Annotated in this window: 33 protein-coding genes and 1 CRISPR repeat array; of the genes, 14 read left to right on the top strand and 19 right to left on the bottom strand. The window is 48.1% G+C overall.

What is annotated here, in order from left to right; translation table 11 throughout:
- Window positions 1–95 precede the first annotated feature (95 nt).
- Window positions 96–1,037: a CRISPR direct-repeat array (repeat unit 32 nt; unit sequence GTTTCAATCCACGCGCCCGCGCGGGGCGCGAC).
- Window positions 1,038–1,214: 177 nt separating this feature from the next.
- The 7 genes from cas2 to cas3 all read right to left on the bottom strand — a co-directional run bounded on the left by cas2 (window position 1,215) and on the right by cas3 (window position 9,762).
- Window positions 1,215–1,505, bottom strand: coding sequence for a CRISPR-associated endonuclease Cas2 (gene cas2, locus HUX64_RS09075; protein WP_174625915.1), 291 nt, complete (start codon window positions 1,503–1,505; stop codon window positions 1,215–1,217).
- 15 nt (window positions 1,506–1,520) lie between these two features.
- Window positions 1,521–2,555 carry a type I-C CRISPR-associated endonuclease Cas1c gene (gene cas1c / locus HUX64_RS09080; protein ID WP_174625916.1) on the bottom strand — a complete coding sequence of 345 codons (1,035 nt, stop codon included), beginning with the start codon at window positions 2,553–2,555 and terminating at the stop codon, window positions 1,521–1,523.
- A 2-nt stretch (window positions 2,556–2,557) separates the two neighbouring features.
- A complete protein-coding gene (cas4, locus tag HUX64_RS09085) occupies window positions 2,558–3,313 on the bottom strand; it encodes a CRISPR-associated protein Cas4 (protein WP_246246972.1) in 756 nt (251 codons plus the stop codon).
- A 169-nt stretch (window positions 3,314–3,482) separates the two neighbouring features.
- Window positions 3,483–4,433, bottom strand: a complete 951-nt coding sequence (cas7c, locus tag HUX64_RS09090) for a type I-C CRISPR-associated protein Cas7/Csd2 (protein ID WP_174625917.1) — start codon at window positions 4,431–4,433, stop codon at window positions 3,483–3,485.
- The gene (cas8c, locus tag HUX64_RS09095; protein ID WP_174625918.1) at window positions 4,408–6,504 is read right to left on the bottom strand and encodes a type I-C CRISPR-associated protein Cas8c/Csd1; all 2,097 of its coding nucleotides are present in this window, start codon (window positions 6,502–6,504) and stop codon (window positions 4,408–4,410) included. The genes cas7c and cas8c overlap by 26 nt, the downstream gene beginning before the upstream one ends.
- Complete coding sequence (cas5c, locus tag HUX64_RS09100; protein WP_174625919.1) at window positions 6,501–7,205, bottom strand: type I-C CRISPR-associated protein Cas5c; 705 nt, start codon at window positions 7,203–7,205, stop codon at window positions 6,501–6,503. Before cas5c ends, cas8c begins: the two co-directional genes overlap by 4 nt.
- Before the next feature lie 106 nt (window positions 7,206–7,311).
- Window positions 7,312–9,762 (bottom strand): CRISPR-associated helicase Cas3', encoded by a 2,451-nt coding sequence (cas3, locus tag HUX64_RS09105; protein WP_217426483.1) that lies wholly within the window; start codon window positions 9,760–9,762, stop codon window positions 7,312–7,314.
- 409 nt (window positions 9,763–10,171) lie between these two features.
- Between cas3 and HUX64_RS09110 the strand changes: the two genes are divergently transcribed.
- Both HUX64_RS09110 and rimI read left to right on the top strand, forming a co-directional pair.
- Window positions 10,172–10,906, top strand: a complete 735-nt coding sequence (locus tag HUX64_RS09110) for a uracil-DNA glycosylase (protein ID WP_174625921.1) — start codon at window positions 10,172–10,174, stop codon at window positions 10,904–10,906.
- A complete protein-coding gene (rimI, locus tag HUX64_RS09115; protein ID WP_174625922.1) occupies window positions 10,887–11,429 on the top strand; it encodes a ribosomal protein S18-alanine N-acetyltransferase in 543 nt (180 codons plus the stop codon). Before HUX64_RS09110 ends, rimI begins: the two co-directional genes overlap by 20 nt.
- A gap of 312 nt (window positions 11,430–11,741) precedes the next feature.
- On the opposite strand, the gene HUX64_RS09120 is transcribed toward rimI, so the two are convergent.
- A complete protein-coding gene (locus HUX64_RS09120; RefSeq protein WP_174625923.1) occupies window positions 11,742–13,052 on the bottom strand; it encodes a TRZ/ATZ family hydrolase in 1,311 nt (436 codons plus the stop codon).
- A gap of 59 nt (window positions 13,053–13,111) precedes the next feature.
- On the opposite strand from HUX64_RS09120, the gene mtnA reads away from it, so the two are divergent.
- Window positions 13,112–14,152, top strand: a complete 1,041-nt coding sequence (mtnA, locus tag HUX64_RS09125) for an S-methyl-5-thioribose-1-phosphate isomerase (protein WP_174625924.1) — start codon at window positions 13,112–13,114, stop codon at window positions 14,150–14,152.
- Window positions 14,139–14,858: a sulfate transporter CysZ gene (cysZ, locus tag HUX64_RS09130; RefSeq protein WP_174625925.1), complete on the top strand. Its 720-nt coding sequence runs from the start codon at window positions 14,139–14,141 to the stop codon at window positions 14,856–14,858. The genes mtnA and cysZ overlap by 14 nt, the downstream gene beginning before the upstream one ends.
- Window positions 14,859–14,866: 8 nt before the next feature.
- Here the strand turns inward: cysZ and HUX64_RS09135 are convergent, their stop codons facing one another.
- A complete protein-coding gene (locus HUX64_RS09135; protein ID WP_174625926.1) occupies window positions 14,867–16,540 on the bottom strand; it encodes a glutamine--tRNA ligase/YqeY domain fusion protein in 1,674 nt (557 codons plus the stop codon).
- A gap of 243 nt (window positions 16,541–16,783) precedes the next feature.
- Between HUX64_RS09135 and HUX64_RS09140 the strand changes: the two genes are divergently transcribed.
- From HUX64_RS09140 to HUX64_RS09150, 3 genes are read left to right on the top strand one after another with little or no spacing between them, the layout of a single operon-like run.
- Entirely contained in the window at window positions 16,784–17,548 is a 765-nt protein-coding gene (locus HUX64_RS09140) for a glycerophosphodiester phosphodiesterase (RefSeq protein WP_174625927.1), read from the top strand.
- Window positions 17,548–19,128, top strand: coding sequence for a glycerol-3-phosphate dehydrogenase/oxidase (locus tag HUX64_RS09145; protein ID WP_174625928.1), 1,581 nt, complete (start codon window positions 17,548–17,550; stop codon window positions 19,126–19,128). Before HUX64_RS09140 ends, HUX64_RS09145 begins: the two co-directional genes overlap by 1 nt.
- Window positions 19,113–20,519, top strand: a complete 1,407-nt coding sequence (locus tag HUX64_RS09150) for an FGGY family carbohydrate kinase (protein ID WP_174625929.1) — start codon at window positions 19,113–19,115, stop codon at window positions 20,517–20,519. The genes HUX64_RS09145 and HUX64_RS09150 overlap by 16 nt, the downstream gene beginning before the upstream one ends.
- A 230-nt stretch (window positions 20,520–20,749) precedes the next feature.
- Here HUX64_RS09150 and HUX64_RS09155 read toward each other — a convergent pair whose 3' ends face one another.
- The 5 genes from HUX64_RS09155 to HUX64_RS09175 form a co-directional block, all read right to left on the bottom strand.
- Window positions 20,750–22,297 (bottom strand): cation:proton antiporter family protein, encoded by a 1,548-nt coding sequence (locus HUX64_RS09155; RefSeq protein WP_174625930.1) that lies wholly within the window; start codon window positions 22,295–22,297, stop codon window positions 20,750–20,752.
- A 106-nt stretch (window positions 22,298–22,403) separates the two neighbouring features.
- Entirely contained in the window at window positions 22,404–22,682 is a 279-nt protein-coding gene (locus HUX64_RS09160) for a type II toxin-antitoxin system HicA family toxin (protein WP_174625931.1), read from the bottom strand.
- 156 nt (window positions 22,683–22,838) lie between these two features.
- On the bottom strand, window positions 22,839–23,369 hold the full coding sequence (locus HUX64_RS09165) for a hypothetical protein (protein WP_174625932.1): 531 nt from the start codon (window positions 23,367–23,369) through the stop codon (window positions 22,839–22,841).
- A 520-nt stretch (window positions 23,370–23,889) separates the two neighbouring features.
- Complete coding sequence (locus tag HUX64_RS09170) at window positions 23,890–24,405, bottom strand: aspartate carbamoyltransferase (protein ID WP_174625933.1); 516 nt, start codon at window positions 24,403–24,405, stop codon at window positions 23,890–23,892.
- Between the two features lie 387 nt (window positions 24,406–24,792).
- A complete protein-coding gene (locus tag HUX64_RS09175; RefSeq protein ID WP_217426484.1) occupies window positions 24,793–26,466 on the bottom strand; it encodes a c-type cytochrome in 1,674 nt (557 codons plus the stop codon).
- Window positions 26,467–26,769: 303 nt separating this feature from the next.
- On the opposite strand from HUX64_RS09175, the gene HUX64_RS09180 reads away from it, so the two are divergent.
- The gene (locus HUX64_RS09180) at window positions 26,770–27,801 is read left to right on the top strand and encodes an SGNH/GDSL hydrolase family protein (protein ID WP_174625934.1); all 1,032 of its coding nucleotides are present in this window, start codon (window positions 26,770–26,772) and stop codon (window positions 27,799–27,801) included.
- Window positions 27,802–27,962: 161 nt separating this feature from the next.
- Window positions 27,963–30,779, top strand: a complete 2,817-nt coding sequence (gene uvrA / locus HUX64_RS09185) for an excinuclease ABC subunit UvrA (protein ID WP_174625935.1) — start codon at window positions 27,963–27,965, stop codon at window positions 30,777–30,779.
- 259 nt (window positions 30,780–31,038) lie between these two features.
- Here the strand turns inward: uvrA and HUX64_RS20600 are convergent, their stop codons facing one another.
- Window positions 31,039–31,422: a four-helix bundle copper-binding protein gene (locus tag HUX64_RS20600; protein ID WP_484482070.1), complete on the bottom strand. Its 384-nt coding sequence runs from the start codon at window positions 31,420–31,422 to the stop codon at window positions 31,039–31,041.
- Window positions 31,423–31,728: 306 nt separating this feature from the next.
- Here HUX64_RS20600 and HUX64_RS09190 point away from each other — a divergent pair, with 306 nt between their 5' ends.
- From HUX64_RS09190 to smbP, 3 genes are all read left to right on the top strand, one after another.
- Complete coding sequence (locus HUX64_RS09190) at window positions 31,729–31,917, top strand: CsbD family protein (protein ID WP_174625789.1); 189 nt, start codon at window positions 31,729–31,731, stop codon at window positions 31,915–31,917.
- 71 nt (window positions 31,918–31,988) lie between these two features.
- Complete coding sequence (locus HUX64_RS09195; protein ID WP_174625788.1) at window positions 31,989–32,426, top strand: PRC-barrel domain-containing protein; 438 nt, start codon at window positions 31,989–31,991, stop codon at window positions 32,424–32,426.
- 37 nt (window positions 32,427–32,463) lie between these two features.
- On the top strand, window positions 32,464–32,772 hold the full coding sequence (smbP, locus tag HUX64_RS09200) for a small metal-binding protein SmbP (RefSeq protein ID WP_246246973.1): 309 nt from the start codon (window positions 32,464–32,466) through the stop codon (window positions 32,770–32,772).
- Window positions 32,773–33,202: 430 nt separating this feature from the next.
- Here the strand turns inward: smbP and HUX64_RS09205 are convergent, their stop codons facing one another.
- From HUX64_RS09205 to hrpA, 3 genes are all read right to left on the bottom strand, one after another.
- A complete protein-coding gene (locus HUX64_RS09205; protein ID WP_174625937.1) occupies window positions 33,203–33,745 on the bottom strand; it encodes a ferritin-like domain-containing protein in 543 nt (180 codons plus the stop codon).
- Window positions 33,746–33,877: 132 nt separating this feature from the next.
- Complete coding sequence (locus HUX64_RS09210) at window positions 33,878–34,192, bottom strand: BON domain-containing protein (protein WP_174625938.1); 315 nt, start codon at window positions 34,190–34,192, stop codon at window positions 33,878–33,880.
- Between the two features lie 206 nt (window positions 34,193–34,398).
- Window positions 34,399–38,340, bottom strand: a complete 3,942-nt coding sequence (gene hrpA / locus HUX64_RS09215) for an ATP-dependent RNA helicase HrpA (RefSeq protein WP_174625939.1) — start codon at window positions 38,338–38,340, stop codon at window positions 34,399–34,401.
- A gap of 208 nt (window positions 38,341–38,548) precedes the next feature.
- Here hrpA and HUX64_RS09220 point away from each other — a divergent pair, with 208 nt between their 5' ends.
- Window positions 38,549–40,165 carry a protein adenylyltransferase SelO gene (locus tag HUX64_RS09220; protein WP_174625940.1) on the top strand — a complete coding sequence of 539 codons (1,617 nt, stop codon included), beginning with the start codon at window positions 38,549–38,551 and terminating at the stop codon, window positions 40,163–40,165.
- Between the two features lie 28 nt (window positions 40,166–40,193).
- Here the strand turns inward: HUX64_RS09220 and ylqF are convergent, their stop codons facing one another.
- Entirely contained in the window at window positions 40,194–41,120 is a 927-nt protein-coding gene (ylqF, locus tag HUX64_RS09225) for a ribosome biogenesis GTPase YlqF (protein WP_174625941.1), read from the bottom strand.
- Window positions 41,121–41,309: 189 nt separating this feature from the next.
- Between ylqF and yfbR the strand changes: the two genes are divergently transcribed.
- The gene (yfbR, locus tag HUX64_RS09230) at window positions 41,310–41,915 is read left to right on the top strand and encodes a 5'-deoxynucleotidase (protein ID WP_174625942.1); all 606 of its coding nucleotides are present in this window, start codon (window positions 41,310–41,312) and stop codon (window positions 41,913–41,915) included.
- Window positions 41,916–42,125: the final 210 nt, after the last annotated feature.

The raw sequence follows: 42,125 nt of genomic DNA on the forward strand, positions 1-42,125 counted from the left end.
ATCCAACACCCTTATTCTCTCATGAAGAATAAGGGTGTTGCTTCCTGATTTCATTTATTTAACTCTTGCCCATTTCATACATAAATGGCATCTGTGTTTCAATCCACGCGCCCGCGCGGGGCGCGACTCGCGTCCTTGATCGGATCGGGCACGTCTTCAGCAGTTTCAATCCACGCGCCCGCGCGGGGCGCGACGGGGGAGGAACTGAAAGAAGACAATCATAATTGTTTCAATCCACGCGCCCGCGCGGGGCGCGACTATTACGCGGAGCAAAGCCGGCTCGCTTCAAAGTTTCAATCCACGCGCCCGCGCGGGGCGCGACCGACGGACGCTTTAGCGCCGGCCATGCGCCCTGGTTTCAATCCACGCGCCCGCGCGGGGCGCGACGATGTCTTTCCTTTTTATAACGCGGCGTAATCTGTTTCAATCCACGCGCCCGCGCGGGGCGCGACGCTTTGGCGGTGTTGTATTCAAGCAGGTAGATCATGTTTCAATCCACGCGCCCGCGCGGGGCGCGACAGCAAAACTACATGCGAAGATTGCCGATACCAGTTTCAATCCACGCGCCCGCGCGGGGCGCGACCGCCGATGGTCTATATGGCCACCCAGCCGAACCTCGTTTCAATCCACGCGCCCGCGCGGGGCGCGACTTTGACCCGGCCGGCAAGACCGAGACCGATAGCGTTTCAATCCACGCGCCCGCGCGGGGCGCGACCCCCCGGTGGACATTTTCCCAAGCCCGGGAGTGGTTTCAATCCACGCGCCCGCGCGGGGCGCGACATCAGGTCGTGGCCGAGCGCCGAATTCGGCAGGTTTCAATCCACGCGCCCGCGCGGGGCGCGACTTTGCAGGATGCTCAAACTGATAGATGACAAAGTTTCAATCCACGCGCCCGCGCGGGGCGCGACCAGCTGATCTGGCGGCAGAGCCAGGGCTATCTGTTTCAATCCACGCGCCCGCGCGGGGCGCGACTGAGCAGGCCGGCGCTGGCCAGCGCCTGCGCCTGTTTCAATCCACGCGCCCGCGCGGGGCGCGACTGCCTTTGCCTAACTGATTGAATTTAAAAGCCAAATACTCCTTTAGCTGCGAATCAATTAAAGCAAGTGCGATAAACATTATAATTCAATCAAGACTAACTATAAAAAGACATACTAATCAGTATGTTATGATGGTTGCGAAAGCTATGCGTTTTTTATGTCAGCTTGGTGTTCGCATCACACCAGTAACAGTCCATTTAAATCCAATACTTTTTTTGCGCCTATATGCTCAACCCGGCGTTTCCAGTTATTGCCCAGGTAATAAAATCGTAAACTGTCCTCCTCTTCATCCATTGCTTTGATTAAATCATTTTTTAATAAGGTCCACTGCGCCCTATCAACCTCCACTTCAAAAACCGAATACTGTACGCGCTGCCCAAAGACCTGGCATAGCTTCGCTATTCTCCGCAGGCGTTTTGGTCCGGTTTGGTTTTTAAAGCTGACATCATAGGTTACCAGAATCAACATGTTGACTTCTCCTGATTATTTCCACAAAAACGGCACATAACTATCACAGTCATCGCGCAAGTAGCGCGCTAATATTTGGGCTTGCAGCCAAGGCAACAGACCTATCGGTACGGTTTCTTCAAACCAGGGGTGCATTAAGGTATCCTGTTTACGATCTTGCCATGCGGCCAATAAGGTTTTGCGGGGTTCTTCTTTTAACGTTACTGAACCATTAGGCCAATATTCAAAATCCTTGACGGCCAGTTGACGTTTGTTAATTAATGACAATACTAACCGATCGATCATGGGCCTGAATTCTTCAGCCAAATCTAAGGCTAGTGACGGCCTGCCGCTGCGTAATTGATGTAAAAAACCACTGGACGGGTCTAATCCTGTGGTTTCCAGAGCTGAGCGGCAATCATGGATTAGCAAGGTATAGCAAAACGACAGCAAGGCATTAACAGGATCGGTCGGCGGTCTTCGCCTGCGAATGTCAAATTCAAAACCAACTTGCCGGATCAGATGTTGAAACACCCCAAAGTACACTTGGGCAGCTTCGCCTTCTCGTCCCATCAGGGTATCGATGGTTTTGCATTCGGGGAGTTGCGCTAAACAGCGGGTCAAACGTTTTTCGGCAGCTGCAAGTTTTATAAGCGCCTCTTGCTCACTGGCTTGATCGCCATAATCACGCACATAACGTCTCAGCACATAACGCTGGTTATAAAGTTTACCCGACAGCATGATCCTTGCTATGACAACGCTTTTTTCGGTATCGTGGCCGGTTAAATGTTGGGTGCGCCGAAGTAGCACGTTACCGCTAACAGGCCCTTCGACTCGCGCCAGATATTTTCCAAATAGATTCAAGTAAGTAATGATAATGCCGTTTTCCGCACAATGCGCCATGAGATAAGGCGAAACGGTCACCTGTCCAAAGCACACCAGACCTTGTAATTTGTGGATAGGTATGCGTGCCTTGATTTCGTTGTCTACTTTTAACACCAGGTTCTCGTTATCCTTATGAACCCAGGAATTTTGAGTTTGGATGTAAATGACGTTACGTAAGGGACGCATGATTAATCCTGTGCCAGTTGTTGCGTCAGCCAGGCTGACGCTGATTTAGCAAATTTTTTGGGATGGCACTGATCAATCAGCGAACAGCCTCTGCATTTTTTTGCTTGATAAAGGGCTTTGGGTGTTGCTTTAGTCTGCACAATGGCACGACAGGCCAAAATGGTTTGCGCCGTTAAATCACGTAATTCAGCATCAAAAACCACGGGATGCCGACGGCGAACTTCGCCATAAAATAATGCGCCTTCCGGCACAGGCACGCCATCCATTTCCTCCAGACAGAGCGCCTGAGCGCATAGCTGCACTTCATCGGCGCGGTGCGCTTTGGGCTTGCCGCGTTTGTACTCAATGGGAAAGGGAATTTCCGCACCATCCGCTTGCTTGTGATATTCCACCACATCGGCGACGCCCTCGATGCCCAGCTCTGCATTTGCCAACCGTAACGCCCGCACGGTACGCACCGTACCGCGTTTTTGCTGCTCGGCCTGATTTACCCGCTGGTGCAATACCTGCCCCTCCGCCGTAAACTGGTTTTCTATCCAGATATCTTCCAGTTCGATTAGGCCGAATTGCCGAGGGCAATATAGGTAGTGTTGCAGGCGGGACAGGTAGATGGGTTCCAGGGTTTGCATTATTGTCATCAATCTAGCAATAACCACGTCGTTCCGGCATGGATTGCCGGAACCCAGAAACCAAGGACGGTAAACAGGTCCACATCCCTGTGAACTGGATTGCTCACCGCCTCCTTGCGGTTCGGGCATCGCCCCGTGCTGCGCACGTCCAAATTCGCTCCCAGCGAATTAGTCCGGCACAAATCTGTCCAGAACAGATTTGCATTAACCCGAAGGGCTTCGGGCAAGGAAGCCTGGAGTGAATCCATGCCGGTATGACGACTTAATTTAATAGCAGTCATGGCTTGCACGGTAAGCTTTAAAATCCGTCAATGATTTCAGGCTTCAAATTGCCAACTTCTAATTTTTTAGCGTTTTCAGAATCTGGTTTCAAATTATCTATTTGATTTAATAAGCTTTTACCCTCTTTGATATTTTCTTTCCAAGCATCTATCAATTCCGATAGTAAAATATGTACATTAGCTGACGAATATTGCCCTGCTTTTGAGTTGTGCTGCCACCAGATAACTTTTTTAACGGCCATTGAACCTGCGGGCCTCGCTGAAGATTCATCACCTTCAAAGAGTCTGGGTAATACGGCTTTAATCAGTTCTGCATCGTTATCACTAAATCCAGTTCTTTCAGCTAATTGAGGTGTCATTGCCCCGTAGGTTACATAAATAGCAGTGTCTTCTACTCGGTGCTTCATGCCCATCGTATCAGAACCTTTTTTTGTTCCATCGCTTTCGCCACTGACACTTTTAGTGATTTGGGTACTGGTAATATTTATCCGCTCAATGCTAAAAGCAGATTGAATGGTGACTGGGCCTCGAATTGCGATAGAAACGCCTTCGGCATTCCCTTTTTTTGCTTTCCCAATGGAAGCTTCTTCGTCTTCATCTTTTTTATATTTATAGGCAAAGAGTTGCCCAAAGCTGCGTACATCCAGCCACTTTTCACAGGCGAGCTTGGCAAGTTTCTCTTTGTCTTTAAACACATCCTTACCTAAGCCAATCGGTGGGTTGGCTTCGGCTCTATCCCTCAAACTATTCATACCATCAATTTTTTTCTCATCAGATTGAACAAAGATTGCTTGTTCATCAGCCTGTAAACGATCACGAATTTTACGTTTTAAACAAACATCGGTAATTTCTCCTTTGCCGGAATAATCGGTACGCGGACGGTTATCATTTAATGGATCGCCATTGGGGTTTGCTTTTCGAACACTGATGATAAGGGCAAAATCAATTTTGTGGCTTAAGCTGCTCATGGTTTTTTCCTGAATTGGTTTGAGTGTTGGTTGTTTCGGATTCGTTTTTAGAAAAATGACGTTGGCAGTGATAGCCTAACAAAAATTCACAAGATAAAGCTCCAGGTCGAGTGAAATCATCATTTACAAATAATGCAAAAATCTCATCGAGTTCACTCAAACGATTAGTTAAAAAACCTGGTCGCCATTCTGAACCTGTTTTTAAGCGTTGAAGATAAGGCTGCAGTTCTTTAAAAATAATTTGCCAAGTTTCACAAGGACGCTCTGAAAAACGCGGCATATAAAGCATGGCCTTAGTGATTCGGTTTTTATCTTCATCGCGTAACACTGCTTCTTCAATACGTTCTGCTATCGCTAAAAGTCTGCCAAACAAATAATCGCGAGTGTTTCTGTTTTTTTCTAGTGCCATAGCGTATCTCTGGTAGTTAATCTCTGGGTGACGTTGGCAATAACCTCGATACAGCGCACAGGCAATACCAAGACTTTTGTACCAAGCAATTTGTTTTTGTTTTGATTCGGAATTCTGGGATAAAGGATTGTTGTTGAAACTGCGCTTAATTACGTTACGAAAGCAAGCCTGAACCAAATTGATTGAAATTTGTTGGTCTTCAAAAATACAGGGAATCAAGCTTTCGACTACTTTTTTCTTTATGTTAAGTTTTTTCTTTTTATCACCAAATGTTAAATTACCGTTGTCATCTAACCGACCATAAGCAATCAATGCAATGTCTTTAGGAATTGGAGAACAGGGAATCCAACCAAATTTAGGTTTCGTGCTTTTTTTCAACTCGTCGTGTTTTTTAAGCTCAGAGTATTGATACCAAGAAAATTCACTATGCCATTTTTCCAATCGCTCAAGAAATTCATCATTAAAAAATTCACGGTAGTAAATAATGCTTATCCGGCCATCTGAGGTAGAGTCCAATCCCATAATAATAATTTGTTCATTTGGTTCTAATTTTGCTTGGTATCCAGCAATACGATTACGAAGTTTTAGCGCGTATGATTCTCCTAAGTCACGGCTGTGATCGATAAGATTTATTGGTTCAGGTGATTTATTTTCTTCTATTTCTTCAAAATCATCTTCATCATCAAAAGTCCAAGCATTGTTCAAAGAGTCGGGTATTTTTTTACCTGATATTGCCCATGAAATAAAAACCTGGTCATCATTTTTAAAGCCCCGTTTCTCTATTAACCAAGCTAAGGCAGCATGTGCTTTTTGCGTTGTGGCTGAACCAATGCTAAATGATTGAAGCCCGATTTTTTTAGCACTGTCTTCTTCATCGGTGAATCTTCCTAAAAACGTAAAACCTTGCCAATCATTTGAAGAAATCAATTTGGCGTTTTTTTTGCTCGGATGTACTTTTGCTGGATGTTTATTGGCCAATGTTGTCAATTCTCCAGTGACATAACATAAGCCTTCAATACCGTCTTGATCGGAAACAAAATCTATCCATTTATCTTGCAGAGTTTTATCCTCCCAAACGTCCGGTTCTAAGTCGTCCATGTTTAATTCGACTGACCAGCAAATTAAGGCATCGCCGAAATCGATAAGTTTTGTTTTAGCATCGGCAAGGCTTTTAAATGTGGGATGTAGCGTTTTTTCATCCGCATTTTTTAAGACTGGCAGCAAACCATCTTTTATTGGCAATATGTGCTTATCCATTAAATCCCGAACAACATTGCCTTTGCTTATATATTCATAAATTGCTTCAGCTCTTGGGTGTTTGTACTTTGAATCGCACCAGCTTTTTAATAAAGCGGAATACTCATTATAAAAACTGGCTTTTTTGCCGCCCAAAGCAGAATAGTCTTTTGCCACATAACGTAACTTTTCCGATAAGGGATGAGGCGGAGGTTTGGAACCTGTTCTGCCCATTTTGCTTTTTTCTGTAGCAGGTACGTTTATTCTTGCTCCCTTGTCCATAATATCCGCTCGTTTAAACCTACCCGTGCCATCAAGAACGATTTTAATATGCACTTTCTCGCTAACATGCGCTATAGGCAGTAATTCTTGCTTTTGAAGCATTGCTTCCTCATAAGTGAGGTAAAGCTTTTCCATCCAGCTCATAGCCATTCCTCCATGTCATCAACTGGCTGTATATTTTCCTTTAAGACAAAGGTCTTTTTGTACATATCTCTGACTTTACGGCGTTTTTCACAGTTTTCCGGCTTTGGAAACTCTAAAATCCCGCGTTTTAATGTGGCGTTCCACAAAATACTTTCTAGTTGGTCTTTGCCGGTTTCATCAGGATACGCAAAACTATGGAACATCAAGCCGAAAGCTAATTCATCGAGCTCATCATAAGCACCCTCACCTGCACCAAATTCACAAGGTTCTACATACGCCTGACAATCGCGTGTGCCTAAAAAAATATCCTGCCTGCCGCCTTTTTCCAGGGTGCGTTTTAGAATGCTGAAATGCTTGCCGTCAATACGGTCTTTCGCCAGTTCGGGGCGATATTCGTTCCATTCAAAATGCGCTTCAACCTGATATTCGACATCCCGCAAAAAAGTATAAATAGCCAAGCTATTGCCACCATTCCACACCAAAGGCTTAGTGCCTTTGGTTTGAGTACGCAACGGCTTTATCACCCTGACTTTATCGACATACCAAATCAGGGTGGGCTTCCAGTAGATGGATTTGAGTACTCCTTTTATCGCCTCATAAGTCGGTAAGTGATACGAGCACTTTTCACCGCCTACTTTGGTAATGGGATCGGTAAATAACGCATACCTGCCCCACAATCGAAAACTAATGCTGTTTTTCACGAGCACCTTCCTTTGGATATATAAAAAATTATGTAGGGTGGGCAGTGCTTTTCTGCCCACTTCTCATCGGTAAATGGTGGGCAAATGGTATAGCTGTTTGCCCACCCTACAAAATAATCGCTTCAGTCTTACCAACAGGTTCGGTAGACAAGCCAAATTCTGGACTGTAATAGCGTTCATCCAAACAATACATGCCTTCACCCGGATGAATTTCATGCACTGCCTTTTGCTCAAGCAATTTTTTCCATACATTCGGAAAGACGTTAACGCTGAATTTTTGCGCTTGCTTTAAACAAGCATAGTAGCCTGGTGCATTAAATGCTGTTGACAGTCCGCATAATTCAGCAATCAATTGTTCTCCCTGTTCATAGGGAACAATGACGGATTGCGTCGGCGCGTCTATCGCTTTAAAAGCATTGCCGGCAGTCATAAACGATTGTCTTAATTGCAAGGGTTCTTCTCGGTGAATATTCGACTTATTATTGCTGAGTAAACTCAATAGCGTGTCGATTCGCCCGGCCTGTTTTTCATTCAACGAATAAGCCATTTCATCTGCACGGTCATAAAAATAGTATCTAAAATACAACGCTATGACTTCAGGATCTAATAAGGCTTTACCATCAATCTCACTGAATACCCGTCTGGTTTTTTCCTGCCCTACTTTGATGTCGATCAGCTGATCAATGGTTTCTTTTGACGGATTGACGACATGCACAGTAGCGGTATCCAAGCGACCATTTCTATTACAGCGCCCCGCTGCTTGGGCTATCGAATCCAAGCCTGCCAGAAAGCGGATAACGCTGGCAAAATCAATATCGACACCGGCCTCAATCAATTGGGTGCTGAAACATAACACCGGAAGACCATCCGCTAGTCTTGCCCGCATTCTGCGGAAAAGTTCACTCCGGTGTGCGGAACATTGATTGGTGCTTAAATGAAATAAGCTATCAGCATCGACTGTTTTCGAGCATTTGACATACAAGGCCTGCGCCCACGCTTTGGTATTGACGATAACCAAGCAATTGCCTTTAACTTTGAATTCAGACAGTGCCAATTCCGCTATTTCTTCTTCCGACCAGCCTTCAGGCTTGGTTTTATTGCTGATTTCAACGCGCTTTAATTGATCGAATAATTGTCTGACATCAGGTATTAGGTGATTTTCATCGAGGATCAGTAATTGGCCTTTTTCCGACGACCTCAATTGATCTAGCAAGGGCTGGGTTGCTGTACATAAAACTGCGGTTGTTTTGGTATAGGTACTTAAAAAGTTAAGAGCATTACAAAATAAATGCGTGCAGTTAATGGGTAAGGTTTGAATTTCATCAAAAATGATAACGCTATTCGATAATTGATGCAGACGGCGAGCGCCCCGCGTACCGCCGCTAAACAATGTTTCTAAAAACTGCACCATCGTAGTCAAGACTATGGGGGCATCCCAATTTTCAGCAGCTAGTTTGCTGTGCCAGGTTTGAGTTTCCGGCTCTAAATTTGAGTGATGTTCAAGTACCCAAGAATAATCCTCACCAACCTGTTCAATAACTTTGCGGATGGCTTGAGCATTTTGCTCAATAATTGAGGTGTAGGGAATAATATAGATAATGCGCTCTAACCCATGTTTTTTTGCATGATACAGTGCATAACGCAGGCTGGCATAAGTCTTACCGCCGCCTGTCGGTACGGTAAGCGTATAAATGCCTTGTGCATCCTGCGCCCGATTTTTACAGGTATCAGAAATCGTGTTGCGTATCGCGTTAATCGGTGTGTCGTTGGCTTGTTGCTCGGTTAAAAACAACTCCAGACGATTTATGGCAATAATCCACGACACGGCTTTATTTCGATAAGACGCATTTTTCGGGATTTCAAAATCAGCACTATTGATACGGTCTGCGTCAATCAGGCAACTGAATAAAAATCGCGTCCAAAAACCGATATAAAAGTGTTTAATGGTTTCAGATATTAATTGCCCGTGCTGCTCTTGCTGGGTTAATAATTTTATTTGCTTGAGTATGGCGGACATTAAAGGCTTATCAGCCAACTGTCCTGCCTGTTCTAAAATTATTGCGTCCGCATTGTGTTTGCATTCGGACAAATTGGACTTTTCATCCTCTTTGTCCATGCGCACCTTGAAACCATTAACCCCCTCCGGTTTTAAACAATCAATTAAGCCACTATGATGTGAAGCAATACACAGCGCCAGTATTTGTCCGCATAATTTTCCTTCCCCATTTTTCCCAACTTTACCAAGCGCTTCCCATACCCACTGGGCGCCTGCGGTAGAGTGATCTATTTTGCCTTTTAACGCTTTTGTATTGACATAATCATCGTCAATATCCGGATTGAGTAGGCCGGTTGCAGATTTTATGTAGTTTTGAAATTGGGAGCTGTATTTACCGAAATCATGTAATAGCCCAATGAGTTCGCCTGCCTCGGGTACATTGATTTTTGTAGCTAATTTTTTGGCTATGGCGGCAACTTCACGTAAATGATTGTCCAGTGTTTGCTCTTTTTTGTCAGCAACCCGGAAGTGCGCAATGTAAGGTTTATTTTTCTGTTTCAATTGAATTACTCGTAAAATCATTCTAAATGTTAAGAACCAGTAAAGCTGTAAAACACGATAAATCAAGAAATCGACTCAATATGGCCGTATTTTTATTACCTCACCTGGCAGTAATTCCTTTATCTATTCAACTTGTTCCTGACTGTCTGATTTCAATCAACAAAAAAAACCTGGAATTTATGTATTATTTATGCGCATAAAAGCATATTTGAGGTGTTTTTCTTTTGTCATGCTTTTAACAGCGAACTGGCTATTTGTTTTTATGACGCTCTGATATTTAGCGGCTTCAGTAAACTTTTTGTCGTAACTCATCTTGTCCTGGCTTACAATTAATTATCTTCATGAGGATGCGGGATAATGTTTTAATGTTCTTTATGGTTACTGATAAGCAGCGCAGATGAGGTTGATTTTGGATAACGCGAGACGCCTGCAATATCTGGAGGCCATGGGCATTGATGTCTGGATTTCGAAAACATTGACGCAACCTGCGCAATCGCCGCCTTCGGCAACAGAAAGTTATAGCCTTGACACTCCGGGGCCATCTGTTGAATCTGATTTGCCGGAAGTAATAAACTGGAAGTCGCTGCAAAATGAAGTTGCTGTCTGCACAAAATGTTCCCTCTGTGAAACGCGCAACCGGACAGTTTTCGGGTCGGGTAATAAAAATGCGGACTGGATGCTGATCGGTGAAGCGCCGGGGCAAAATGAAGATTTGCAAGGCAAGCCTTTTGTCGGCAGCGCCGGGCTATTATTAACTGAAATGTTAAGGGCGATAGGCCTTGCCCGGGAAGAAATCTTCATTACCAATATAGTAAAATGCCGACCTCCCGGCAACCGCAATCCCAAGCCTGATGAAATTGAAAGTTGCAGGGATTACCTGCAAAGACAACGGCTGTTGATCAAGCCAAAAATTATATTGGCAGTAGGCCGCATTGCAGCACAGACATTATTAAAAACAGATGAGCCTCTTTCCAAACTGAGAGGCAAACTACATAGGCTCGATAATACGCCGGTTGTTGTAGTTTATCATCCGGCGTATTTGCTGCGCTCCTTGCTGGACAAACGCAAAGCCTGGGTGGATTTAACATTCGCAGTGCAAACCTATAAAAATATTGAAGGTCATTATGCAGGGATTATTAGATAAAATTAAAAATTTTGTAGTTTATGATGCTGATAAAGAATTTTACGCCAAGGTTTTTCCTGATTCCGTGGGCAGAAAGGATTTAATACGCCTTAGAAAAATGTATGCTTCTGACTTACCGGCGGTTTTGGAAATTGAAAGAAAAAATTATCAGTTTCCGTGGGGAGAAGACATTTTTAAAGACTGCTTCAGAGCCGGTTATAGCTGTTGGGTATGTGAAGAGCTCGATAAAGTATTGGGCTATAGCATTCTTTCAATCGCCGCAGGCGAAGCGCATATTTTAAATATTTGTGTGGACCCGGCCGAGCAAAAGCAGGGCATAGGCCGCAAGATGCTGGAAAACCTTATTGAAGTAGCGAGGGGGCGCGCAGAAACCATTTTTCTGGAAGTCAGACCTTCCAACCCGGTCGCCATTGCGCTCTATAAAAAAATCGGCTTTAATGAAATCGGCATCAGGAAAGGTTACTATCCGGCCGAAAACGGCCGCGAAGATGCAATGATGTTTGCATTGCAGTTATTTAAATAAACTGCTGCGCATTATCTGAGCCGATTTATTTTGAATGATGGGTTCGGCAATTGCTGTTTTCATGAATTTCAGCCGCCGGCGCGGCAAGACCTATTCTCATCCTGGCTGATTCCGGGTAGTTCGAATCTCCCTGCGCTGCTGCCATAAAAAAGTAGGAGACAGGGATTTCAATCCAGGGCCAAAATCATTGATTAAAATTTCTGGTTTCCGGTTCGAGCTTTTCCCGATCTCAACGCTATTCGGCTAAGCTGTTGCTTGAACCGCTTCCCTGAAACTTATCATTGGGGGCTACTAAAATTCAAAATTTCCAGATCAACTTGCCAGCCGCTGCTGCCATTCGGCAACTTTCAGTTTTAAGTCAGCGGTGTTAATGGTGGTTAGCTGCCGCTGTTTTAACAAGCATCTGCCGGCTACCCACAGGTCGGTGACTTGCTGCCGGCTGGCGGCGTAAACTATCTGTGAAACAGGGCAATATAACGGTTGTGTTTCCAGGCAGGATAAATCAATCGCAATCACATCGGCGGATTTGCCGATGCTCAGAGAGCCGATTTCATTATCCAGACCTAAGGCCCTGGCGCCGTTAATCGTAGCCATGCGTAGGGCGGTCATGGCCGGAACTGCGCTAGCGTCGCCGGCAACGGCTTTGCCGAGTAAAGCCGCGGTGCGCATTTCCCCGAACATATCGAGGTCATTGTTACTGGCAGGGCCGTCGGTGCCTAATGCAACATTGATTCCTGCCGCCAGACATTTGGCGACCGGGCAAAAACCGCTGGCCAGTTTTAAGTTGGATTCCGGGCAATGCACGATATGTGCTCCAGTGTGGGCAAACAGGCTGATTTCATCGCCGCTTAGCTGGGTCATGTGAACCCCGAGGAATGACGGATTGATCAGGCCGAGCTCATGCAGTCTCTGCAAGGGCCGCCGGCCGTTTTGTTTCTGCGCCTCTTCGACTTCGTGCAGGGTTTCGTGAAGATGCATATGGACAGGCAATTCCAGCTCATCGGCTAAGGTCCTGATTTTTTGCAAAGCTTCATCCGAAACGGTATAAGGGGCATGCGGCGCAAAAGCTGCAGAAATCAATGATTGATGACGCAGCTGGTCATGCAGGGCAAGGCCTTTTTCTATATACTCCGCCGTGTTTGAAGCCCATACCGTCGGAAAATCAATGACTATGAGCCCGACAATGGCGCGTATGCCATGCTGTATAGCCTGTGCTGCGGTTACTTCGGGATAAAAATACATGTCATTGAAGCAGGTCGTTCCTCCCCTGATCATCTCGGCAATCGCCAGGTCCGTCCCGTCCCTGACAAACGCTTCACTCATCCACTTTTGTTCCAGCGGCCAGATATGATTTTGCAGCCAGTCCATCAAATGCAGGTCATCGGCAATGCCGCGCATCAAGGTCATGGCCGCATGGGTGTGGCAATTGATCAAACCGGGCAGCAGCGCATGGTTTTCCAGATTTTCGGTGGCAAGGCCCTGATATTTTTGCCTGGCCAGGCCGGTAGGCAACAGGTCGACAATTCTGCCGCCGTCAATAACCAGCGTATGATGTTCCAGGGTTACGGATTCGGGTTCAACAGGTATAATCCAGCGGGCATGAATTAGGGTATCGACGATCATGAGAGATTCCTGTGTTAAGTTGTAAAATTATAACTTTTTAACATCAGTTTTGATAAATAATGACAATGCAAAATAATTTGACGGTACAAGCCTTGCAATGGACCGGGGACACGCTAAGAGTGCTTGATCAACGGCAATTACCTGAACAAACCATTTACGATGAATATAGCGACGCAGCCGGCGTGGCCAAAGCTATTGCCACAATGCGCGTGCGCGGGGCTCCGGCAATCGGCATTGCCGCCGCCTACGGGGCAGCGCTTTCTGCACGTCGTCATTATGGCGCAGCGGACTGGCGGCAACGGGTTATGGATGATATTGAATTACTCGCCCAATCCAGACCTACCGCCGTCAATTTGTTTTGGGCATTGGATCGGATGAAAACGGTACTGAATCAGCAGCTTGAGCAGCCGCTGGCGGCAATCTCGGCCTGTGCGGAAAAAATCCACGCCGATGACATTGCCGCCAATTATGCGATGGGGGAGCTCGGGGCCGACATTATCACCGGCGCCAGAGGCGTCATGACCCACTGTAATACCGGCGCTTTGGCAACCGGAGGCTATGGCACGGCACTGGGCGTTATCAGAAGCATGTACAGGAGAAATCATATAAAAGTGTATGCCGGGGAAACCAGGCCCTGGCTGCAGGGCATGCGGCTAACTGTCTGGGAGCTGGCTCAGGAGAGCATTCCCGTCACATTGGTTGCGGATTCGGCAGCGGCATGGCTGATGAAATCAGGCGCCATAGACTGGATAATCGTCGGCGCCGACCGCATTGCCGCGAACGGCGATACCGCAAATAAAATCGGCACTTATTCATTAGCCGTATTGGCCAAGCAGCACGGCGTTAAACTCATGGTGGCGGCGCCCACCTCCACGATTGACTGGAAGACATCTTGTGGCGATCAGATAGAAATCGAACAACGCCATCAAAATGAATTACTGGCTGCGTGCTACCTTAAGGAAGGCTCTGTAGTCAGCGCCTGGAATCCTGTCTTTGATGTGACGCCGGCGGAATTAATTTCAGCAATTGTCACAGAACGCGGCGCTGTCCTGCATCCCTCCGAGCAAAGTCTAAGGATTTTAAAAAATGAGAGTGAATAATAAAGGCAACAATCCCGTTTTAGCTGTCAGTTCTTTTTTCAAGGGTGTGGGATTATTGGGCACGCCCGGCTTACGCAAGTTTCTGGTTGTCCCGGTATTGATAAATATCGTGCTGTACAGCGCAGCGCTGGCATTAGGTTATTTCTATGTAGCGGATTTGATTAACCAGTTTATCCCGGGCTGGCTGCAATGGTTAAGCTGGATATTATGGCCGCTGTTTTTTATCAGCTTTTTTATAGCCGGTTTTTTCACTTTCACGGTATTGGCGAATCTGATCGCCGCTCCCTTTTACGGGAAATTATCGGCAAAAGCCCTGGCCATAATATCCGGCCGGAGCTATGCAAGCGCTGAACAGCCTTTGGCGAAAGTCATGTTGGCCGAATTAAGACGTCTCGGGTATTTTGCCGTCCGTGCAATCCCGCTGCTATTGCTGTCTATTATTCCCGGTCTCAATGTGATCGCGCCGTTTCTTTGGGCCTTATTCGGAGCCTGGGGCATGGCGCTGGAATACATGGCCTATCCACTGGAAAATGAAGGATTATTGTTTTCTGAACAGAAACAACTACTTAAAAGCATGAGGCTGGGCGCCTTGAGTTTTGGCGGAATAGCCGTTTTAGGACTGACTATTCCGCTGTTAAATATTATCGTCGCGCCGGCCGCTGTGATTGGCGCCACCGTTTATATGAACCGTATCAGGCAGGATTAATCCAAAGACTATAGGGCGGTGCCTTTTTCCCAGGTATCTCGCAAGGTTACGGTGCGGTTAAATACCAGTTTGCCGTCAACACTGTCTATCGCATCGAAGCAGAAATAGCCTGTTCTTTCAAATTGATAGCGGCTTTCCGGCCGGGCGTCAGCGAGGCTAGCCTCGACTCTGCAACCGGTAAGCACTTCCAGCGAATCAGGATTTAACACATCCAGGAAGTTTTCCTCATTATCCGGATTAGGAACCGTGAACAGCCGGTCATAAAGACGCAGTTCCGCCGGTTTTGAGTGTTGTTCGGAAACCCAGTGGATAACGCCTTTAACCTTGCGGCCTTCGGGGTTTCTGCCCAGCGTGTCGAGATCATAGGAGCAGCGCAGCTCAATAATATTGCCGTCGGCATCCTTGATGACTTCATTGCACTTGATAACATAAGAGCCGCGTAAACGCACTTCCCCGCCTGTTATCAAGCGCTTGAATTTGGGCGGCGGCATTTCTGCAAAGTCATCCTGTTCAATCAGCACGACTTTGGCGAATGGCACGGCGCGTTTCCCAAGTTCCGGGCGTTGCGGGTGATTGCTGATTTCAAGATATTCGGTTTGATCTTCCGGATAATTGTCTATGACTACGCGCAACGGGTGCAAAACTGCCATAGCCCGGGGCGAATTGTCATTCAAATCTTCCCGGATGCAGTACTCCAGCACCGACATTTCTATCCATGAGTTTTGTTTGGTGACGCCGATGCGTTCGCAAAAATCGCGAATCGCTTTGGGCGTAACACCTGCTCTGCGCAAGCCTGCAAGCGTCGGCATGCGCGGGTCATCCCAGCCATTGACATGCTTTTCAGTGACCAGTTGATTAAGTTTGCGCTTGCTGACAATCGTGTACTCCAGCTGCAATCGGGCAAACTCTATCTGCTGGGGATGGCAGGGCGTATCAAGCTCATCGAGCACCCAGTCGTAGAGCGGGCGGTGGTCTTCAAACTCCAGGGTGCACAGCGAATGCGTGATGCCTTCAAGCGCATCGGAAATGCAGTGGCTATAATCATACATCGGATACAGGCACCAGTCATTGCCGGTACGCTGATGATGTGCGCGCCGGATCCTGTATAGCGCAGGATCGCGCATATTGATATTCGGCGATGCCATGTCGATTTTGGCGCGCAATACATATTGACCGTCCGCGAACTCGCCATTGCGCATGCGCTTGAATAAATCCAGGTTTTCTTCTATGGAGCGGTTCCGGTCCGGGCTGGCTTTTCCGGGTTCGGTCAAGGTGCCGCGGTATTGCCTGATTTGTTCGGCCGACAAGCTGTCCACATAAGCTTTGCCCTGGCGGATCAATTGCAGGGCGTAATCATAGAGCTGTTCGAAATAATCCGAAGCATGGCGCAGTTCCGTCCATTCAAAGCCCAGCCAATGCACATCCCTTTTGATGGATTCCATGTATTCGACGCTTTCCTTTTCAGGATTGGTGTCGTCAAAACGCAGGTTGCAAGCGCCGTTATATTCGGCGGCAATACCGAAATTCAGGCAAATCGATTTGGCGTGACCGATATGCAGATAACCGTTAGGCTCCGGCGGAAACCGCGTGGCGACTTTGCCGTTGTTTTTGTTTTCCTCAAGGTCCTGATTAATGATCTGGCGGATAAAATTGGACGAAGGCTGAGTATCGTTTGTGGGCATTGGGTTAGTATGGGTTAATTATGTTATTGAATCTGATAAAGGAATTGAAAGTTAATTTCATGGAAAACTTTACTGCACCCCTGAATTTTAGTAAAGATCAAGCTGCATGGCTGGCTATTTAGCCGGCGTTTCTTACACAAGATAACCTGCTTCTGTTCGCATTTTACCATGCGCTGAATTATGCTGGCTAAAAACGGCAGTTTGCGGCAGGACACTTTAAACCTTTTATACAGTCATCAATTTATGAAAATTCAAAATCCCGGCTCATGCCTTATTTTCGCTCACCGCGGTGCAAACCGCGAGGCTGCTGACAATACCCGCGCCGCTTTCAACAAAGCGCTGAACTACCCGATAGACGGCATGGAAACGGATGTTCAGCTTAGCCGGGACGGTATTCCAGTGCTTTGGCATGACCGCTTTCTCAATAAACTGGGCCATCCCTGGAAACACATTGACGATTTTGATTACGCACAGCTTGAACAAATGAATTTTGCCCGCCACTTTTCCTCGTCGGCTGAACCGGAAGGCGTTTTAAGCCTGAAGGAATTTCTTGATACCTACCGCGGACGCTGCCGGTTGCAGATTGAAATCAAAAACCGCGATTGGGAGCAGCCCCACCGGCACGAAAGTAAAATAAAACAATGTATAGACCTCATCGGCGATCCCCGGGAACATGGAATTTTCATTTCCTGTTTCAACCTGGCCAGCATGATTTTTGCCGATCAGTATGCCCCCGGTTTTCCGCTTTATTATGCCTTAAAAGAGCATCATACCCAGACTGATATTGAGGGCTTTTTGAAAGAACATGAATTTTTGCAGGGTTTGTGCATGCCCATCGCGATACTCACCGATGCCATCATCGAACGGCTGCGCAATAACGGCAAAGGCATCGTAACCTATACCTGCAACAGCAATGAAGAAATCACCCATGCGTTAAATTTTGGTGTCGATGTGCTGATAACCGATTTTCCGCAAAAAGCGCTGCAAATCAGATCTGCTCGTAATTAATGCAACGGGACTTTTCACGGCTCAAGAGCCGGCAGTTTGATGTGCTGATTTGCGGCGGCGGAATATACGGCGCATGGACTGCCTATGATGCCGCATTGCGCGGCTTAAAAGTGGCCATTGTGGATCAGGGGGACTGGGCCTGCGCCACCTCTTCCGCCTCCAGCAAGCTGATTCACGGCGGCCTGCGTTATCTGGAATCCTTCGATTTAAAACTGGTCCGCAAAACGCTTGCTGAACGCCGGATGCTTCTCAAATCCGCGCCGCACCGGGTTTGGCCGCTGCGTTTTGGCGTTCCTGTTTATAAACATAGCCGCATTGGTTCATTCAGACTAAAGATCGGCCTGAGCCTGTATGACCTGCTTGCGGGTATTGTCCAAAAAGACCAGGCTTATCATCGCTACTCCCGAAGCGACTTTATAAAGCGCTTCCCATTTCTTGTACCTGAGCACTTAATCGAAGGCTTCACTTATTTTGACGCCCAAACCGACGATGCCCGTTTGGTGCTCGAACTGATAGACGGCGCCCGGACAAACGGGGCTGTTTGCCTGAATTATTGTAAAGTCATGCGATTTTTGGAAAACAACGGCCAAGTCTGCGGCGCTGAAATCCGGGATGAGACTAACGGAGAAACAGCAAAAATCCGTGCGGCCCAAGTCGTTAATACAACAGGCCGATGGTCGGCAACCCTTCAAAATGGAAACCTTAGCTACCGATTATCAAAAGGCGTGCATTTAATAATGCCCGGATTGCTTGAAACAGAAGCCCTGCTGCTGACAGCCGAAACTGACGGGCGCGTTTTCTTCCTGATTCCTTGGTACGGGCTGACCCTATTGGGAACTACCGATACCGATTATCACGGCAATATCGATCAGCTTTCTGTCGACGAGGAAGACATCCGTTACCTGCTGACCGAAGCTAATCGCGTATTGAAGACGGTTAACTGGACTGAACAGGATATTATCGGACGCTACGCCGGTTTACGCGTATTAAAGTCAAGCGCGGAAGCATCGCCGTCCAGCGTCAGCCGCGACTGGGAATTACACGTAGCAGAAAACGGCTTGCTTTCTTCAATTGGTGGAAAACTGACGTCGGCCAGACAGGATGCTGAGGTCATTGTCGATACACTCTGCCAAAATTTAGGCGTTAACGCCTCCTGTCAGACTTTTGGAAAAGCGTTTCCGTGGCTGCCTGAAGAAGATTATAAAGAATGGACAGAAACTACTCTGAAAATAGCAAGGGGGCTCGGCATAGATAATTCAAGCGCGCAATGGCTGCTACGGCGGCATGGCAATCGAGTCTCCGGCATTTTGCGATTATGCGAACAACATCCTGAGTTGGCTAAACGCATAATGCCCGCCCTGCCCTTTATTATGGCTGACCTGATTTTCTCTGCGCAGCATGAAATGGTCGTCCATCTGGAAGACCTGCTGCGACGCCGCATGCCTTTATTGATATTGGCGAAAATGACTGCCGGTGAATTAGAACGGCTGGCCCGAATTGCCGCAGATGCTTTGAATTGGGATGAGGATACGATGAATAATGAGCTCGACATCTGTTCCCGCAAATGGCTAATTCATTAACCCAAACCATTGCCCTCGATCTGGGTTCAACCTCAATCAAGGCCGGATTGCTGAACAATCACGGGGAATTCAACACGGTGCTTAGCCTCCCTGCACCGGTAATTTCAGGTGAAAACGGACGCTATGAAAGCGATGGGCTGGCCTATCTGAAAACAGCCAGTCAGCTATTGGAAATATGTCTGGCCGATGCAGGCAGTCATGCCCGACTGGGTTTATGCTGCCAGCGCTCTTCTTTTCTGATCTGGGAAAAGGCCGGAGGGCTTCCCGTAACCTCACTCATTTCGTGGCAGGATAGCAGAGGCGAGGCCAGTTGCGAGGCCTTGAAAGCAAAAGAAAGCACTATCATAGAACTCACCGGCCTGCGCCTCGCGCCTTATTATTTTGCCCCTAAAGTGCGGCAATTGCTTCAGCAGTATCCGGAATGGCGCATCGGTCTGGAGCAAGGTTCACTGCTCATTGGCACTCTGGATACTTTTCTGATCTGGCGCTGGTCGGGCGGGAAATATTATCAAACCGATGTGTCAATGGCGGCGCGCACGCTGTTAATGGATATTCACAGCGGCGACTGGTCGCAAAGACTGTGCGGCCTATTTGCAATCCCGTCCCCGATATTGCCCAAAATCAAGCCATCCTGCGGTTTGCTGCTGCCGCTGAACAATAACTGCCTGCTTAACGCCAGTGTCGCAGACCAGTCTGCCGCGCTAATCGCCGCCATAAAGCCCGAGAGCGCGGCAGCATTAGTCAATCTGGGCACCGGCGGCTTCGTCATCCGCTATATTCCCGATCAAGACAAGATACCGACAGAAGGCTACCTGAAAACATTAATCTATCAGGATATCGCCCTGACCTCTCATTTAGCCATTGAAGGCACGCTGAACTCCATCGCCGCGGCGCTGGCACCCTATCCTTTCAGGCAATGCCGGCTAGAAGATCTGGCTAAAATAGAACAGCTGTTTTGTATTCCCGAACCTGATGGAATGGGGGCGCCGTATTTTCATAAGCACGCCGGCATCGTATTTTCCTCATCCGTCGAGCACCTTAACCCGCATGAAATTGCTTGTTTATTGCTGGAAGGCATTATTTTTCGAGTAACGAAAATTCTCGAGGATTTTCATCAGCTATACGGCATAGAGCGTGTTTATCTGTCGGGCGGGCTATCTGAGTTGTCTACTTTACAACAAGGCATAGCTATAGCTTCATGCAGTTCATTTGAAGTCCGCCACCTGTTGCAAAAAGACGCCAGCCTGCAAGGCGCGGCTATCCTGGCCGCAGTCCTGCCGCCCGCTTGCCGGAGCAAATCCGTTAAAGTACAAGCAACACCTCATACTAAAGCTATAAGGAATAAATACGAACGCTGGAAACTTTGGTTTGAGGCATATCTTGGCTCGTAAATGCAGGCTGCATTTACGAGGCGAACGCTGACAATGCGCTGATGGCCAAGGATGCGCAAGCGCGGCTAAGGGCGGCGATTGCCAAGGTTAACATCGATATAAGCGCCGCCAAAGCCAAGCTGGATAAGCAGTAAAAGAGATTTGCGCCGGGGCTAATCCGAAAGAGCGGCCGCAGGTTGGAATGAATGCAGCGAATCCGGCATTCGGCCGTAGAAATAAATGAGCAGGCATTATTCCCGCAGCCTGGAATTGTCCCTTCCCAGTTGTCTGGCTAACTGGTTTCCAGCTTCAACCAGAGGATGAATCATAAAATTCGCCCCGAGCTGTCCCAACTTCTGTTTCTCTTCGGGGAAATAACAAATTGTGCCGATCTGGCCTGCATATTCTCTTTTTCTGAGCTGGCGTACTGCCGAACATCTTGCCTCAAAGTCAGGCAGGGTAAGAATAATGCATTTAACCCTGTCCAACGGCAGCCCCGCCCATAGCTCGGGATCTTCGGCATCTCCGTAAATTACGCGCCTGCCTTCGGCCAAAAGGCTTTCCAATACAGTCGGGTCAGCATCAAGGCCGACGACGCGCTTTTCCTGCTGATGCAAGGCATTATAGGCGGAGACTCCGGTGCGCCCCATTCCCACCACCAGCCATTCCGCCATGCCGATCGATTCAGGCAGACGGTCCGGGTGGCCGGTTTTTTTCTCGAAACGGGTTAAAAAGGGTTCAAACCGTGAAAACAATTGATGTGAATACCGGTTTAACGGCGCCGCAATCGCAAGAGATCCGGCTACCGCCACGGCAATGGTAGCGTTCCATTCCGAGGACAGCAGATTCGCTTTAACAACTGCGCCGGTGGTAATCAAGGCGAATTCGCTATAGGTCATCAAGGCCAGCGAAGAAATAAAAGCGGTGCGGGAACGCAATCCGGCCAACAAAAACAATACGAAGAACAATACTCCCTGCAACGGCAATATTCCCAGAAGCCCAAGCGCATTGATTATTTGAGCCCGATCCGGCAAATCGGCCAGGCCGATTTGCAAAAAAAATGCGACCAGAAAGACTTCCTTAAGACCCCAGAGTTTATTGGCAAGGTCATCTGTCTGGGGATGATCCGCCAGCATTACACCCATCAGCAGCGCGCCAATATCGGCTGAAATGTCAACGATTTCAGATGACACGCCTCCCGCCAGCGCCAGAGAAACGCCCAGCAGCAGTCTCAGTTCATCGGCCCGGCTGACAGTAAGCAATCGATGCGCCAGCGGCCGCAACACGGGTAAAATCAGCAATGCAAAAGCCCAAGGCGACAGTTGCCTGCCGTCCGCGAAAGCCAGCAGCGCTATCGCGATAATATCCTGCAATATCAGAATGCTGAGCACGCCGCGGCCATGCAGGGAGGAAAGCTCGCCATTGTCTTCCAATACCTTGATTGCGAGCACGGTGCTGGAAAAAGCCAGGCTGGCGCCCAATATCAGCCCGCCCAGGGTTTGTTCACCCAGCCACAGAAAAACAATGCTGGCAATCCCGGTCACAAACAATAAATGCAGACCACCCACGCTTAATACTTCGCGCCGCAGCAGCGATCTCAATTTAAGCTTTAACCCTACTGTGAACAGCAACAACTCAATGCCGATGTCGGCCAGGCGCGCCAAGGTTTGCCCTAACTCTATTCCGAAAGAGTGCAAAATATAGCCGGCGACTAAATAACCGACCAGAGGCGGAAAAGACAAGCGGCTGGCGATCAGGCCGCCTATATAGGCCGTACCGACCCAAACGAGTTCCGTCATGTGTTAATTATCCTGATGTTAGGCAAGCGCTTGTATATCCCATCCGTGAATATTAATAAAATAAATATCTCCCGCCGGATTTGCGCCGAGCTCCATCAGCGTTAGCCTATTGATCTCTTTCAGCTTCGTAAAGTGACGGACTGATGCCCGCGTGGGCGAGAAACTCCCGCAATTGTTTGATGTCCTGCCTGGTGCATTCGTTGCTATGATGGGGATGGTGCAGAATATCTTCAAACTGGTTCAGCACCACACGAAAACGGGCGCCATGGATGGGCTCTATAGCAGCGCCCAGGTGATGAAGCAAGGATTCAACTTCCCGCCAGTGAATATTTGCATTAACCGGATCCTGAAATATTGCCCGAAGCAGGTTTAAATGGCGACTCATGACAAGCGGCTCCTTTATAGTGATTCGAGAGTAGGATACCCCTTAAAAGCTTTACTGTTCAATAAAACGGAACAGGGGGGCGACAACCCCCACATTCTAAATGATAGCGCGCTGAAAATAAGGATAAATCCGCTTTTTTTGTTCTTGCTTTAGACTTTAATATCGGCCCAAATCGTTAATCGCATCCATCACCATTCCCGTCCCGATGGCAATCATTAAAATATCGGATGCCACACGTACAAAGCGATACCCGGGCGGCGGCGGCCCGATCTTAAAAAGCACTGCCGGAGGTAAATCGTAGACAACCACATCTCTTGGCAAGGGATGCCCTATGGCCCATTTTTTCGCTTGCCCAGGCGGCATGCAGCCGTTATGTTTTTTGGCTAGGCCTGAAGGACATCCGCCACTCCGGTATTCATTGACATAGTAGTCACGGATGAGCGTTTTATGCCGGTCGATGAAATACCGGCCGCCGCTAAAATTGGCTCTATCCCTGCCATGAGGAGCTCTATCGCTACCTCTGCCTTGCCGCTCATGACGGTCGTAGTGCTGCTCATTCTGCCGATGTTTTTCATGCTTGCCGCCGCCATGCGATGAGGGTCTGTCGGCCAATGCCGGAGCCGCGGTTAAAAACACGGCGGCAATTAAAACCCGCCTGCTTGTCTGTAAAATCTTAAGTTGCGCCATAATCTGCCGCTTTTTGTTTGAGTGAATAAAAATTACCCATCAATTATGGCTAACTTTATAGAAATCTCTAGCAACATTTCCTTCTTACAATATTAACCCCTGATCAAAACCTTGAATTATTGAATTTCCGGGAAGGCTTCCCAACCGCCAGCAGCCGCAGTTATCCATAGATTTTCAGATAGGCTGCGGCGCATATGAGGAATAAGAGGATAAAAATGGTGAGTCTACGGACTTATTCGCTGCCGGAGCACCGGTCAGTTGAGGCAGTGATAAATTCCGCTAATATGTCCGGTTTCGCATGTTTGCCGCTAAGAGAGGGTGCCTAACGCCTGATTGATACGCTACCGGCGATAAAACCAGCCAGTACATTGCCCGCTCTCAATTTGTAAATCCTGGCGCCTGGTTAAATTCACTTTAAACTCGCCATATTTTTTCAGCAAACTAAGCCTTGTTAAAGCTGTGAATCAGCTGCTAATGATTCCCGACAACCATTACTCCCATACAGTAATCAGCTTTAAATTTATTCTGAAGGCCTTAAATGGTGCTTAATATGTTCCGGTATTACATCATTGCCTTCATCGCTAATCTGGGCGTCAAACCATTCATGAAGAGCCTGAACATACTGGGGATATTCAGTTGAATAATGAATTTGTGCGCCATCCGGCAAAGCTTCATATTCAAATTTGATATCGTCGGCTGCTGCCAGTTTCAACTGGACAAGACCCGGCATATCAGCGCCGTGTATGCGTTCAGTCTCAGAAAAATCGCCTTTTCTGAAGTCTTCGGCCAGTTTCTGGAGATGCGCCTGGATCAGTTTTATTTGCGCGGTATTACCCGGCGATTTAACAACTACATGCTGAACACCGCCATGGACGGTTTTGGTAAAGGTCTGCAGGCTTTGATCAACGGCAAACGGCACTACCTGTTGACGGCGGTAGCGAACTTCATCAAACCGCTCAGGACCGGGTTTTTCAAGCGCCAGCGCTGCCGCAGCAAACAACAAAAGACCCGCCACCACTAAAAGGTAATGTTTCATACTCATACTCCTTGTTCAGTTAATACGCCAGGAAGCCAGATTATCATTCACCTACTTATCAAAAGACAAAATTTTCATTGATCAGGTTCAATAAATCGCAGCTACTGGAATGCGGCCGGGAGAAGCTGATGATATGGAGAATCCGGATTTCTGGAAATAAGGCGGTAATTTCAACATTCCATCGAGGAAAAAAGCTAATGCCACAGGCTAACATTTAAGCGCTTTGGCTAAAATTTTCGCAGGTTCCATGCCCTGGTTTATTGCTCAATTGTCGAGAATATAGAGCAGGAAGGCCGTCATGACTGGAAGCCTTAACGACTTGAGGGGAGCGGAGCACTGGGGTTTGTTAGTGCATCCGTCCCCCAGATCATTAGCTGTCCATCAAAATCATTGGTGTTTTAGCCAGTAAATTAATGCTCGTTTCTCTTCGTTAAAAAGCTCCGCGCCATAATGGTGGCCGCGGTTCTCAACGACGTCATTACAGAGGAGTTTGCCGGTCGGGTCGCGGCTGAAAACGAAAGTTAAGGGAGTGCCGGCCGGGAAAGGCCCAACCGCTACCGGAAGCGTATTGATTTTGGGAGGACGATTGGCTGAAAGCAGCTCTTGCATGGCCGCCTCATAGGCTTCTGCGAGTTCTCCCGGGCCAGCGTTCGCCGAAGCATAGGGACCTACCGACTGATTGTGAAGAAACGGCGCCGTTGCCCAAACGCCCGAGAGCGGCTTGGTGCGATAGCCTTTCAAGCCGGCAAGGGCGCGGTCTTTGTACACATGTGAGGAAAATTCCGCCCACAAATGGTCTGCTTCCCATTGGGTGGAAAGCGCACGACAGGCGTTAGGGGCGTTATCCGGATCAGTAACGAGCGGGTTTACCTCGTCGTTCGAAAGAACACGTCCGCCCTTGCCTTTGAGCGTATGGCAAGAGGCGCAATTATCCTTGAATAGCTTGCGCCCCTGTACGAACAGACGGAAATTCGTCGGGAAAGCAGGAAATTTTGGCGCTTTGATCGATAACAGGAATTTGCCTAACTTGTCGATATCTGTTTCAGGCGGCAAGTCAGCACAGTCATTGCGGCATTGCTCAAGGTCAATGGGCGCGGTTGCATCAGGCCGGTCGGGGCGTGGCGCCACGCATTCAGCAAAACAGACGCCGAGGTTCGTATAAACGCGAGTTGCGGCGACGTCAAGGCCTAAGTCGTCTTCACCTCCATGCCCCATCCGGAGTTTGGGTTTGTCCAGTCCTACATCGAATGTCAGGCGATGCCGTAAATCCCAAATCTGGGTGATGACAGTCGGGTTCATAATGTGGTCGGTGAACAGGGCAGTAGTATCGACACTGCCGTCAGGCCAGGACTCAAACATGAAACGCCGCGGATCATTGGCCGGCAGGTTTGCGGCAATGATCTTGCCGGACTTTAGATGCTGGTTGCCCACAGTCAGGTGGATATTCTCCCAGCCGGGCTCGTTCACGTCAGTGGGCGGATGCAGCGGATCAAAGCCGACATGGCAAGAGGCGCAGGAGACGCCATAAAGCCTCGTACCTTCCGGTCCTGGAAACTTACGGATTCCGATGACGCCCGTGGCGTTTGGATCAGCACATAGATCTGGTCCGCCTGCGGCGTTTGCTTGGCAGTCGGGATCATTGATGGTTCCCCATACTTGGAAGCGTTGATTCCGCGGTGTAGTGATAACATTCTTGTATCCTACGTTAATACGCTTGGCAGGATCCGGGTGAGCGGACAGAAAGGCAAAAAACTTTTCTCCGCCGTAAGTATTCTTCAGCCAGATATCACGCCCTCGCTGGATGGGAGAACGGGATTTCACGAATTGATGAATCCCAGCTTCTGAAAGGGTTGAAAAGGATTCTTGTGAATAGGCTAAGGCAGCATAAAGAACCAAAAGTGCGTATGAGATTGATTTGATGATAGTCATGATGATTTCTCCTTTTCGCCAGACCCAAAGTCTGTTGCGCTCCCGCTCCCTGAGCAATAAAATGTTCTGGTAAGCTAGGCGAATAAATGATATTTCCCGATAACTTTTACGCTGGTTTTTTTTATTTGACAACACTATTTTTAAGATATAGGGTCTGTAACTGGATAACACTCAATTCCAGCAAAAAACTGCAGCCCTCTGGTTTATTTAGCGGGATAAATGCTAAGCGGTCTAAAAATCAAACATTATTAGCAAAATATATTAAACACCATTCAAGGATGAGCGTATGAGTTTCAAGACTTGTCAGCTTATCAAAAGGAAAGCCGGCATGCATTGACGTCGATTTTTTAAATAGTTCAATCACCTCCGGCCGGGTTTTACCCGATTCAATTTAATTATTTTCAGAAGTTTTAATACGTGTATCAGGGGGTATTTATGAAAAACAACAAAATTTCAATTTTAGGTTTGTTATTGTGTGCATCGCTGTATGTGCCTGTAGCGGCAGGGTATAGTCAAATATATATTTTTGGTGATAGTTTATCAGATTCTGGTAATGCAATTTTAGCTACGGGTGGTCAAATAACTCAGCCACCTTATCCAGGTCTTATTCCTGATTTCCCTTATGCAAGCGGGCGCCTTTCAAATGGTCCGGTTTGGGCTGAGACGTTGGCAATAGACCTTGGATTAACTATATCTTCATCTTTAGCGGGGGGTAATGGATATGCTTTTGCCGGGGCCAGAACTGGCGCTTTAATGGATGTGGTTTCTTCATCAATTCCTACTATTAATCAGCAAGTTAATAATTTTATAACCTCGGCTTCAGGATCAATCGCTACGGATGCGTTGTATGTTATTTGGGGCGGGGGAAATGATATTCGGGATGCGGCCCAAGCGAAAAATCCTGTTGCAGTGGTGAGGGATTCAATAACCAATATTTCAACCAGTATTACCTCCCTTGCTGATGCCGGCGCACAGAATTTTCTGTTGCCTAATTTACCTGACTTGGGAAAAACTCCTGCAGCTCAGGCTGCAGGGCCGGCAGCAGAAGCCGGTTTAGCTATATTGTCATCTGTTTTTGATGGTTTGTTAACCCCTTCTATAATGGGATTAGAGAACAACTTTGGCATTGACATTAAGGAGTTAGACATTGATGCCTTATTTAAGGAAATTAGTGCTACGCCTAATAATTTTGGACTTACTAATATTTCTGATGCATGTATTATTGTGGGCGGAGACAGTTGTTCGAATCCAGAGAATTATTTGTTTTGGGATGGGCTACATCCAACCACAGCAGCGCATAGCATTATTGCCGATAAAGCATTAAATTTGGTAGCTCCCGTACCTACTCCTGCAATGCTACCCATATATGCTTTGGGTATTTTAATGTTGGGTTATGTTTCAAGTAAGAGAAGAGTGAAAACTGATTCTACATCGTATTTAAACATCAAACGCAAATTTCGCAGTTAATTTAACTTCTATCGCCGCCGGTCTTGTCGGGTATTTCTGGAAGTCTGCTTTTATCGGCAAGGTTTTTCCTCTCTTCTAAGGCGCTCCGCCTGTTGCCCGCGTTTGTATTGGGCTGACTTTAAACGTATCATGCAGGCGTTTTAAATTTCCGGAATTATTTGATGGATACGATCAGCATTCGCGGCGCCAGAACTCATAACCTGAAAAATATTGATCTTGATCTGCCCCGGGATACGCTCATTGTCATTACCGGATTGTCCGGTTCGGGCAAATCATCGCTGGCATTTGACACCCTTTACGCCGAAGGTCAACGGCGCTATGTGGAATCGCTTTCTGCCTATGCGCGCCAGTTTCTGTCAATCATGGAAAAGCCCGATGTTGACCATATTGAAGGCTTGTCGCCGGCTATTTCCATCGAACAGAAATCCACCTCGCACAACCCGCGTTCAACAGTCGGCACTATCACCGAAATATACGATTACCTGCGGTTGCTATATGCCCGGGCCGGCATGCCGCGCTGTCCCGAGCATCAAGTATCGCTGGAAGCGCAGACCATTAGCCAAATGGTTGATATCCTTCTTGCCCAGCCCAAAGATCAGCGCTGGATGCTACTCGCCCCGGTGGTTAATCAACGCAAGGGCGAGCATGCCCAGCTGCTGGATGACTTGCGGGCTCAGGGATTTATTCGCGCGCGCATAGACGGTGTCGTATATGACCTTGATGAAGCCCCGGCGCTGGATTTAAAAAGGAAACACACGATTGAAGTCATTGTTGACCGGTTTAAGATTCGCGATGATATTGCCTTGAGATTGGCGGAGTCCTTTGAAACGGCTCTGCGCATTGCCGGCGGTATCGCTATCGCCGCTGGTCTGGAGGATGCGAGAGAACTGTTGTTTTCGGAGCGCTACGCCTGTCCTTATTGCGGTTACAGCCTGACCGAGCTGGAACCGCGCATTTTCTCGTTCAATAACCCCAAGGGCGCGTGCAGCAGCTGCGACGGCTTGGGCGTGCGGCAGCATTTTGATCCAAACCTGATTGTTCATAATCCCGATATAAGCCTTGCCGGAGGCGCGGTACGCGGCTGGGACCGGCGCAACGCCTATTATTATCAAATCATCTGTTCATTAGCCAGGCATTACGACTTTGACCCGGAGGCGCCGTTTTCCAGTCTCCGTAAAGACCTTCAGGATATCATTCTCTACGGAAGCGGCAATACCGTGATTGACTTCAAGTTTATGTCCGGAACCGGCTCAGTCAAAAAAAAACGCCATCGGTTCGAAGGCATCGTCGTCAATATGGAAAGGCGCTACCACGAGACTGATTCGCAGCTGGTCCGGGATGAAATGGCGAAATATTTGTCCCAGGTAACCTGCGAGGCATGCGGCGGCGCCCGGCTTAATAGTGCCGCCAGAAATGTTTTTATCGAGGATCTGCCGATTCACCAGCTCACCCGCTTTCCCATCCGCAGAGCCCTGGTTTTCTTTCAAGATCTTTGCCTTCCCGGCAAGCGCGGCGAAGTCGCCGCCAAAATCGTCAAGGAAATTCAGGAACGACTGGAATTTCTGGTCAATGTAGGGCTCGATTATCTGACCCTGGATCGCAGCGCCGATACGCTTTCGGGCGGCGAAGCGCAGCGCATCCGCCTGGCCAGTCAAATCGGCGCAGGTCTGGTCGGCGTTATGTATGTGCTTGATGAGCCTTCCATAGGCCTGCATCAGCGGGACAATCAGAGGCTGCTCAATACCCTGTTCCGCCTGCGCGATTTAGGCAATACCGTCATCGTGGTCGAACATGATGAAGAGGCGATACGCTCGGCTCAGCACATTATCGATATCGGCCCCGGCGCCGGCGTTCATGGCGGGCACATTGTGGCGCAGGGGACATTGAAGGATATTCTTGACAATGAAGACTCCTTAACCGGCCAGTATTTGTCCGGAAAAATCGGCATTGCCATTCCCGTTGCACCCACGCCGAGAAATAAAGACAAACAGATTATTATCCGCAACGCCCGCGGCAATAATCTGAAAAATGTGGATATCGGTTTTCCTGTTGGCCTGCTGACCTGTGTGACCGGCGTATCCGGTTCCGGCAAATCAACTTTGGTTAACGATACCCTGTATTGCCATGCCGCGCGTTTGATCAACCGCGCCGGCTCTGCATCTGCTCCGTGCGATGCCATTGAAGGACTCGAGTATTTTGATAAAGTGGTGGATATCGATCAAAGCCCGATTGGCCGCACGCCCCGGTCAAATCCTGCCACCTACACGGGTTTATTCACGCCGATACGGGAATTGTTTGCAGCGACGCCGGAAGCGCGCTCGCGCGGCTATCTGCCGGGCCGCTTCAGTTTTAATGTTAAAGGCGGGCGCTGTGAGGCCTGCCGAGGCGATGGCGTTATTAAAGTTGAAATGCATTTTCTGCCTGATATTTTCGTGAACTGCGATAATTGCAACGGCAAGCGTTATAACCGGGAAACGCTGGAAATACGCTATAAAGGCAAGACGATCAATCAGGTGCTGGAGATGACTGTTGAAGATGCAGCCGCATTTTTCAGCGCCGTACCGAGTTTATCACGCAAGCTGCATACTCTGACCGAAGTCGGCTTAAGTTATATTAACTTGGGCCAGAATGCGACCACGCTCTCCGGAGGCGAGGCGCAGCGCGTCAAACTCGCCAGGGAACTGTCCAAGCGCGACACCGGCACAACCTTATATATTCTCGATGAGCCGACAACGGGCCTGCATTTTCACGATGTCAAGCAATTGTTGAATGTGCTTCATACCTTGCGCGACCACGGCAATACCGTCATCGTAATCGAACACAACCTGGATGTCATTAAAACGGCGGACTGGCTAGTTGATATGGGACCTGAAGGCGGAGACGGCGGCGGCATGCTGGTTGCCGAAGGCACACCTCAACAGGTTTCTGAAAACCCGCAATCACATACCGGCGTATATCTAAAACACTTCTTTGAATAAAATAGCTATTTCCAATGCTGTCAGCGGCAACAAAATTTTTATTAGCCGAAGTCGGCGCTATTTTTTGTATGAATTGTATGAATTCTTGTTTGAAATGCTCCGATAATCTTCTCTTGCTCTCGGCTCCTTTAACCATTGAACCGCCAAAACAGCAAGAGAAGATTTTAAGGTTAGCTCGTTGATCATTCAGAGCTATCATATTTTTAAATACTAATGAGGCAATATTAACTTAAAGTTTGCCTCAGGAGGCCGAAAAAAACTAATGCTGAGTGCTCGCCATCTCACGGCAACTTTGAGCACATTCCCTGCAAACCTGCACGCACTCATCCATACCACCTACCTGCTGACAGCTATCCCCGCAGGCATCACACACCTTCGCGCAAACACCGCATGTATGCACATGCATAGGAGAACTGCTCAGCATGAATTTGGCAGAAGTCTGGCAAATTTCGGCGCAATTTATCATGAGACGAAAATGTTCGGGTTCAACATGTTTTCCCCCCATTTCGAGGCAATGGTTCAAGGCGGTTTGATAGCATACCTGATAGCAGCGCTCACAAGCATCGATACATGATTGCATACCTGCTCCACTATGAGTTGATGCAGTACGCTGAGTTGATTGAGTTTGAGTTGAATAATCCATATGATCCTCCACGGTTTAAAAGCACAATCCAAATAAGCAGTCCTTTTTGGAATGTGTATAGTTTTGGTAATTACACTGAGCTTTCAATATAAAAACTCTTCGGTAGGATACTCAAAAATAGGATAAAGATCAGTACGATACCGTACAGAAAGCTGCAAACGCCCAATAATTTTTATTTATCTGCACTTCATTAGTTCACTTCTATGTGCGTCATCGCACCGACGTTGTGCAGGAAAGCGGCTAGGATAAGTTCACGGCATGGGTATTCGCCCTGCCATTCATTAATCGCCAAGCGAGGAATTTAAGATGAACAAAGAACAAGTGAAAGGCCGCGTTGAACAAGCCAAGGGCAAGGTCAAGGAAGAACTCGGCGATGCCGCCGATGACAGCTCTACAGAACTGGAAGGCAAGGTTCAGAAGAATGTCGGCAAGGCCCGCGCCGGAGCCGGCGATGCCGCTGCCGACGTCAAACGCAAGATTGACAAGAACACTTAATCCCAAGGCGGCCGGGCTAGAACCAGCAGCCTTGGCCGCCCGCTCTCACCTTTTACACAGGAGCAACTTCCATGAATTATACCGACAAAGATACCTATGGCATTTACAAAGACCTCGACAATGAAGGCCCCGGCCCTGAACTGATGGGCGCTGACACCCTGATCGGCAATGATGTGGCCAACCACCTTGACGAGGACCTGGGCAATATCAAGGAAATCATGCTGCATGTGCGCAGCGGCACGGTCGCCTATGCGGTGCTCTCCTACGGCGGCTTTTTAGGCATGGGCGACAAGCTGTTCGCCGTGCCCTGGAAGGCCTTGACCCTGGATACGGTTAACAAGCGCTTTGTGCTCAATGTCGCCAAAGAGCGCCTGGAAACAGCCCCGGGCTTTGACAAGGATCACTGGCCGGATATGAACGATCCGGCCTGGCAGGAACAGATCAGTACCTTCTACGGCAGCGGTCTGAGCGAAGGCGAAACGGGCCGCGAGCAAGCCGAGATCCGCTAGGCTGCTGTTTTCCTCTTCCACCTCAGGAGACATGCTCATGAAATTACTCACTTTACTGCTGTTAAGCGCGGCGCTGGGCGCAGGCCCTGCCGTCCAGGCCGCTGACGAAGAGCATCTGGATGAAGCCATGAAACATGTGAAAGAAGCCGCCGCTGCCGACGATGGCCCGAGCATTGCCAAGCATGCCGAGCTGGCCAGAAGCCATGCCCAAACCGCCGATGAGCATCTGGATGCCGCCATCAAGAGTCTGGGCAGCGCCATTGAGCAGGGCAAGCTCGGCCAGGGCGATAGGGCCAAAAAAGCCGCTGATGAAGCCCGGATGCATCTGAAAGCCGTCAATGACTGATAGCTGCACTACCCCGGCGTTATCAGCCGCCGGGGTAGAAAACCTCCTCTTCGCAAGACTGCAACCCCTCGTTTGACGAGGGTTTTTTTTGCCCGCCCGGTCCCGATCAGGCGCTTTCGGTTTCGGGCGCAGGTTGATGCGCAGGCTGCAGACTGCCGATCTGCACGGCCAACTGGCGCGTGAACTCGGCGCCAAAAAAGAAGATCTGCGCCGAATAATAAACCCACACAGATATCAATAGAAGATGCCGCAGCTTCGCGGCTAATGCTGATGCCCTTCGGCATTCAGCGACAGGAGAAACAGTCCCATCGCAGCTGGATGGGGCAGCTAGTTAATGGTTCTTTTTATCGCAGACTTGCAGCCCGCAAAAATAGTTTGATTTATATCTTTTCACTTAATACTCTTTTGGGTATTAAGTGAAAACTTTACTTTACTTCTGCGGCAATCCCTCCAGCACATCCACCAGGTCATCAGCATGTTCTTCTTCCACAGCCAATATTCCTTCGAGCATGCGGCTTGTGGTGGGATCCTGATCGCCGAGGTATTGAATCATTTCACGGTAACTGTCAATGGCGACTCGCTCTGCCACTAAATTTTCCTTAATCATATCCATTAAGGTATTTCCCTCAACATATTCGGCATGACTGCGGCTGGTGAGGGTATCCGGTGAGAAATCAGGCTCGCCGCTCAATTGCACAATGCGCTCGGCAATCAGATCGGCATGTGCCTGCTCCTCGTTGGCATGAGCCAGAAATTCAGCGGCAATGCTTTTTGAATTAATACCTCTGGCCATGAAATAATGGCGGCGATACCTCAAAACACAGACAATTTCCGTGGCGAGCGCTTCGTTAAGCAGCTTTAATACCGTTTTCCGATCGGCGGAGTAACCTGCTGTAACGGCTCCTTCATCAATATGCTCACGCGCGTTTTTACGCAAAGTTGGGACGTCAGTTAAAGGATGGGTCAGGGACATAAAAGTTCTCCGTCAATGTCATTTAAGAAAAAGCTTTCAATCAGATAAATAATTCCCCCTAAGGGAATGCCGTGCCGCTGTATGCAGCACTGCATTCCTTAAAGGTTCCTCAAGAGGTAATTGTTGTCAAGTTCACTTTACCCGAAGGTCATTCTTGACAGATTTAACACCTTCAACACTGCGCGCGACCGCCGTTGCTCTTCTGATATCCGCCCGCTGGCTAACGAAGCCGCTCAATTGAACTACGCCCTTAAAGGTTTCGACATTGATCTCGGCAGCGCTCAGGGTAGGTTCATCAACTATAGCAGCCTTGACTTTAGTGGTAATGGCAGTGTCATCCAGATATTCTCCTGTAGCTTCCTTAGTCCTTGAGCCCGCGCAGCCTGCAACCGCAATTAAGGTAAAGGCCAGAAAAAATGCAGATAAATAGTTAGTAAACTGTTTCATGACTGAAATACTCCATATGAATTAAAACCGCTCTTCCGGAAGTATAGCGCTCCGGACAGAACTCCAAGCTTTACCGCGTGTACAGATGTGCCGCAAGGCTTAAATTATATTGTAATCATGAATACCAGGATTATCTGTACGATAGCGCACATAGGCGCAGGCTGCTTTGGAGAAATTTGTTTCTATTATCTTAAATACTGCAAAAATTACTGCGACAACACTAATGTTGAAGCATCTTCTCTTTCATTCCAGGCTTTTTCCAGCCGTTTTGCGGACACCGGATAAGCCGTTTTAAGCTGCTGGGCAAACAGCGATACGCGAAATTCCTCAAGCGCCCATCGGAATGGATCTTGTTCCGGGATAACCCAATCCTTTTTGGATTTTTTCTCAACCTCCTGCCAGTAGCGCGTCCAATAGCGGCTTATTTCCTGGATTTTTTGCGGGTTCATTAACGCGTTATCAAGACGATATTGTATGGCCTTCAAATAGCGCGGAATGGCTTTAAGCTGACGATAAGGCGTATTGCGAATAAAGCCTGCATAAATAAGAAAGTCCAGTTGCTCATTGATATCTTTTGCGGAAGGATCATTAGCATTCAGGCGTTTGATCTGCGTTTTAATAGTGCTATAAAGCTCCATGATTTCCATAACGGCTTGGGCTGATTCATTGGCAAGGCTAATCAATCCGGCCTTATTCTGCTGTAAACTTTGCTCGAACGCCTGCTGGCTGCGAATGGTTTTGCCCTCAATAAACGCAGTGAACAAGGCCAGATTTAAAATATCCTCTTTATAGGATGTGCCGGGGTTATGAGTGACAATGGCATGTCTGGGCAAACGATTGTAGCTTAATTCGGCCATGGCCGAATGCGGCACATTTTTTATAATATAAGTGCATTCCTTGCGCAGCTGCAGCTGAAACAAGCGTATTAATCCGGCCTGATGCTGGAAGGCTGCTTTCTGTTCAGTGTCAAAAATGCGCACTCCAACCGCATCGCCTTCATCAATAAGGGCCGGAAATCCCAAAAAAAACTGTCCCTTTTGAATAAACTGATAGGACTCCGGCAGGTCATCGAACGCCCATTGAATACAGCCGGTATAATTCAGCTCATCAGCGGCGATCTGGTCAAAACTGTCGCCTGCCGCCGCGGCATATTTATCCTGCAATTTTTTTAAATCGCGGCCATAATCCAGCAAGTGGCCCTCATCATTAATCACTTTGAAATTCATTTTCAAGTGGTCCGCCAAAGCCGCCATATTCCAGGCATTTAGCGGAATGGCTTCACCGGTCAGTTTCCTTAATCGGCTGCCTAGCCATTCCTGCATAAAGCCTTTAAAATCCGGTTCAATTTCAAGACATTGCTTTACCGTTTGCGGCACGGGCACAAAATGTTTTCTAAGCTGCTTGGGCAAGGCTTTAATCAAGGCGATACATTTTTCTTCCAGCAAGCCCGGCACCAGCCAGTCAAACGGGACTTGCGATACTTGATTCAATTGATGCACGGGAATAATGGCCGTCACACCGTCTTCATCGTGGCCCGGTTCAAAGCGGTACTGCAGCGGAATGGTCAGCTCGCCTATTTTTTTGCTGTCCGGAAAATCCCATTCATTGACATAATCTTCCTGTTCGCGCGTCAAATCCTGCTTGGTCAGGAAAAGAATTTCAGGATTATCCCGTTCAGCAGTCTTGCGCCATTTATCCAGGGCAATGCCGCTGACCACTTCAGCCGGCAATTTATTATCATAGAATTGATAAAGCCACAGTTCATCTTCAACCAGATCAACGCGGCGGCCTTTATGCTGGATATAGCCGACTTCTTCAAGCAGCTTCTGATTAGCAATAAAAAACGGCGCATTGGAATGATAGTCATGACTGACCAGCGCCGATTGAATGAAAATCTCCCTGGCGGCCTTCGGATCTATATGCTCATAAGGAATTTTACGTTTGGCTTGCAAAGTCAGACCGTAGAGCAGGGTTCTCTCATATACGGCGCTGCGGCCGGCATTTTTCTCCCAGTGCGGATCAAAATAATTATGTTTGATCAAATGTCCGGCGCATTGCTCGATCCATTCCGGCTCAATTCTGGCCACCATCCGCGCATACACCTTGCTGGTCTCAACCTGCTCCGCCGCCATGATCCATTTGGGTCTGATTTTATGCAGGCCCGAGCCGGGAAAAATGAAAAACTTCAATCCGCGTGCGCCTAGGTATTCGTACTGTTCATGCCTGAAACCGATATTGGATAACAGCCCCGGCAGCAAAGCCCTGTGAATTTCTTCATAACTCGCCTCGACCGTATTCGGCTTCATTTTTAAATCGCCTTTAATAACCTGCATGATCTGGGCATGAATATCGAACCATTCCCTCATACGGCTATAAGACAGAAAATTATCGCTGCAATATTTACGCAGTTTGCTGTTGGACAGATGTTTTTTCTGTTCTTCAAACTGGTTCCAGATATTCAGGAGCGTTAAAAAATCTGAATCTTCCTTGCGGAATGCAGCATGTCTGGCATCGGCCTGCTGCATTTTATCGGCGGGTTTTTCACGCGGATCCTGTATGCTCAAGGCGGATACGATGATCGCCGCTTCGGTCAAGCAGTGCTGTTTTTCGGCAGCAATCAGCATTCTGGCCAGCTTGGGATCAGTCGGAAATTTGGCTAATTGCTTGCCTGTTTCGGTGAGCTTGCCCTGCTTGTCCAGCGCATTGACTTCATGCAAAACATTTTTGCCGTCCCGAATCATTTTATCTTCAGGCGGCTCTAAAAACGGGAAGTCTTCAATATCGCCCAGATTCAACGCTGTCATCTGTAAAATGACCGCAGACAAATTGGTCCGCATGATTTCCGGTTCGGTAAATTCCGGCCTGGCCAAATAATCGTCATGGGAATACAGCCTGATACAGATACCTTCTGCAACACGGCCGCAGCGCCCTGCCCTTTGGTTGGCGCTGGATTGGGAAATGCGCTCAATCGGCAGGCGCTGGATTTTACTGCGATGGCTGTAGCGGCTGATACGGGCATGGCCGGTATCGATTACGCAGCGAATGCCGGGCACCGTCAATGAGGTTTCGGCGACATTGGTCGCCAGCACAATGCGCAGCTTGCCGCCCTGGGGCTTGAATACCCGCTCCTGTTCGCTGACGCTGAGTTTTGAATACAGCGGCAACACCTCATATTTGCTGGGGTGATGTTTTTTTAATGAATCCGCTGTTTCCCTGATTTCCCGCTCGCCGCTGAGAAAAATCAGTATATCCCCGCGCAAGTACCGGTACAGCTCATCAACCGCAGCCAGTATGGCATTTTGCAAATCGTCACTGGTTTCATCACGAGCTAGCCCTGCGGATTGGTCATCGTCTTCTTCATTCTGCTCGATAGGACGATAGCGCATTTCAACAGGATAAGTACGCCCCGACACCTCGATAACCGGCGCATTGTTAAAGTGTGCGGAAAACCGTTGCGGGTCGATGGTTGCGGAGGTAATAACCAGTTTCAGATCGGGACGCTTGGGCAGCAGCCATTTCATGTAGCCCAGCAGGAAATCAATATTCAGGCTGCGCTCATGGGCTTCATCGATAATAATGGTGTCGTATTGTGACAGATACGGATCGTTTTGCGATTCAGCCAGTAAAATCCCGTCGGTCATCAGTTTAACCAGGGAGTCGCTGTGGGTCTTGTCGTTAAAACGGATTTTATAACCGACCGACTTGCCGAGGGGCTCACCGAGCTCTTCCGCAATGCGGTCGGCCACAGTGCGCGCTGCGATACGCCGGGGCTGGGTATGGCCAATAAACCCGGCCGCGCCGCAGCCAATAGACAAGCAGATTTTGGGCAGCTGCGTGGTTTTGCCTGAACCTGTTTCGCCGCACACAATTACTACCTGGTTTTCCTGTATCAGTCTGGCAATATCATCTTTTTTGACGGTGACGGGCAAATCAGGAAAATTGAGCGCGGGAATAGCGGCAAGACGCTTGTTTCTTGATGCCACTGACTTTTCCAGGCGGCTTGCCAGGGCGTTAAATTCTGGTACCGGATTTTTGCCTTTTTGAAATTCGCTGCGCAATCTGTCCAGCTGGCGTTTCAGTACATGCCTGTCACGGTTTAGACAGTGCGGGAGTTGCTGCGTGAGGTGTTTAAGATCAGGCTTGGACATTAAAATAGACAAGAAAAATGAAGATATTATATGTCAAGTTCTAATATTTAGTTTTATCCAAATCTACAAGCAGAGCTTTAGTACAGCCGATTTTAATTAAACGGGCAAAGGAATTAATCACTATAGAATGGTTAATTGAATTTTTCAGTTAAGACAAACTCCTATTGTCTGAAATTCACCAATCTGAAATTTTTATATTGAGAACAGAATGAATTCCCAACTAAAACTGAGTCAACTTGACAGATTATCCTTCGACAATCGTTTTGTGCGCGAGTTGCCGGCCGATCCGGAAACTGACAATAGCCGGCGGCAAGTTATAGGCGCAGGATACTCGCGGGTATTACCGGTTAAAGCGCCACAACCGCAGATGGTGGCTTACTCGAGAGAAGTGGCAGAACTATTGGATTTAACTCCGGAAGATTGCGAATCCGATGATTTCCTCCAGGTATTTTCAGGCAATCGCCTCGTCCCAGGCATGTATCCTTACGCTACCTGCTATGGCGGGCACCAGTTTGGATATTGGGCCGGACAGCTTGGCGATGGCCGGGCCATCAATCTGGGTGAAATCATCAATAGTCGAGGCCAGCGTTGGGCGCTGCAACTTAAAGGTGCAGGCCCTACACCTTACTCCCGCATGGCCGACGGCTTGGCGGTATTGCGCTCGTCAATTCGTGAGTTCCTGTGCAGCGAAGCCATGTTTCACCTGGGTGTTCCCACTACCCGCGCATTAAGTGTAATACTGACTGGCGATGAAGTGATCCGGGATATGTTTTACAATGGCAATCCGAAGCCCGAACCCGGCGCTGTAGTCTGCCGTGTCGCCCCATCCTTTACGCGTTTCGGCAGTTTTCAGATTTTCACGGCGCGCCGTGATATCGAGCTGCTGAAAAAGCTCGCGGACTATACGATACGCACCGATTTTCCGTACTTGGGCGAGCCTTCCAAAGAAGTTTATATAAGCTGGTTTGAAGAAGTCTGCCGCAGAACGGCCGAGATGATTGTGCACTGGCAGCGTGTCGGCTTTGTCCATGGCGTCATGAACACCGACAACATGTCGATTCTGGGCCTTACCATCGATTACGGACCTTACGGCTGGCTGGAAAACTACGATCCGAACTGGACGCCCAATACCACGGATGCCGCGGAGCATCGTTACCGTTACGGCAATCAGCCGCAAATCGCTTTCTGGAATCTGGGCCAGCTGGCCAATGCCATTTACCCGCTCATTGGAGAGATAGAACCGCTGCAAAAGGCGATGAATGTCTATGCGGAAACTTTTGAGCAGAGCTGGCAAAGCATGATGGGCGGCAAGCTGGGATTTAAAGTCTATGAGCCCGCAACGGATGACGAACTGATTACCGAACTTGCAACATTGTTGCAACTGGTTGAAACGGATATGACCATTTTCTATCGCCACCTTGCCAAACTGGACATTCGTCTGGCTAGCGATAATGCCGGTGAGGAAAACCTTATCGCCGCTGTTAACGCGGCTTATTATGTGCCGGAACAGTTAACCGATGAATACAAAACGCGCATGGCCAGTTGGCTCAGGCGTTACCTAAAACGTATTCAAGCTGATGCTATGCCGGATGAAATAAGGCAAAGGAAAATGAATGCCGTCAATCCCAAATACGTGCTGAGAAACTACATGGCCCAGCTCGCGATTGACAAGGCCGAGCAGGGCGATTTTTCGGTGGTGAACGATTTGCTGGAATTATTGCGCCATCCTTATGAGGAGCAGCCCGGCAAGGAAGAATTTGCGGCAAAACGCCCCGACTGGGCCAGACAGCGGGCCGGCTGTTCAATGCTGTCATGCAGTTCATGAAAATTTATAAGAGCCGCTAAAACCGCTGTTATATTTGACTCGATCCTTGCCACTTCTGTTTGCGCATGTTCTTCTTGGCCGCTTTCCGGGCACGGATAATGTCGAGTTCAACCAGTTCTTTTTTCATCATGGCAGGCGTTTCCAGGCTGACTCTGCCTATGGTTCCGGCACGCAATTCGGATAAGAGAATTTTGGCAACTTTATCCCTGTCAATATGTCCTCCGGCACGAAGACAGCCGCGATTTTTACCGATAATTTCCATGAGTTGCTGTTCATTTTCGGGAAGTTGATCCATCTGAAACCGGGCTTTCAGATAAGCCGGGTAATTTTGCAGCAAATATTCAGCTGCAAAATCGGCAATATCTTCATGGTTTATCGCAGTATCCTTGATGGCGCCGGTGATCGCCAGACGGTAGCCGCTATTTTTATTTTCGACATTAGGCCAAAGCAAGCCGGGCGTATCCAGTAATATAATGCCGCCCCCTATGTCAATGCGCTGCTGCGTTTTGGTAATAGCCGGTTCATTGCCGGTTTTGGCGATCATTCTTCCGGCCACAATATTGATTAGGGTGGATTTCCCGACATTGGGTATGCCCATTATCAAGGCATGCATCAGTCTCGAGCTGCTGTCCTTATGCGGGAGCATCTTGTGGCACAAATCAGGCACTTGCCTTATTTTATCGGGCTGTTCGATAGTCACAGCCAGCGTTTTTACACCCTGTTCCTGCTCCAGACAGATTTGCCATTGCCGGGTAATCTCGGGGTCGGCAAGATCGCTTTTACTGAGTATTTTGATGCACGGCTTATTGTCCCGCAAAGTGGTCAGCATCGGATTCTGGCTGCTGAATGGAATGCGCGCATCAAGAATTTCAATAACAAGATCAATTTGAGGCAGGATTTCCTTAATCTCCTTGCCGGCTTTGTGCATATGGCCGGGATACCACTGAATATTCATGACATAAGTAATATCTGATTAAAACTTGTTATATAGTTAAGGAATACATTTAAGCATCTTAACTTTACAATCAACAGCGATAAATACCAAAACGAACGGAAATAATGCAAATAATAATATGCCGGAGGTTGATTTTACCGGCTGAACCCGTTCTTTTAAAAACCATTTTTAAACCGCTACAATAAACTCATGAAAGATATAACGATAACAAGCAGTTTTTACGCCTATTTATCCAGGTTAAAATGGATTAAACGCTGGGGGTTGAAGCGCAATGCCCATGAAGAAAATGTCATGGAACATAGTTGGGAGGTTTCCGTCATTGCCCATACCCTGGCATTGATCAAAAATCGCTATTACGAGGGAAAAGTGGATGCCAATGCCGTCGCTGCCGCAGCTTTATATCATGATATTACCGAAGTCATCACCGGCGACTTGCCGACCCCTATCAAATACCACTCCCAGGAAATCAATGCGGCTTACAAACAGATTGAAAAACAGGCCGAGAAAGAACTGCTGAATCTTTTACCTGCAGAATTAAGACGTGATTTTCAAATGCTTATTCAACGCGACCTGATGCCGAAAGAGCATGTGCAGATTATCAAAGCAGCCGATAAAATCTCCGCCTATCTCAAATGCCAAGCCGAATTAAAAGCCGGTAATGTGGAATTTGAGGCAGCCGCCGAGCATTTAGCCGTTGTTATCAGTGAATCCGAACTGCCGGAAGTCATCTTTTTTATGAGAGCGTTCGTGCCCAGCTGCGGATTAACCCTGGACGGACTGATGAAGACCTACTGAGCCGAAGTACAAATGTTTTGCGCTTATTGTCTTTTTATCAGAACGATTTACCCGAACGGGGAATTTTTAACCTGCACATCCTGTTATACGAATCTTATGAAATCTCCGGAGTCTAAGTTGAATAGGGTTGAGTTTCCGGAGAAATGCTATGTCTCACGTCGCCTTAAAGGTATCGGATCGACTCACTGTGGAAGAACTGGATAGTGCCGC

It is taken from the genome of Candidatus Methylobacter favarea, from assembly GCF_902806695.1.
Taxonomy (GTDB): domain Bacteria; phylum Pseudomonadota; class Gammaproteobacteria; order Methylococcales; family Methylomonadaceae; genus Methylobacter_B; species Methylobacter_B favarea.

Bases quoted from the DNA above. Each gene is read 5' to 3' on its own strand.
- ylqF (WP_174625941.1), bottom strand. From the start codon at position 41,120: ATGAATATTCAGTGGTATCCCGGCCATATGCACAAAGCCGGCAAGGAG.
- HUX64_RS09135 (WP_174625926.1), bottom strand. From the start codon at position 16,540: ATGCCCACAAACGATACTCAGCCTTCGTCCAATTTTATCCGCCAGATC.
- HUX64_RS20600 (WP_484482070.1), bottom strand. From the start codon at position 31,422: ATGGATTATTCAACTCAAACTCAATCAACTCAGCGTACTGCATCAACT.
- hrpA (WP_174625939.1), bottom strand. From the start codon at position 38,340: ATGTCCAAGCCTGATCTTAAACACCTCACGCAGCAACTCCCGCACTGT.
- HUX64_RS09180 (WP_174625934.1), top strand. From the start codon at position 26,770: ATGAAAAACAACAAAATTTCAATTTTAGGTTTGTTATTGTGTGCATCG.
- cysZ (WP_174625925.1), top strand. From the start codon at position 14,139: ATGAGAGTGAATAATAAAGGCAACAATCCCGTTTTAGCTGTCAGTTCT.
- cas7c (WP_174625917.1), bottom strand. From the start codon at position 4,433: ATGAGCAGCTTAAGCCACAAAATTGATTTTGCCCTTATCATCAGTGTT.
- HUX64_RS09210 (WP_174625938.1), bottom strand. From the start codon at position 34,192: ATGAAACAGTTTACTAACTATTTATCTGCATTTTTTCTGGCCTTTACC.
- uvrA (WP_174625935.1), top strand. From the start codon at position 27,963: ATGGATACGATCAGCATTCGCGGCGCCAGAACTCATAACCTGAAAAAT.
- HUX64_RS09190 (WP_174625789.1), top strand. From the start codon at position 31,729: ATGAACAAAGAACAAGTGAAAGGCCGCGTTGAACAAGCCAAGGGCAAG.
- mtnA (WP_174625924.1), top strand. From the start codon at position 13,112: ATGACAATGCAAAATAATTTGACGGTACAAGCCTTGCAATGGACCGGG.
- HUX64_RS09220 (WP_174625940.1), top strand. From the start codon at position 38,549: ATGAATTCCCAACTAAAACTGAGTCAACTTGACAGATTATCCTTCGAC.
- cas2 (WP_174625915.1), bottom strand. From the start codon at position 1,505: ATGTTGATTCTGGTAACCTATGATGTCAGCTTTAAAAACCAAACCGGA.
- smbP (WP_246246973.1), top strand. From the start codon at position 32,464: ATGAAATTACTCACTTTACTGCTGTTAAGCGCGGCGCTGGGCGCAGGC.
- HUX64_RS09165 (WP_174625932.1), bottom strand. From the start codon at position 23,369: ATGGCGCAACTTAAGATTTTACAGACAAGCAGGCGGGTTTTAATTGCC.
- HUX64_RS09145 (WP_174625928.1), top strand. From the start codon at position 17,548: ATGCAACGGGACTTTTCACGGCTCAAGAGCCGGCAGTTTGATGTGCTG.
- HUX64_RS09205 (WP_174625937.1), bottom strand. From the start codon at position 33,745: ATGTCCCTGACCCATCCTTTAACTGACGTCCCAACTTTGCGTAAAAAC.
- HUX64_RS09195 (WP_174625788.1), top strand. From the start codon at position 31,989: ATGAATTATACCGACAAAGATACCTATGGCATTTACAAAGACCTCGAC.
- rimI (WP_174625922.1), top strand. From the start codon at position 10,887: ATGCAGGGATTATTAGATAAAATTAAAAATTTTGTAGTTTATGATGCT.
- cas8c (WP_174625918.1), bottom strand. From the start codon at position 6,504: ATGAGCTGGATGGAAAAGCTTTACCTCACTTATGAGGAAGCAATGCTT.
- cas1c (WP_174625916.1), bottom strand. From the start codon at position 2,555: ATGCGTCCCTTACGTAACGTCATTTACATCCAAACTCAAAATTCCTGG.
- HUX64_RS09160 (WP_174625931.1), bottom strand. From the start codon at position 22,682: ATGAGTCGCCATTTAAACCTGCTTCGGGCAATATTTCAGGATCCGGTT.
- HUX64_RS09155 (WP_174625930.1), bottom strand. From the start codon at position 22,297: ATGACGGAACTCGTTTGGGTCGGTACGGCCTATATAGGCGGCCTGATC.
- yfbR (WP_174625942.1), top strand. From the start codon at position 41,310: ATGAAAGATATAACGATAACAAGCAGTTTTTACGCCTATTTATCCAGG.
- HUX64_RS09120 (WP_174625923.1), bottom strand. From the start codon at position 13,052: ATGATCGTCGATACCCTAATTCATGCCCGCTGGATTATACCTGTTGAA.
- HUX64_RS09170 (WP_174625933.1), bottom strand. From the start codon at position 24,405: ATGAAACATTACCTTTTAGTGGTGGCGGGTCTTTTGTTGTTTGCTGCG.
- HUX64_RS09140 (WP_174625927.1), top strand. From the start codon at position 16,784: ATGAAAATTCAAAATCCCGGCTCATGCCTTATTTTCGCTCACCGCGGT.
- cas4 (WP_246246972.1), bottom strand. From the start codon at position 3,313: ATGCCCGAACCGCAAGGAGGCGGTGAGCAATCCAGTTCACAGGGATGT.
- HUX64_RS09150 (WP_174625929.1), top strand. From the start codon at position 19,113: ATGGCTAATTCATTAACCCAAACCATTGCCCTCGATCTGGGTTCAACC.